At 69.7% G+C, this 55,587-nt stretch carries 56 protein-coding genes, 5 pseudogenes and 1 riboswitch (1 of these 62 cut by a window edge); of the genes and pseudogenes, 37 read left to right on the forward strand and 24 right to left on the reverse strand.

The features are described 5' to 3' along the window. The 4 genes from BIV25_RS14675 to BIV25_RS54340 all read left to right on the forward strand — a co-directional run. A protein-coding gene (locus BIV25_RS14675; RefSeq protein WP_071372739.1) for a gluconolaconase crosses the window boundary here: on the forward strand, window positions 1–1,406 show its 3' portion. 526 nt of this gene lie to the left of the window's left edge; only the last 1,406 of its 1,932 coding nucleotides appear in the window; its start codon lies beyond the left edge, outside the window; the stop codon is at window positions 1,404–1,406. A 1,114-nt stretch (window positions 1,407–2,520) separates the two neighbouring features. Continuing rightward, a complete protein-coding gene (locus tag BIV25_RS14690; RefSeq protein ID WP_071372741.1) occupies window positions 2,521–3,192 on the forward strand; it encodes a mechanosensitive ion channel family protein in 672 nt (223 codons plus the stop codon). A gap of 162 nt (window positions 3,193–3,354) precedes the next feature. Beyond that, window positions 3,355–3,765, forward strand: coding sequence for a hypothetical protein (locus BIV25_RS14695; protein ID WP_071372742.1), 411 nt, complete (start codon window positions 3,355–3,357; stop codon window positions 3,763–3,765). Between the two features lie 212 nt (window positions 3,766–3,977). Beyond that, window positions 3,978–4,148, forward strand: coding sequence for a hypothetical protein (locus tag BIV25_RS54340; RefSeq protein WP_177235279.1), 171 nt, complete (start codon window positions 3,978–3,980; stop codon window positions 4,146–4,148). A 143-nt stretch (window positions 4,149–4,291) separates the two neighbouring features. Here the strand turns inward: BIV25_RS54340 and BIV25_RS52710 are convergent. After that, window positions 4,292–4,561: pseudogene (locus BIV25_RS52710) on the reverse strand (hypothetical protein); the annotation flags it as partial. Between the two features lie 644 nt (window positions 4,562–5,205). On the opposite strand from BIV25_RS52710, the gene BIV25_RS14705 reads away from it, so the two are divergent. The 6 genes and pseudogenes from BIV25_RS14705 to BIV25_RS14730 all read left to right on the forward strand — a co-directional run bounded on the left by BIV25_RS14705 (window position 5,206) and on the right by BIV25_RS14730 (window position 8,581). Continuing rightward, complete coding sequence (locus BIV25_RS14705) at window positions 5,206–5,673, forward strand: Fur family transcriptional regulator (protein ID WP_079176640.1); 468 nt, start codon at window positions 5,206–5,208, stop codon at window positions 5,671–5,673. 8 nt (window positions 5,674–5,681) lie between these two features. Further along, a complete protein-coding gene (locus tag BIV25_RS14710; protein ID WP_256255810.1) occupies window positions 5,682–5,894 on the forward strand; it encodes a hypothetical protein in 213 nt (70 codons plus the stop codon). A gap of 9 nt (window positions 5,895–5,903) precedes the next feature. Continuing rightward, window positions 5,904–6,926: a GTP-binding protein gene (locus BIV25_RS14715; RefSeq protein ID WP_071372745.1), complete on the forward strand. Its 1,023-nt coding sequence runs from the start codon at window positions 5,904–5,906 to the stop codon at window positions 6,924–6,926. After that, a complete protein-coding gene (locus BIV25_RS14720; protein WP_071372746.1) occupies window positions 6,923–7,948 on the forward strand; it encodes a WD40 repeat domain-containing protein in 1,026 nt (341 codons plus the stop codon). Before BIV25_RS14715 ends, BIV25_RS14720 begins: the two co-directional genes overlap by 4 nt. 17 nt (window positions 7,949–7,965) lie before the next feature. Continuing rightward, window positions 7,966–8,232: pseudogene (locus tag BIV25_RS14725) on the forward strand ((2Fe-2S) ferredoxin domain-containing protein); the annotation flags it as partial. After that, window positions 8,219–8,581, forward strand: coding sequence for a metalloregulator ArsR/SmtB family transcription factor (locus BIV25_RS14730; RefSeq protein ID WP_071372748.1), 363 nt, complete (start codon window positions 8,219–8,221; stop codon window positions 8,579–8,581). The pseudogene BIV25_RS14725 and the gene BIV25_RS14730, both read left to right, overlap by 14 nt. An 11-nt stretch (window positions 8,582–8,592) precedes the next feature. Here BIV25_RS14730 and BIV25_RS14735 read toward each other — a convergent pair whose 3' ends face one another. Next, a complete protein-coding gene (locus tag BIV25_RS14735) occupies window positions 8,593–8,970 on the reverse strand; it encodes a hypothetical protein (protein WP_071372749.1) in 378 nt (125 codons plus the stop codon). Between the two features lie 165 nt (window positions 8,971–9,135). Here BIV25_RS14735 and BIV25_RS14740 point away from each other — a divergent pair, with 165 nt between their 5' ends. Beyond that, complete coding sequence (locus BIV25_RS14740) at window positions 9,136–10,098, forward strand: adenylyl-sulfate kinase (protein WP_071372750.1); 963 nt, start codon at window positions 9,136–9,138, stop codon at window positions 10,096–10,098. A gap of 41 nt (window positions 10,099–10,139) precedes the next feature. Then, window positions 10,140–10,532, forward strand: a complete 393-nt coding sequence (locus tag BIV25_RS14745; RefSeq protein ID WP_071372751.1) for an SCO5389 family protein — start codon at window positions 10,140–10,142, stop codon at window positions 10,530–10,532. Window positions 10,533–10,545: 13 nt separating this feature from the next. Here the strand turns inward: BIV25_RS14745 and BIV25_RS14750 are convergent, their stop codons facing one another. The 4 genes from BIV25_RS14750 to BIV25_RS14765 form a co-directional block, all read right to left on the reverse strand. Further along, window positions 10,546–11,310: a trans-aconitate 2-methyltransferase gene (locus BIV25_RS14750; protein ID WP_071372752.1), complete on the reverse strand. Its 765-nt coding sequence runs from the start codon at window positions 11,308–11,310 to the stop codon at window positions 10,546–10,548. A gap of 101 nt (window positions 11,311–11,411) precedes the next feature. Then, on the reverse strand, window positions 11,412–12,620 hold the full coding sequence (locus tag BIV25_RS14755) for an aminotransferase class V-fold PLP-dependent enzyme (RefSeq protein ID WP_071372753.1): 1,209 nt from the start codon (window positions 12,618–12,620) through the stop codon (window positions 11,412–11,414). A 5-nt stretch (window positions 12,621–12,625) separates the two neighbouring features. Continuing rightward, complete coding sequence (locus BIV25_RS14760; protein WP_071372754.1) at window positions 12,626–13,945, reverse strand: pyridoxal-phosphate dependent enzyme; 1,320 nt, start codon at window positions 13,943–13,945, stop codon at window positions 12,626–12,628. Beyond that, window positions 13,942–15,408 (reverse strand): Y4yA family PLP-dependent enzyme, encoded by a 1,467-nt coding sequence (locus BIV25_RS14765; RefSeq protein WP_071372755.1) that lies wholly within the window; start codon window positions 15,406–15,408, stop codon window positions 13,942–13,944. Before BIV25_RS14765 ends, BIV25_RS14760 begins: the two co-directional genes overlap by 4 nt. A gap of 286 nt (window positions 15,409–15,694) precedes the next feature. On the opposite strand from BIV25_RS14765, the gene BIV25_RS14770 reads away from it, so the two are divergent. The 6 genes from BIV25_RS14770 (at window position 15,695) to BIV25_RS14795 (ending at window position 20,663) form a co-directional block, all read left to right on the forward strand. After that, complete coding sequence (locus BIV25_RS14770) at window positions 15,695–16,672, forward strand: metal ABC transporter solute-binding protein, Zn/Mn family (protein ID WP_071372756.1); 978 nt, start codon at window positions 15,695–15,697, stop codon at window positions 16,670–16,672. A 9-nt stretch (window positions 16,673–16,681) separates the two neighbouring features. Then, a complete protein-coding gene (locus BIV25_RS14775; RefSeq protein WP_079176641.1) occupies window positions 16,682–17,611 on the forward strand; it encodes a metal ABC transporter ATP-binding protein in 930 nt (309 codons plus the stop codon). Then, window positions 17,598–18,506 carry a metal ABC transporter permease gene (locus tag BIV25_RS14780; protein ID WP_071372757.1) on the forward strand — a complete coding sequence of 303 codons (909 nt, stop codon included), beginning with the start codon at window positions 17,598–17,600 and terminating at the stop codon, window positions 18,504–18,506. Before BIV25_RS14775 ends, BIV25_RS14780 begins: the two co-directional genes overlap by 14 nt. Next, window positions 18,503–19,372 (forward strand): metal ABC transporter permease, encoded by an 870-nt coding sequence (locus BIV25_RS14785; RefSeq protein WP_071372758.1) that lies wholly within the window; start codon window positions 18,503–18,505, stop codon window positions 19,370–19,372. The genes BIV25_RS14780 and BIV25_RS14785 overlap by 4 nt, the downstream gene beginning before the upstream one ends. Window positions 19,373–19,385: 13 nt before the next feature. Continuing rightward, entirely contained in the window at window positions 19,386–19,838 is a 453-nt protein-coding gene (locus BIV25_RS14790; RefSeq protein ID WP_071372759.1) for a Fur family transcriptional regulator, read from the forward strand. 180 nt (window positions 19,839–20,018) lie between these two features. Continuing rightward, on the forward strand, window positions 20,019–20,663 hold the full coding sequence (locus BIV25_RS14795; protein WP_177235281.1) for a polysaccharide deacetylase family protein: 645 nt from the start codon (window positions 20,019–20,021) through the stop codon (window positions 20,661–20,663). A 101-nt stretch (window positions 20,664–20,764) separates the two neighbouring features. On the opposite strand, the gene BIV25_RS52715 is transcribed toward BIV25_RS14795, so the two are convergent. The 3 genes from BIV25_RS52715 to BIV25_RS14805 form a co-directional block, all read right to left on the reverse strand. Continuing rightward, window positions 20,765–20,896 carry a hypothetical protein gene (locus tag BIV25_RS52715; protein ID WP_256255811.1) on the reverse strand — a complete coding sequence of 44 codons (132 nt, stop codon included), beginning with the start codon at window positions 20,894–20,896 and terminating at the stop codon, window positions 20,765–20,767. A gap of 81 nt (window positions 20,897–20,977) precedes the next feature. After that, entirely contained in the window at window positions 20,978–21,709 is a 732-nt protein-coding gene (locus BIV25_RS14800) for a cation transporter (RefSeq protein WP_071372893.1), read from the reverse strand. A gap of 2 nt (window positions 21,710–21,711) precedes the next feature. Continuing rightward, on the reverse strand, window positions 21,712–22,047 hold the full coding sequence (locus BIV25_RS14805; protein ID WP_071372761.1) for a helix-turn-helix transcriptional regulator: 336 nt from the start codon (window positions 22,045–22,047) through the stop codon (window positions 21,712–21,714). A 127-nt stretch (window positions 22,048–22,174) separates the two neighbouring features. Between BIV25_RS14805 and rpmF the strand changes: the two genes are divergently transcribed. Together rpmF and BIV25_RS14815 are read left to right on the forward strand one after the other, a co-directional pair. Beyond that, the gene (rpmF, locus tag BIV25_RS14810) at window positions 22,175–22,345 is read left to right on the forward strand and encodes a 50S ribosomal protein L32 (RefSeq protein WP_071372762.1); all 171 of its coding nucleotides are present in this window, start codon (window positions 22,175–22,177) and stop codon (window positions 22,343–22,345) included. A gap of 6 nt (window positions 22,346–22,351) precedes the next feature. Then, the gene (locus tag BIV25_RS14815) at window positions 22,352–23,524 is read left to right on the forward strand and encodes a GTP-binding protein (protein ID WP_071372763.1); all 1,173 of its coding nucleotides are present in this window, start codon (window positions 22,352–22,354) and stop codon (window positions 23,522–23,524) included. An 87-nt stretch (window positions 23,525–23,611) separates the two neighbouring features. Here BIV25_RS14815 and BIV25_RS54345 read toward each other — a convergent pair whose 3' ends face one another. Next, window positions 23,612–23,755, reverse strand: coding sequence for a hypothetical protein (locus BIV25_RS54345; RefSeq protein WP_218158460.1), 144 nt, complete (start codon window positions 23,753–23,755; stop codon window positions 23,612–23,614). A 726-nt stretch (window positions 23,756–24,481) separates the two neighbouring features. Between BIV25_RS54345 and BIV25_RS14820 the strand changes: the two genes are divergently transcribed. Next, window positions 24,482–26,146 carry an alkaline phosphatase family protein gene (locus BIV25_RS14820; RefSeq protein ID WP_256255812.1) on the forward strand — a complete coding sequence of 555 codons (1,665 nt, stop codon included), beginning with the start codon at window positions 24,482–24,484 and terminating at the stop codon, window positions 26,144–26,146. 382 nt (window positions 26,147–26,528) lie between these two features. Here BIV25_RS14820 and BIV25_RS14825 read toward each other — a convergent pair. Together BIV25_RS14825 and BIV25_RS14830 are read right to left on the reverse strand one after the other, a co-directional pair. Continuing rightward, a pseudogene (locus BIV25_RS14825) lies at window positions 26,529–27,013 on the reverse strand (integrase); the annotation flags it as partial. A 341-nt stretch (window positions 27,014–27,354) separates the two neighbouring features. Next, complete coding sequence (locus BIV25_RS14830; protein ID WP_071372764.1) at window positions 27,355–27,558, reverse strand: cold-shock protein; 204 nt, start codon at window positions 27,556–27,558, stop codon at window positions 27,355–27,357. 288 nt (window positions 27,559–27,846) lie between these two features. Here BIV25_RS14830 and BIV25_RS14835 point away from each other — a divergent pair, with 288 nt between their 5' ends. After that, window positions 27,847–28,032, forward strand: a complete 186-nt coding sequence (locus BIV25_RS14835; protein ID WP_071372765.1) for an antitoxin — start codon at window positions 27,847–27,849, stop codon at window positions 28,030–28,032. Between the two features lie 149 nt (window positions 28,033–28,181). Beyond that, on the forward strand, window positions 28,182–28,394 hold the full coding sequence (locus BIV25_RS14840) for a hypothetical protein (protein WP_071372895.1): 213 nt from the start codon (window positions 28,182–28,184) through the stop codon (window positions 28,392–28,394). A gap of 263 nt (window positions 28,395–28,657) precedes the next feature. Here the strand turns inward: BIV25_RS14840 and BIV25_RS52725 are convergent, their stop codons facing one another. The 4 genes from BIV25_RS52725 to BIV25_RS14860 all read right to left on the reverse strand — a co-directional run bounded on the left by BIV25_RS52725 (window position 28,658) and on the right by BIV25_RS14860 (window position 34,010). Beyond that, a complete protein-coding gene (locus tag BIV25_RS52725) occupies window positions 28,658–29,290 on the reverse strand; it encodes a hypothetical protein (protein WP_256255813.1) in 633 nt (210 codons plus the stop codon). Between the two features lie 2 nt (window positions 29,291–29,292). Then, complete coding sequence (locus tag BIV25_RS14850) at window positions 29,293–29,661, reverse strand: prevent-host-death protein (RefSeq protein ID WP_256255814.1); 369 nt, start codon at window positions 29,659–29,661, stop codon at window positions 29,293–29,295. Window positions 29,662–29,838: 177 nt separating this feature from the next. Beyond that, the gene (locus tag BIV25_RS14855; protein ID WP_071372766.1) at window positions 29,839–30,501 is read right to left on the reverse strand and encodes a hypothetical protein; all 663 of its coding nucleotides are present in this window, start codon (window positions 30,499–30,501) and stop codon (window positions 29,839–29,841) included. Further along, window positions 30,501–34,010: an ALF repeat-containing protein gene (locus BIV25_RS14860; protein WP_071372767.1), complete on the reverse strand. Its 3,510-nt coding sequence runs from the start codon at window positions 34,008–34,010 to the stop codon at window positions 30,501–30,503. Before BIV25_RS14860 ends, BIV25_RS14855 begins: the two co-directional genes overlap by 1 nt. Window positions 34,011–34,299: 289 nt before the next feature. On the opposite strand from BIV25_RS14860, the gene BIV25_RS14865 reads away from it, so the two are divergent. Beyond that, entirely contained in the window at window positions 34,300–34,821 is a 522-nt protein-coding gene (locus tag BIV25_RS14865) for a hypothetical protein (RefSeq protein WP_256255816.1), read from the forward strand. Between the two features lie 44 nt (window positions 34,822–34,865). Further along, window positions 34,866–36,485, forward strand: a complete 1,620-nt coding sequence (locus BIV25_RS14870; protein WP_256255817.1) for a trypsin-like serine protease — start codon at window positions 34,866–34,868, stop codon at window positions 36,483–36,485. 251 nt (window positions 36,486–36,736) lie between these two features. On the opposite strand, the gene BIV25_RS14875 is transcribed toward BIV25_RS14870, so the two are convergent. The 7 genes and pseudogenes from BIV25_RS14875 to BIV25_RS14905 all read right to left on the reverse strand — a co-directional run bounded on the left by BIV25_RS14875 (window position 36,737) and on the right by BIV25_RS14905 (window position 41,774). Then, a complete protein-coding gene (locus tag BIV25_RS14875) occupies window positions 36,737–37,285 on the reverse strand; it encodes a DinB family protein (protein ID WP_071372770.1) in 549 nt (182 codons plus the stop codon). After that, window positions 37,282–37,620 (reverse strand): hypothetical protein, encoded by a 339-nt coding sequence (locus BIV25_RS52730; protein ID WP_071372771.1) that lies wholly within the window; start codon window positions 37,618–37,620, stop codon window positions 37,282–37,284. The genes BIV25_RS14875 and BIV25_RS52730 overlap by 4 nt, the downstream gene beginning before the upstream one ends. A gap of 203 nt (window positions 37,621–37,823) precedes the next feature. Next, window positions 37,824–38,162 (reverse strand): annotated as a pseudogene (locus BIV25_RS51030) (LLM class flavin-dependent oxidoreductase); the annotation flags it as partial. Then, window positions 38,159–39,217, reverse strand: coding sequence for an aliphatic sulfonate ABC transporter substrate-binding protein (locus BIV25_RS14890; RefSeq protein WP_071372773.1), 1,059 nt, complete (start codon window positions 39,215–39,217; stop codon window positions 38,159–38,161). The pseudogene BIV25_RS51030 and the gene BIV25_RS14890, both read right to left, overlap by 4 nt. Before the next feature lie 42 nt (window positions 39,218–39,259). Then, window positions 39,260–39,991 carry an ABC transporter ATP-binding protein gene (locus BIV25_RS14895; protein WP_071372774.1) on the reverse strand — a complete coding sequence of 244 codons (732 nt, stop codon included), beginning with the start codon at window positions 39,989–39,991 and terminating at the stop codon, window positions 39,260–39,262. Beyond that, entirely contained in the window at window positions 39,988–40,803 is an 816-nt protein-coding gene (locus BIV25_RS14900) for an ABC transporter permease (protein WP_071372896.1), read from the reverse strand. The genes BIV25_RS14895 and BIV25_RS14900 overlap by 4 nt, the downstream gene beginning before the upstream one ends. Before the next feature lie 74 nt (window positions 40,804–40,877). Next, window positions 40,878–41,774 carry a TauD/TfdA family dioxygenase gene (locus tag BIV25_RS14905; protein ID WP_071372775.1) on the reverse strand — a complete coding sequence of 299 codons (897 nt, stop codon included), beginning with the start codon at window positions 41,772–41,774 and terminating at the stop codon, window positions 40,878–40,880. Between the two features lie 882 nt (window positions 41,775–42,656). On the opposite strand from BIV25_RS14905, the gene BIV25_RS14910 reads away from it, so the two are divergent. The 12 genes and pseudogenes from BIV25_RS14910 (at window position 42,657) to BIV25_RS51035 (ending at window position 54,313) form a co-directional block, all read left to right on the forward strand. Beyond that, a complete protein-coding gene (locus tag BIV25_RS14910) occupies window positions 42,657–43,763 on the forward strand; it encodes an LLM class flavin-dependent oxidoreductase (protein WP_071372776.1) in 1,107 nt (368 codons plus the stop codon). Then, a complete protein-coding gene (locus BIV25_RS14915; protein WP_071372777.1) occupies window positions 43,760–45,160 on the forward strand; it encodes an NtaA/DmoA family FMN-dependent monooxygenase in 1,401 nt (466 codons plus the stop codon). The genes BIV25_RS14910 and BIV25_RS14915 overlap by 4 nt, the downstream gene beginning before the upstream one ends. A 104-nt stretch (window positions 45,161–45,264) precedes the next feature. Beyond that, window positions 45,265–46,184: pseudogene (locus BIV25_RS14920) on the forward strand (TIGR03564 family F420-dependent LLM class oxidoreductase). Window positions 46,185–46,245: 61 nt separating this feature from the next. Further along, window positions 46,246–47,070 (forward strand): DUF1684 domain-containing protein, encoded by an 825-nt coding sequence (locus BIV25_RS14925; protein ID WP_071372778.1) that lies wholly within the window; start codon window positions 46,246–46,248, stop codon window positions 47,068–47,070. A 90-nt stretch (window positions 47,071–47,160) separates the two neighbouring features. Next, window positions 47,161–47,274: riboswitch (SAM riboswitch) on the forward strand. Between the two features lie 34 nt (window positions 47,275–47,308). Beyond that, window positions 47,309–47,425 carry a putative leader peptide gene (locus BIV25_RS54350; protein WP_023551189.1) on the forward strand — a complete coding sequence of 39 codons (117 nt, stop codon included), beginning with the start codon at window positions 47,309–47,311 and terminating at the stop codon, window positions 47,423–47,425. 252 nt (window positions 47,426–47,677) lie between these two features. Beyond that, on the forward strand, window positions 47,678–49,243 hold the full coding sequence (locus BIV25_RS14930) for an ABC transporter substrate-binding protein (RefSeq protein ID WP_256255818.1): 1,566 nt from the start codon (window positions 47,678–47,680) through the stop codon (window positions 49,241–49,243). A gap of 3 nt (window positions 49,244–49,246) precedes the next feature. Then, on the forward strand, window positions 49,247–50,206 hold the full coding sequence (locus tag BIV25_RS14935; RefSeq protein WP_071372780.1) for an ABC transporter permease: 960 nt from the start codon (window positions 49,247–49,249) through the stop codon (window positions 50,204–50,206). Next, a complete protein-coding gene (locus tag BIV25_RS14940; protein ID WP_071372781.1) occupies window positions 50,203–51,126 on the forward strand; it encodes an ABC transporter permease in 924 nt (307 codons plus the stop codon). Before BIV25_RS14935 ends, BIV25_RS14940 begins: the two co-directional genes overlap by 4 nt. Beyond that, window positions 51,123–52,814 carry an ABC transporter ATP-binding protein gene (locus BIV25_RS14945; RefSeq protein WP_071372897.1) on the forward strand — a complete coding sequence of 564 codons (1,692 nt, stop codon included), beginning with the start codon at window positions 51,123–51,125 and terminating at the stop codon, window positions 52,812–52,814. Before BIV25_RS14940 ends, BIV25_RS14945 begins: the two co-directional genes overlap by 4 nt. Beyond that, window positions 52,811–53,869 (forward strand): LLM class flavin-dependent oxidoreductase, encoded by a 1,059-nt coding sequence (locus BIV25_RS14950; protein ID WP_071372782.1) that lies wholly within the window; start codon window positions 52,811–52,813, stop codon window positions 53,867–53,869. Before BIV25_RS14945 ends, BIV25_RS14950 begins: the two co-directional genes overlap by 4 nt. Before the next feature lie 31 nt (window positions 53,870–53,900). Then, complete coding sequence (locus tag BIV25_RS14955; protein ID WP_071372783.1) at window positions 53,901–54,161, forward strand: cytochrome P450; 261 nt, start codon at window positions 53,901–53,903, stop codon at window positions 54,159–54,161. Continuing rightward, window positions 54,158–54,313, forward strand: coding sequence for a hypothetical protein (locus BIV25_RS51035; protein WP_177235282.1), 156 nt, complete (start codon window positions 54,158–54,160; stop codon window positions 54,311–54,313). Before BIV25_RS14955 ends, BIV25_RS51035 begins: the two co-directional genes overlap by 4 nt. A 633-nt stretch (window positions 54,314–54,946) precedes the next feature. Here BIV25_RS51035 and BIV25_RS14960 read toward each other — a convergent pair. Beyond that, a complete protein-coding gene (locus BIV25_RS14960; RefSeq protein ID WP_071372784.1) occupies window positions 54,947–55,558 on the reverse strand; it encodes a TetR/AcrR family transcriptional regulator in 612 nt (203 codons plus the stop codon). Window positions 55,559–55,587: the final 29 nt, after the last annotated feature.

The raw sequence follows: 55,587 nt of genomic DNA on the forward strand, positions 1-55,587 counted from the left end.
AGAAGACCACCCTGAAGAACAGCAAAGACAATCAAGGCGTTGACACGGAGTCTCAGTCGCAGACGACGAGCACGTCAACGGCCACGAGCACCGCCACGGGTACTGGCGAATTGTCGGCACAGCTGATGCTCGGGATCACGGCTTCTGTCAGTGGTTCGCTGACCACTTCGTTCAAGACTTCGTCCACGCTGAGCGGCAAAGTCGGCAGCCGCGTGGACGTCCTGGCCACGCAGCGACGTCAGGTGCGGAGGTTCGACTACGAATACCCCATCTCCTTCGGTGGGTGGGTCGCTCTGTATTACCCCGAGCCGGTGGAGGTCAAAGAGACCCGCCCGAGCGGCCCACAGGCCATGGAGCCGAAATATTCCAGGGTGCTTGCATGGAAACTCGGCGAGACCGGCACGGTCGCGGAGGCTTTCGACTTGACCGATGAAGGCAAGCCGTTCCTGCAAAAAGGGGAGGCTGAGGTCGTTTCCACCCTCGCCGGGGTGCACGAGATCTTCGAGCTTGAAAACCTCAATTTCGATCTGGAGCAGCACCCCCTTCACAAGGGCAAGGGCAAGGAGCAGGAGCGCCCGAAAGAGGCTCCCTCGGTGCGCGCCACCGGGCTGGGCAGGTCGTACGGCCTCGCGCTGGACGAGCCGAACAACAAGGCGTACGTCGCCGACCGGAACGGCAGGCTGTACGAGGTGGATCTCGCCTCGGATCTCCGCTCCGGTAACTGGCGTGAGGTCGCGAGCGGCCTGGGCGACATCGTGGATGTGGCGCTGGACCTGTCGAAGAAGGTCGCGTACGTCACCGACTACTCAGGTGGCCGCCTGTGCAAGGTGAAGAACCTGTTCGATGGCTCCAAGGCCGTCGAAGTCGTCGAGGTCGCCAAGGTCCCCTACGTGTACGGCCTCGCGCTGGACGGGTCGGACAGGGCCTATGTCACCGACTACAACAACGGGCAGTTGATCGCGGTCAATCTGAAGGACGAACTGGAGAACGGTGAGGCGAGGACGAAGCCGGTCATCGGGGGCATGGCGTATGCCTCCGGAGTAGCGCTGGACAGGGACGGCAGGAGGGCGTACGTCGGCCGGTACGTCAGCGGCCCTCTGTACGAGGTCGACCTCAATCCCCCTTCCGGCGCCGCCAAGAGCGAAGTCGCCACCTTCTCCGCAAGCACCCGCGTCGCGCTGGACGGCAAGGGCCGCGCATACGTCTCCGACCATGCGGGCGATTGCCTGCACGAGGTCGACCTGAATGAGAAGACCAAGGGCCTGCAGCGCGTGGTCGCCACCGGGCTTGGCGATGCTTGCGGCGTCGGGCCGCACAGCCGCGCCGGCAAGATCTACGTGAGCAATATGTCCGGCCAGCTGTGGGAGATCCCCGACGTGCTGCCCGGGGCTCCGGAAACGTCGTAGCGTAGGTCGTCTTTCGCGGGTGGGCGGGCATGGCTTCCTTGATCGTGCGGGTTGTCGAGGCTCACATGATCGGAGCGTGCGGCGGCACGGGCTGCTTGGTGTGCTTGCACGATCGCTTCGCGGACGGTCACGTTCAATCCCGGTGCAGGACTTCCGGCGCTGGTCCTCCTCTCGCAGAATCCCTCCTGGCCGCCATCGGCAACGCGGTCGACCGGCTCACCACCACCCCGCCGGCCCACATGGCCGAATCCGGCTCCTCCCACACCTGACGGCTGCGGACTGCTCCGGCACGGGGAAGACCCAGGTCAACTGAACTGTCCGGTGGAGGATCTTCGAGGGCCGGCCATGGGTTATCCCATGGCCGCTCGGGCCGCGTCGAGAAACGTCAGTCGGTTGTCCTCCAGGTAGTCCCGCACGCTCCCACCATCGGGCAAGCCTTCCCACACGGTCCGGTTGAGGTCGAGAAAGTACGCGCGCGGCATCATGCAAGAGCCGGGTAACTGGATGCGGATGAGCAGCTCCGCGACCCATGATGTCCTGCGTCTTCAGGTACCAGGCGTGAGTGTCGTTGAACTCGGGAGGCCGGCCGAACGCGGAGCGTTCCGCGTCCGCCGCCTCGATGAACCGCTCCAGCAGCGCCAGCCGTTCGGCGCGCAGGGTCGCTGACAAGGCGATCTGCTGCGGATGTTGTTCGGCACATTGCGCCGACAGCTGAGTGCTGTGCTGGACGGGATAGGACAACAAGCCGCCGGGGACGAGCCACCCAAGGATTTGAGTGACACCCAGATCTGACCTGCCATGGCGCTCATCGTCCTATGCTGTCGGTCTACGAGGATTCAGGGGCTGCGGCGCCTCCCGCGCAGGGCGAGCCGACGTCCTTCTCCGCGCACGGTCGTGGCCGCGGCGCACCACACCAGCAGATAGAGACGATCTCGCTACGGCTGCTGTGATCACGGCATCGGAGCCTCATCGCCGTCGCGGCCCCGCCGCGATTCGCCGCCCCATGTGGATGAGGGGTGCCGGCCCGAGTGGGCGAGGCTATACCGGCTCTCAGTGGTCGTACGGGGTGTGAAGTACTGTGCCCCCGCGACGGGCTCATCACAAGGGGGCGGAGATGGAAGGCAACCACGTACGCGCAGGTGACGTCGTGCTCGGGCACGGCCTGCACTGGCGTGGAGTGATCCGCACCCGACGGGCCGTCGTCACCACGACCCTCGCCGTCGGCGGGCTTGCCGTGTCGCTCAACTACGGTGGTCTGCTGGGCAGCGCGCACAGCCACGAGTCGGTGACGTCCCGGGTGGTCGCCGGTATTAGCGCGGGTGTCTTCCTGGTGGCCGCGCTGTTCGCGGTGCGCGGGGCCACGGATGATCTGGTGAAGCTTCTGGCGGGGCGGATCAGCGACAGCCGGTCCGTCGCCCTGCGGGTCCTCTGCCTGCTCTTCGGCTACGCGCTGGTCATCCTTGGCGCGCTCAGCCTGATCCGGGTGCCGTGGGAGAAGCTCCTGCTGGGCGGCGCGTTGACCGGAGTGATCCTCGGGATCGCCGCCCAGCCGGTCCTCGGCAACATCTGCGCCGGTCTGGTGCTGCTGGTCTCTCACCCCTTCACGATCGGTGAGCGGATCAGCATTCAGTCCGGACCTCTCGGCGGCCGTATCGAGGGCGAGGTGACCGACATGACCTTGCTGTTCGTCCAACTCCACACGGAGGACGGCCCAGTGCTGCTGCCCAACAACGCCGTGCTCGGTGCCGCCATCGGCCCACCCGCTCGCGAGGTGCTCGCGGAGTGACGGCTGACGGTCAGCCCCGGCCGACGGCGTTCGGTGGACTCGCGCCGAGAGCGCTCCGACGGCTCCAACAACCTTGTGCGCGGCGGGTGTCCGGAACCTGCTTGCGGTCCTACGCTTGTCACCCGGAGCGATGCGCCAGGCACGCGAACAGGGGGCGGCCCTGTGGAATGGACCAGGTTGTGGCTCGATGACCCGGAGGAGCACGACTTCCCGGCAGCGGCCGACTACCTCGACCTGCTCCTCCCGGCGGAGGAAGTGACGCGGATCGTCGACGCCCTGCGCGCGTCCGAGACGCAGACGAAGAAGGCCAAGGACATCATGCGCGCCTCGGGCCTGCCGTTGCTCCCGGCGGACAACGTCCACGTCCAGCACAACATCCAGAAGGTGAAACGCGGCAGCAAACTCTCCCCGGTCCTCCTGGTGCGCGGTACTCCGTTGGTGATCGCCGACGGATACCACCGGGTCTGTGCCGCCTATCACCTGACGGAGGACCTGATCGTGCCATGCCGGATCGCCGGCCGGCCTCCTGAACCCCTCCGGATCCGGCAGAGGCACCAGCATGCCGGGCACTGACGACCCCGAAGGGTGCCTGGACCGGGTCTGGACCCGGCGCTGTCTCGTACGCCCCGTCACGGGACGAGCCGCACGGCGGGACGCAGCCGTGGGGTGAGGTCGGTCAGCAGTCGGTAGGCGTACGGGAGTACATAGGGGCCAAGACAGGCGGCGCCGATCGCAAGAGCTACGCCGGTCCAAGCGAGCGGGCCCAGGGGTGTGCAGTCGAAGAAATGGCTGATGGCGGAGGTCTGGACGAGGACGACGAGTGCAGCTGCAGTGCAGAGAGCGGTGGCCAGGACCAGCGGGCTGCTGCGGCGTCCCGCACTGGTCTGGGTGAGCTGGGCGCCGAACCACGCCGCACAGGCCCGTGGCGCTGGTACGTCGTGCCGTACCTGGCGTGAGGGTGCCGATCAGCCAGGCGATGGCCGCGCCGATCCCGGTTACCAGTCCGCGGTGCCGGATCTGCCAGTTCAGTGGTCGGCCGAGGACGGCGTAGCCGACGGGTTGGCCGTCGGCCGCGGTCGGCTCGTCGGCGGGTTCCGGGGCGGTGGCCGTCGTGGACGTAGTCCACATGGTCGCCGTGCGGCACCGCCACATGACCGCACCCAGGACCGTGCTGGTGAGTGTGGCTGTCATGGACGGTGTGGCCGCCGGGCTCGCACTCGTCCACACGACCTTCATGCGCGCGATGCAGATGGCCGTCGTGGACATAGTCGACGTGGTCGTCGTGCGGCACCGCTACATGGCCGCACCCAAGACCGTGCTGGTGAGTGTGGTGAGCATGGACAGCAGGCATTGCGGTTTCCGTAGTCATTCGCAACCTCTCCTCAGCCCTACGTACGCCTTCCCTTCACCCGCAGACGCACCTCGGCGACTCTGCCAGACAATGATCAGCGACTGCATCTAAATGACATCTTTTGTCTAGAACCACGCACGCTCACGTGCGGACCCCCGATCCGGCGCCGGTTGCGCCGCGGCTGTACGGGCTCGCCGACCGCGTCAGTGTCTGGAACCACGGCGTTCTGTCCATCTGCCTGCAATTTTCAGACAGCGACGGTCCCGGACACCCTCACGGCAGCCGAACCGCCTTGTTCGGCACGGATGCCTCCGGCTGCCGCCCCGGCGCGACTGCCGCACCCGACCGACCGCACTGCCACTTGGCCGACGACATGGCCCGACTGAGCGGCTCACCGCCCAGCAAGCGGCGCCGAGCGTGGCCTCCTGTGCGCGATCCGCCTCGCCGGCGTCGCTCAAGCCGAGGCCCAGCTGCTCGATACCGCAGGCGGCCCGGATACGGGCTCGCGCCGAAAGCCGCCAGTAGACCGTCGCGCGTCCCCCTTCAAAAGGCCCTGCGGCCAGAAGTTTACGCATGACCCATCGTTCATATGGACATGGATTTCATTTCCATCTACGGTGAAGCCATGCCAACTCGGCGCCAGCCACAGGAGGTGATGTGCCGTGAGCGGCCGGACGACCCGGCAGCAGAGGGCGGTCCTGCAGATGCTCGCCGCCTGCCAGGACTTCGTGTCGGCCCAGGAGCTGCACACCCTGCTCCTGGCCGGAGACCACGCGATCGGCCTGACCACCGTCTACCGCGCCCTGCGCGAGCTGGAGACGGACGGCGGCGTCGACGTCGTACGCGACGAAGCCGGCGGGCGGCTCTACCGGCTGCGCCCCGCCGACGGGCACCGCCACTACCTGGTGTGCCGTGGCTGCGGCCGCAGCCGCCCGGTGAATTCCGAAATCGTCGAGCAATGGGCGGGCCGGATCGCCGCAGACACGGGGTTCGCCGCTGTGGAGCACACGGTCGAACTCACCGGCGTCTGCGCCGACTGCCGGCCCTCCGAGGACGAAGGAGAGGAAACGCCATGCCACTGGGATCCCGCCGTGGGCCCGCAAGGCCGTGTCCGGAGCTGCGCGAGCTGAAGGAGAGCGTGCGCGCCCTGCTCGGGCTCGACGAGGACACCGCCGTCCTGATCCGCCAGCTCGCCTGTACCGAACCGGGCTGCCCGCCGCTGGAAACGGTCGTCGCCGTGCTGCCGATGGAAGGCGAGGCCCGCCGCTGGACCCTGCACCGCCCCGCCGACCAAATCACCGAGGACGACCTGCGAGCCGCCCTGCTCGCTACGCCCGAACAGCACGACTAGGAGACCGACTTGACCACCCCGGAATCCCAAGACCCTGGCGACGAGCGGGTCCCCGTCACCGTCCTGACCGGCTTCCTCGGCTCCGGCAAGACCACCCTCCTCAACCGCATCCTCACCGAGAACCACGGCCTGAGGATCGCGGTCATCGAGAACGAGTTCGGCGAGGTCGGCATCGACGACGCACTCGTCCTCGACGCCGAGGAAGAGATCTTCGAGATGAACAACGGCTGCATCTGCTGCACCGTGCGCGGGGATCTCATCCGCATCCTGGGCGCCCTGATGCGCCGACGCGAGAAGTTCGACCACATCCTCATCGAGACCACCGGCCTCGCCGACCCGGCGCCCGTCGCCCAGACCTTCTTCATGGACGACGAGATCGCCTCCCAGCTGCGGCTGGACGCCATCGTCACCCTCGTGGACGCCGCGCACGTGCTCCAGCACCTGGACGAGGTCAAGCCGGAGGGTGTGGAGAACGAGGCCATCGAGCAGATCGCCTTCGCCGACCGGGTCGTGCTCAACAAGACCGACCTGGTCGACGACGAGACCATCGTGCAGGTGGTCCGTCGCATCCGGGCCGTCAACGCGGGCGTCCGGATCATTCCCGCCGAGCATGCCCGCATCGACCTGCACGATGTGATGGACGTCGGCGGGTTCGACCTGGAGCGGGTGCTCGCCGACGACCCCTCCTTCCTCACCGAGACCGAGCACCAGCACGACACCACCGTCACCTCGGTCGGCATCGAGCTGAACGGCGAGCTGGACGAGGACCGCCTCAACGCCTGGCTCAGAACCCTGCTGCGCACCAAGGGCGTCGACCTCTTCCGTTCCAAGGGCATCCTCGCCATCGCCGGAGCGCCCAAGCAGTACGTCTTCCAGGGCGTGCACATGCTGCTGGACGGCACCTTCGCACGCGACTGGCGGGAGGACGAACCCCGCACGAACAAGCTGGTGTTCATCGGTCGTGACCTCGACCGCGAGGCATTGCAGCGCGGCTTCGCCGACTGCCTGGCCACGGCGGGAGCAATCGCGTGAGTACGGCAGTGGAGTCCCCGCCCGCGTGGGAGACCGACGTCGACGACGTACTCGTCGCACTCAGTGCACGCGGTGACCTGGTCACCGTCGCGGGGGCCGAGGGCACCGTGAAGATCTTCGACGCGGCAATGGGAGCCGAGATCGGCGCGCTCGACCTCCCCGGAGGCGCTCTGAAGGTCGCGCTCTCTCCGGACGCCCAGCACATGGTCGCCACCGGCCCCATGGGGTACGCGTTGTGGCGGCGCGTCGACGGGCGGACGACGGTACGGGAGTCAGGTGCCTGGTCGGCGGCCGCCGCCTGGGCGGACACTGAGCGGGTCGCGGTCGCCTCCGGGCGCCGAGCCCTCGTGCTGGACACCGACGGCGGCGAGTTGTGGCGGACGGAGCCCGCCGCGTCCACCGCCACCGACGTCGCCTGGATGCGGCGGGGGCGGCGCCTGGCCGTGGCAGCGTACGGGGCCGTGCGCTGTCACGAACGGCACACCGAGAAGCCGGTCGCCACCTACCCCTACGTCGGCTCCCACCTCGCGCTCGCCGTCGCACCCACCGGGAGGTGGATCTGCAGCGGCAACCAGGACGCGTCCATCCACATCTGGCGCGCCCGCGACGGCGGCGAACTGACCATGTCCGGCTACCCGGAGAAGATTTCCCGGCTCGCCTTCGACGACTCCGGCTTCTGGCTGGCCGCCGACGGCGCACCCGACGTGACCGTGTGGGACTTCTCCGGCAAGGGCCCGGAGGGCACGGCACCGCGCTCGCTGCGCTGCCACGAGACGGTCACCGCGCTTGCCTGGCGGCCGGGCACAGGCGGGCACCTCGCCAGCGGCGGCGCCGACGGGACCGTAGCCCTGTGGTACGCCACCGCCGGGCGAGCGCAGGCGCGTCTGCGCCCGGTGCGCGAGCTGGACGGCGCCGGTGCGGCGGTCGGCGCGCTCGCCTGGGCAGGCCCCCACCTGCTGGCGGTCGCATGGCGGGACGGCCGGGTCCGGACGTACGGCGTGCCGTCCCGGACTGCCCTGTGAACCGCACGGTCCTCCGCGCGGCGGATGGCGGCTTCCAGGTGCGTACGACGGACTGCCTCGGCCCCTGCGACCAGGCCAACGTCATCGTCGTCCAGCCCTCGACCGCCGGGCGCCGGGCCGGGGGCCGCGCCGTCTGGGTGGGCTTCGCGATGGACGACGACTGCACCGACGACCTGGTGCGGTGGGCGGCGCAAGGCGGACCGGGCATCTCCGAACCGCCCACCACCCTGGAGCTCCAGTTCATCCGCCCACCGCGCGAGGCCCGCATCCGTGCACGCCGATGACGTCGACGCCGCCGGTCGCGACGTCCTCGCGGCCGCCCGGCTCGACGAAGCGACCGCCGCCTCCGTCGCCACGACGCTCCAGGCCCTCGCCACACCGTCCCGCCTGCTGATCCTCACCGCCCTGCGGGAGCGCCCGTACCCGGTGGGCGAACTCGCCTCCGCGATCGGCATGGAGCAGTCCGCCGTCTCCCACCAACTGCGCCTGCTGCGCGCCCTCGGTCTGGTCACCGGACGGCGCGACGGCCGCCGCATCGTCTACCGCCTCTACGACGACCACGTGGCCCAGCTCCTCGACCAGGCCGTCCACCACATCGAGCACCTGCGCCTCGGCGCGCACAACTTGACCTGAGGCCGTATCCGTCAGTTGAGGCCGGCGACCCGCCAAGGCGCGGCAGCAACTTGGAGCCGGTCGGGCAGTGAGCCGTCCTCGGGCATCCCGGCCCGCAGCCACGCCCCGACCACCTCTGCGTCGGCTTCGGACGCGAGCGGACCAAGACGCACGACGGCCCCGGCGGGTCTGCGGTCGGCCGTGCACGGCTGCACCGCGGCGTGCACCCCGCGATCGCGACGGCAGTGCAGAACCTTGCCCAGGCACCCCGTGGAGACCATGACCCCGTAGGGGCAGTCGCGGACCGCGCGGCGCAGGCCGTCCATCACCTGCCCGGTCACCTCATCGCAGGATCCGCAGACGACAAGGGTGAAGGGTCGGCCCCGGGGACCGCATACGGCATCACTCATGCCCGCTTCTCCTTCGCGACGTTCAAAAGGACGCCCCCTCTTTGCGTCATCAATGCCTCAACTCGCCGCACTGACATGCGAGTTGCAGCGGGCACGATTTGACACCGCCCGCCGGCACCCCCAGCATATGCTCATGAAATCCATTTTCAACAGGGATGCCTAACCATGCGTGTCGCGTTCGTCGGTAAGGGCGGCAGCGGCAAGACGACGCTGTCCGCGCTCTTCTCCCGTCATCTGGTGCGTTCGGGCGCGCCGGTCGTCGCCATCGACGGCGACATCAACCAGCACCTGGCGTACGCCCTCGGCCTCGACGAGGACGAGTTGTTCACCGCTCCGCCGCTCAGCGCGCGCACCGGTGAGATCAAGGACTACCTACGGGGCACCAACCCTCGGATCCCTTCCTGCGAAGCCATGGTCAAGACGACCCCGCCCGGCCACGGCTCCCGGCTGCTGCGCCTGCTGGGCGACGACGAGGTCCACGGCCACCACGTCCAGGAGGTGGCCGGCGTACCCCTGATGGTCACCGGCGCCTTCGCCGAGAGCGACCTCGGTGTGGCCTGCTATCACTCGAAGCTCGGCGCGGTCGAGCTGTACCTCAACCACCTCGTGGACGGCTCCGGCGAGTACGTCGTCGTCGACATGACCGCCGGGGCCGACGCCTTCGCCTCCGGCCTGTTCACCCGGTTCGACATGACGTTCCTGGTCGTCGAGCCGACCCGTAAGAGCGTCTCCGTCTATCGCCAGTACCGCGACCACGCGGCCGAGTTCGGGATCCCGGTCGCCGTGGTCGGCAACAAGGTCACCGGCGCGGACGACCTCGCCTTCCTGCGCGGCCACGTCGGCGAGGATCTGATCGCCCACTGCGAGCAGTCCTCCCACGTGCGAGCCCAGGAACAGGGCCGCAGCGGTCATGACGAGCTGGAGCCGCACAACACCTTCGCCCTGGACCGGCTGCGCGCGGCCGTGGACGCCCGCACCAAGGACTGGGCCGCCTTCCAGCAGCACGCCGTCGACTTCCACCTGCGCAACGCCGCCGCCTGGGCCAACGAGGCCACCGGCCAGGACCTCGCCACCCAGGTCGACCCGAACTTCCGGCACGGCCCCGAAGCCCTGGCCGCCTTCGCCTGACCCGGCAAGACCCACACCGCAACAGACAAGGAACCCCCTGCATGTCACTCGACGTCTCCCCGCAGCTGCTCGCCGAAGCCGAGAACGGCCCGGTGCGGGAGGAGGACTTCGTGCAAACGGTCCGCACGTCCCTGCCCTACGCCTACAACCTGATCGCCCGCCTGGCGGACGAACTGCGCGCCGGTCCGGCCGAGTTCGCCGACAACCAGGCCCCTCCGCCCTCCGAGAAGGAACGCGGCCAGCTGCTGCGCGCCCTGTCCAGCGACGCGATCCGCGGCAGCCTGGAACGCCACTTCGGCATCGTCCTCGCCTTCCAGAACTGCCACCGGGTCGCCGCTTTCCGCCCCGAGGCGCGCGGCGGCGAGACCCACACCCGCTTCACCTCACTGCGCTCCCAGATCCTCAACCAGTCACCGGAGTTCCGGGACTGCTGAGCCCCTCGCGAGGTCAGCGGACCGCCACGACGACGTGGCTGTCGCCGTACTGCCACACCGCGCCCGCCTGTCCGAACCCCGCCTGACGCAGCAGGCGGATGTGGCCGGACAAGGTCAGCCGCGCCTCACAACCGGACCTGGTCACCAGCTGCCGGCTGCGGCGTTCGGCGAGGAGTTCGGCCAGTTCGGGGTCCTCGGCGACCGCCGCCCACCAGGAGGTCCAGTCCTCATGGGCGAGGGCGTGCTGCCGCTCAGCCCGGCGGCGGCCGACGTGCGCCGCCACCTCGGCGAGTACGGCGTCGTCCTGCGGGAGGTGGTCGCCGTTGACGAGGACACCGCCCGGCCGCAGCAGCGCCGCAAGGTGCCGGTAGACGTGGTACAGGGTGTCCGGGGTCAGGTAGTGCAGGGCTGTTGTCGACGCGACGGCGTCCAACGGGCGGTCGAGGGCCAGGGCCTGCGTCCAGCCGTCCTCGCCGATCGCGGCGTCGACGTAGCGGGCCGCGTCGGCGTGGTGTGTACGGGCCAGTTCCAGCAGCAAGGGGTCCCGGTCCACCGCCACGATGTCCGCCCTCGGCAGCCTGCGGGCCAAGCGGGCCGCCAGCGAGCCCGGTCCGCAGCCGAGGTCGACGATCAGGGGCCGGCCCGTGTGTCCGGCGGCGATGTGCTCGACGACGTCGGCGATCACCGTGAAGCGGTCTTCGCGGTCGACGGCGTACCGCCGCTGCTGGAGTTCCCAGCGCCCCACCCATTTCTCGGCCGTCGCCAGGCTCAGCCCCATCGCTCGTGCCACCTTGCCGTCTCGCACCTGTGTCCCATCAGGGACCTCTCGCCCGGACCTTACAGGTGAAAACAGTTTCCATTAAGGCTCTTCGTGTGCTGTCACCCGAGGGTGGCAAGTACAGCCAGCAGCCGGTCGATCTCCGCCACCGTGTTGTAGACGTGCAGGCTCACCCTCACCGACTCCCCGTCCTCCCCTCCGGCACCTTGGCAGTGGTGGTCGCAGCGGACCATGAAGCCGTGACTGAAGAGGATGAAGCCGAGGTCACCGGAGCCGATGTCGCGGTGCCGGAAGGTGACGATGCCCTGACGCCGCTGAACGGGAGAGTCCACGGCAAGGCTGGTCTGGCAGCCGAGGACCTCGTAGGAGTCCAGCCGGCGCAGGCCGTCCGTGAGTCGGGACGCCAGGGCGACCGTCCAGCGTTCGATACGGTCCGTACCCACGCCGTCCAGCCAGTCCAGCGCGGCGGCCAGCGAGACGATTCCGACGGTGTTGGGGGTACCGGACCAGCCGCCCGGGGTGAAGGCCGGGCCACGTGCCTGGCGGGCCCAGACCGCTCCCGTGCCGGGCAGGGCCATCGCCTTGTGGCCCGAGAAGACGCCGAAGTCGACGTCCAGGTCGGCTACGGAGACCGGGAGGTGACCGACGCTCTGGGCGGCGTCCAGGCAGATGACCGCGTCCGGGCCGACCGCCTCGCGGATGCGGTGGATGTTCATGTTCCCGCCGTAGACGTGGTGGACGTGAGTGGCGGCGACGAGCCTGGTGCGCGGTCCGGCGAGGCGCGCGAGAGCGGTGTGGTCGTAGTCGCCGGACGCCTGCTGGTAGGGCATCGGCCGGACGCGGACATGCACGCCCTGGCGGGCCAGCTGCTGCTGGGCCTCTTGCCAGGGCTCGATGTTGGCCTGGTGATCGGCGGCGGGTACGACGATCTCGTCGCCGTGGGTGAGGAGTCCGGGGAGCCAGTCGCGGGCGATGGTGCGCAGCCCTTCGGTGGCGCCGCTGGTGAAATGCACGGCGGACCGCTGCGGTGCAGGGTCGTCCAGAAACCGCCGGATGCGGTCGCGGGTCTGCTCGACCAGAGCGGTGGTGCGGTTGGCCCACGGATAGCTGCCGCGCCCGGCGTTGGCGTTGGCCGTGGTCAGGTAGGTCTGCACGGCGTCCAGGACTGCCTGCGGCTTCTGGGCGGTGGCCGCGCTGTCGAGGTAGGCCAGGTCCGGATGCCCGGTGATGATCGGGAACTGGTCGCGCACGGCACGCTGCCAATCCCCCAGTTCCTCTATAGCGGTGGGACCTTGGGAGAGTGTGGTCATGACGTTCAGTCCCGCACCAGGGGTGCGCCCGCGTCCCGCCAGGCGATGATGCCGCCGGCCAGGCTGCGCACATCCGGGTGTCCCATCCGGGTCAGCAGGGCGGCGTAGCGGGCGGACTTCTCGCCTACCGGGCAGGCCAGCAGCACGGGGCGGCTGCGGCTGAAGGGCAAGCCACCGTGGAGGAGTTCCTCGAAGAGCTCGTCGACGATGTTGACCGAGCCGTCGATGTGCAGGGCGGCGTAGGCGAAGGGGCTGCGCAGGTCGACGACAAGGGGACCGCCGGTGGCGATCCACGCCTGGGCGTCGGCGACACCGATCGCCGCAGCCGCCTGTATCTCGGCCTCGGACAGGTCGGCCGCGGAGGTCGGGCGGCGCGGGCGGCCGAACACGTCCGGGCGGCGCTTGCGCACGTAACTCAGGTAGCTCTCGACCCGGTCGCAGACGATGAAGACGGCCGTCTGCCGCTCCGACAATTCGCTGTCCACGGCCTTCAGCCGGCGTACGGCGCCAAAGTAGGCGGCGCCTCCGGTCGGTCCGGCCAGGATGCCGCACCGGCGGTTCAGCGTCAGCATGCCCTCGACCGCGTCGTCGGAGCCGACGGCCTCGATCGTGTCGTAGGTGCCGGGGTCGAACAGGCCGACCTCGTGCGCCTCGTCGATGGTGCGGATGCCGGGGATGAAGTCGGACTTGGCGGCGACCAGGCCGAGGACCCGTACGGCGGGGTCGTGTTCGCGCAGCACCCGGGCCACGCCCGTGGAGGAACCGGCCGTTCCCACACAGGCGATGAACCAGTCGGGGCAGCGGCCGTCCAGGTCCTTGACGATCTCCGGCCCGGTGCCGGTGAGGTGGGCCTCGGTGTTGCGCGGGTTGAAGTACTGGTCGGTGTGCAGGTAGGCGCTGCCGGGTTCGGACAGGGTCCGGTGGAAGAGGGTCAGGGGGTCGTCGGTGGCGGTGGGGTCGAGGCATTCGCTCTGGCCGGGCAGTTCCTCGATCTCGGCGCCGAGCAGCAGGAGCAGGTCCTTGATCTCCGGGACCCGCATCCGGTTGGTGACGCTCTTGAAGGTCAGGCCGTGCATGCCCGCGAGGACGGCGAGGGCCTTGGCGGTGTTGCCGCTGGACAGCTCGACGACCTGGCTGCCGGGTGCGGCCGCCTCGGCGAGGTGCGGCCGGGCCATGTTCCAGGCGGCCCGGTCCTTGACCGAACCGAACGGGTTGAACAGCTCCAGCTTGGCGTACAGGTCGATGTGCGCCAGACCGTGCACGGCCGGGTCGATCCGCACGAGCGGGGTGTTGCCTATGGCCTCGGTGATGCTGTCGTACCTCACTGCGCTCCCCCCACAGAAGTGATCGGCCAGTACTGGTCGTCCAGGCACCAGCGCCACGCGCCTCCTTCCTGCCAGGCGGCGACCTTGCGCGCGACCGGCTGCCGCTGGGCGTGCGTGGCATGGAAGTCCATGCAGTATCCGGCGGTGTTGGCGAAAACCAGCAGGTCACCCGGCGCGGGGCGGCGCGGCAGGAAGACCGTCCGGCGGGTGACCAGGTCGGTCTCCAGGCACAGGCTGCCGAAGAGGTGCACGGCGACCGGGCCGTCGCCAGGCCGAGCCGGATCCCGGGGAACGACGACGGGGTCCATGAGCACCCCGTGCTCCTCCAGGGCGACGTCGTCGGCCTTGGCCGCGAGCCGTACGAGGAGTTCCCCGCCGTCCTCCCCGGTGCGCACCTCCAGCACCTTCGCCAGGGTCAGCCCGCACTGGTCCAGCAGGGCCCGTCCGGGTTCGATGTGCAGGTCGTACAGGTGCTCCAGGAGGAGCGCGGCGAGGGGGCGGCCGTCGAAGGACACGGCCGGACGCGTGAGCAGTTCGTCGAGGTAGCGCGGCCCGGCGACCGGACGGTGGGCGGGGTAGAGGCCGAGGGATCCGTGGAGCGTGCCGCCCTCGTTGCGCAGCCCGTAGCCGTGCCCGCCCCACGTCAGGGGCGGCCGGGTGCCCAGGACGGCGCGGGTGAGTTCGGTCGTGTACCGCTCCCACTGCTCCCCGTCGGCCAGGTAGTCGGCGCCGAATCCGCCGCCGACGTCCACGGCCACCGTCCGCAGCCCCCGGCTCCGGCACTCCTCCAGCACCCGCAGACAGCCCTCCAGCGCCGTCGCCTTCTCGCCGAGGCCGGTCGTGTCCAGGTGATACGCCACGCCCACCGGGTCGACCACGTCGCCATGCCGCTCGACCGCTTCCAGCAGCGGCTCCAATTCGCTGACGGGCGTGCCGAAACGGCTGCGCCGGGTCAGCACCCGCACGCCGGACGTCTCAAACCCCCACAGGCGCAGGAGCACCCGCACCCGGGCAAGCGCGTGCTTGCGAACCAACCCGGCCAGCTGCTCCAGCTCGTCGCAGCCGTCGACCGCGACGGTGACCGAGGTGCGCGCGGCCAGCCACAGGAACTCCGGGTTCTTCGGGCCGGTGGCCATGACGCGGTCGGGGGTGAAGCCTGCGCCGAGCACGTGCTGTAACTCGGCCAGTGAGGCGACGTCCACGCCGGCGTCGGTGGCGGCCAGCCGCCGCAGCAGGGCGCTTGACCGGTTGGCCTTGTGGGCGAAGAACACCTGCCCGGACAGCTGATGCCGCCTGTACACCGACCGGAACTGCTCGAGATTGGCGGCCAGCTGATCGGGCACGACCAGGTTCAGCGGGGATCCGAGGGCGTCGGTGAGGGTGTGCAGCAGTTCGCCGGACTCCAGAAGTGAGCGCAGCCTCTCCCCCAGCCGCGGTGCGAGATACAAGGGCTGCCCGCCCATACCCGACCCTCCCCCCGGCACGTCGGGCCCGGTCGTCCCGGGCACGGCCACCCACTCCCCGCTGCGCGCCGTAGACCACCCTTCCCCTCCTCCGGCTGCTTTACCCCCTGAAACTCCCCGAGTGGGCGGAAGGCGCCGTATGGCCGAAGTCATACGGCCGTCAAAAGATGGCAACGGTTTTCATCTCTCATTGATCTGAAAATCATTACCATCTAGCGTCGAGAGTGTCGCCACCCCGGCCGACGCGTGTCCGCCGCGCGCCTGGTACCGCCCGAAGGAGTTCCGCATGTCCCCCGTCGACGCCTCCCGCTTCTCCCGCCCGTCCGTGAGAATCGCGCTCGTCACCGCGACGGCCGTCCTGACGGCCGCGACGGCGACCGCCTGCTCGACCTCCTCCTCGCACACCAGCGACACCGCGGCGACCGGTGGCGGCAGCGGCTCGGGCAAGACGATCCAGGTGGTGGCTGCGGAGAACTTCTGGGGCAGCATCGCCTCCCAGCTCGGCGGCAGCCACGTGAAGGTGACCAGCATCATCACCAACCCCGACACCGACCCGCACGCCTACGAGCCCACCGCCGCCGACGCCCGCACCGTGGCCGGCGCCCAGTACGCCATCGTCAACGGCATCGGCTACGACGCCTGGGCCGACAAGCTCCTCGCCTCCAACCCCGGCAGCGGGCGCACCGAGCTGAAGGTCGGCGACCTGGTCGGCATCAAGCCGGGCGGCAACCCACACAGGTGGTACTCCCCGGACAACGTCCACCAGGTCATCGAGAAGATCACCGCCGACTACAAGAAGACCGACCCCGCCGACGCCTCCTACTTCGACCAGCAGAAGACGACCTTCGAGACCAAGACGCTCGCCGGGTACAACAAGCTGATAACCGACATCAAGGCGAAGTACGCGGGCACCCCGATCGGCGCCTCCGAGTCCATCGTCACCCCGCTCTCCGAGGGCCTCGGGTTGAAGATGCTCACGCCGGAGACGTTCCTGGACGCGATGAGCGAGGGCTCCGACCCCACGGCCAAGGACAAGGCCACCATCGACCAGCAGATCAAGAACAAGCAGATCAAGATCTACGTCTACAACTCCCAGAACTCCACACCCGACGTGCAGGCACAGGTCAAGGCGGCCAAGGCCCAGGGCATTCCGGTCGCCACGGTGACCGAGACCCTCGCCCCCGCCGGAGCCACCTTCCAGCAGTGGCAGACCACCGAACTCCAGGGCATCGAGCAGGCCCTGGCCAAGGCCACCGGGAAGTGATCTGAGGCCATGAACCTGATAGCGAAGGCCCGCGAAGCCGTCCCGACCCGCCGGAGCGGCAGCCATGACGACGGCCCCGACACGGCAGCCGGACCCGGAACCGGGCCGGTGGTCGCGCTGCGCGGCGCCGCCGTGCGGGTCGGCGGCCGGACGCTCTGGTCGGGGGTGGACCTTCGCATCGGGGCCGGCGAGTTCACCGCCGTGCTCGGCCCCAACGGCGTCGGTAAATCCACCATGATCAAGGTCCTGCTCGGCACCCTGCCCACGGCAGCCGGTGACGTGCGGGTCCTCGGCGCCCGGCCCGGACAGGCCAACGACCGCATCGGCTACCTGCCGCAGCGCCGCAGCTTCGACGCCACCTTGCAGATCCGCGGTGTCGATGTCGTACGCCTGGGCCTGGACGGTGACCGGTGGGGAGTTCCGCTGCCGTTCCCGAGCGCACGTAGGCGGGCCGACCGTGCACGCGTGGACGAGGTGATCGAGCTGGTCGGGGCGACAGCGTACGCGCACCGGCCGATCGGGCAGTGCTCTGGGGGCGAGCAGCAGCGGCTGCTCATCGCCCAAGCACTGGTGCGTCAACCTCAACTGCTCCTGCTGGACGAACCGTTGGACAGCCTCGACCTCCCCAACCAGAGCGCGGTCGCCGCGCTGATCGGGCGGATCTGCCACCAGGAGGGCGTCTCGGTGGTCATGGTCGCCCACGACGTGAACCCGATACTCCACCACCTGGACCGCGTGGTGTACCTGGCCGAAGGCGGTGCCGCAACGGGCACGCCCAGCGAGGTCATCACCTCCGAGACGCTGACCCGGCTGTACGGCACGCCCGTCGAGGTGCTGCGGGCCTCGGACGGGCGGCTGGTCGTGGTGGGCCAGCCGGAGGCGCCCGCGGTGCACACCGACCGGCACGACACCATGGGGAGCGGTCATGGCGCTCGCTGAGACGGGGGTGCCGGTCTGGTCGTGGAACCTGCTCGCCGACTTCCAGGAAATGTGGTCGTACCCCTTCATGGTCAACGCGTTCCGCGCGGGCGCGGTCGTGGCCGTGGTCTCCGCGCTCGTGGGGTGGTTCGTGGTGCTGCGGCGCCAGACGTTCGCCGCGCACACCGTCTCGATGGTCGCCTTCCCCGGCGCCGCCGGGGCGGTCCTGCTCGGAGTGAGCGCGGTCTACGGGTACTTCACGCTGTGCGTGGCCGCCGCGTTGGTCATCGCCGCCCTGCACGGCGGCGGAGACCACCACGAGTCCGCACTCACGGGGACCGTGCAGGCGTTCCTGATGGCGTCCGGGTTCCTGTTCATCGCCCTGTACAAGGGGCTGCTGGAGGGGCCGCAGACCATCCTCTTCGGCACCTTCCTGGGCATCACCTCGTCCCAGGTGACCGTGCTGACGGTGGTCGGCGCGGTGGTGCTCGCGGTGCTGGCGGTGATCGGGCGGCCGCTGCTGTTCGCGTCCGTCGACCCGCAGGTCGCCGCCGGGCGCGGGGTGCCGGTCCGCGCCCTTTCAGTGATCTTCCTCGTCCTGCTCGGTGCGGCCACCGCCGAGGCGAGCCAGATCACCGGCACCCTCCTGGTCTTCGCCCTCATGGTCATCCCAGCCGCCACCGCGCAACTCCTCACCGCGCGCCCGGCGCTGAGCCTGGCCCTGGCCGTCCTGCTGGCGTTCGCCGCCACCTGGCTCGGCCTGACCGCCGCTTACTACTCGCCCTATCCCCTGGGCTTCTTCGTGACGACCATCGCCTTCGCCGGATACGTACTCGCCCTGGGCTGGCGCTCACTGCACACGCTGCTCGGCAGCCGCACCGGCGCCCGGCTCACTTCCGCGGAGGCGACCGCATGACCGTCCTACTGGCCGCATCCCCCCTCTCCCAGCCGTTCTTCCAGCACGCCCTCCTCGCCGGGACCGCCATCGCCGCCGCCTGCGGACTGGTCGGCTACTTCCTCGTCCTGCGCGCCCAGGTCTTCACCGGCGACGCCCTCAGCCACGTCGCCTTCACCGGCGCCATGGCCGCCCTCGCCTTCGGCGCCGACCTGCGCCTCGGACTGTTCGCCGCCACCATCGCCATGGCTGTGCTCTTCGGCACGCTCGGCCGCCGGGCGCGCCCCGACGACGTGGTCATCGGGAGCGTCTTCTCCTGGATCCTGGGCCTGGGCGCCTTCTTCATCACGCTCTACACGACGTCCCGCAGCACCGCGAACGGAACCGCCGGCGTCAGCGTGCTGTTCGGCTCCGTCTTCGGTATCTCCTCTGCCGGCGCGGTCGTCGCGGCTCTGGTGGCCGCGGGGGTCGGGCTGCTGGTGGTTCTCATCGCCCGGCCGCTGCTGTTCGCCACGCTCGACGAGGCCGTGGCCGCCGCCCGCGGGGTGCCGGTCCGCCTGCTCGGCTACGGCTTCCTCGCCCTGGCCGGGATCAGCGCCGCAGAGGCGACCCAGGCGGTCGGCTCCCTGCTGCTGCTCGGCCTGCTCGCCGCCCCCGCGGGCGCCGCGATCCGGCTCACAGACCGCCCCTACCGGGCACTCGCCCTCTCCACCGCGCTGGCGGTCTTGGAGATGTGGACGGGACTGTTCGCCTCGTACGCGGTGCCGAGGATGCCACCGAGCTTCGCCATCATGGCCATGGCCACAGCCGTCTACGCCGCGACGTTCCTGATACGACGGCCCGCTTCCAGCCCTCGTACGAGAACGGCCGTCCCCGTCGGCACATGAGCGAAGGCACCCGATGGAACGCGAACGACAGCCCGCCCCCACACCCTTGGCCGACGTCACGCTGATCGGCCGCCACACCCAGCAACGCACCATCGTCGTCGAGGCGCTCATCCGGGCCGAGGGCTTCGTCGGCGCCCAGGCACTCCACAACCGGCTCGCCGCCGACGGCTCACCGGTCGGCCTGTCCACGGTCTACCGCACCTTGACCGCGCTGGCCGCCGCAGGCCGGGCCGACATGGTCCGCGACACGGGCGGCGAACGCCTCTTCCGCTACCGCCCCGGCCCCGACCACCGCCACTACCTCATCTGCACCCAGTGCGGCCTGAGCCGACCTGTCGACGCCGGCCCGGTGGAGGACTGGGCGGACACCATCGCACAGACCTCCGGCTTCGCGAACGTCCGGCACACGGTGGAGCTGTCCGGGGTGTGCCCGGACTGCGACCGACGGCATGCGACGGCCGGATGACCATGAACAGACAGCGCAACCACCGTACTGGGTGATGCAGTTACCCATGGCATGGAGAGCACAGGCAGTACGCATGTCACCCGCCGGGCCCTGCTGTCGGTCGGCGGACTGATGTTTCTCAGCGCCTGCACAGCCCCTGGCGGTACGCCTGAACACGCAGAGACGCCGGCGCCGGACATCGTGAAGCCCACGCATCCGGGCGACTCTCACGCCAGCGAGCCGGCTTACGTCGAGCTGCCGGGCAGGCCGGAGTTCTACGTTCACCAGGGCCCGCGAGCCATCGCGCTGACCATCGACGACGGTCCGAACCCCGAATGGACTCCGCAGGTGCTGGACCTCCTGCACCGCTACGCCGTAACCGCCACGTTCTGCCAGGTCGGTGCTCGCGTCAGCGCGTACCCCGGCCTGGTGCGGGCGGTGGCCGCCGAAGGCCACCTGATCGCCAACCACACCTGGACCCACGCCGACCTGGCCCGGGCATCCGCGGCGACCGTCCGCTCCCAGCTGGAACGCACCAGCGACACGATCGAGAAGGTCACCGGCCAGCGCCCCACGATCTTCCGCGCCCCTTACGGAGTCTGGTCGGAGCCGACCCTGGCCACCTGCCGCGCGCTGGGCATGCGGCTCCTGGACTGGTCCGTCGACCCCCACGACTGGTCACGACCGGGCACCTCGCTCATCGTCGAGCGGATCATGGCCCACGCCCATCCCGGATCGATCATCCTCGAACACGACGGCGGAGGCGACCGCTCCCAGACAGTGGCCGCCCTGCGCCTGGTGCTTCCCCGCCTGCTCGACGCCGGCTATCACTTCGTCACCCCCTAGACGCCCACACCGTCAACCGTCGTCCGGACGGCCATCACCTCACCCTCGCTCGCGCCGACCGCTTTCGTGGCGGCGAACGCGGTGGCGCCCGCGACGTACAGCTACCCGGCCGCCTCCCGGGCGAGCGCGGCCGGCCTGGGCACCACCTGCGTCTCGGGCAAGAGAACCGACTCGGCGTGGCTCCCCCGGTCCCACGTCCAACCGAGCACCTCGGCACCGGTGCCGACTGTCACGCCCGCAGAGTCGCTTCCCTGGCCGAAGGGGAACGTCTCGGGAAGGCGTCTGGCCAGCGCGCCGGAGCGGATCGCGCCTCGTCAAGCGCAGCAGTCGCAGCCCGAAGCGCAACCGCAGGCATCCGTTGCTCCCGCCTGCTGTCGGCCGGGGCCCGGTGTCACGGCCGCCGATGCCGCCCAACACGCCTCTCCGCGCCACGCATCCCGCCCCTCCTTCACCGCGACCGTGGCAATGGCCAGGGCTGCGACCGGATCGGCCCACGACCAGCCGAGCACGGCGTTGGCGACCAAGCCCACCAGCAGGACCGCCGACAGATAGGTGCAGAGCAGAGTCTGCTTCGAGTCGGCCACGGCCGATGCCGAGCCCAGTTCCCGGCCGGCGCGGCGCTGGGCGGCCGACAGGAACGGCATCACCACGAGCGAGAGGGCGGCCAGCGCCATGCCGGGCAGGGAGCCCGTGGCCTCGCCCGTTCCGCTCAGGGCCCGTACGGCGTCGACGACGACGTAAGCGGCGAGCGCGAAGAACGACATCGCGATGATCCGCAACGCGGTCTTCTCCCTGGCTTCGCGCACCGCGTGCTCGCGGGCGGAGAACTGCCAGGCGACGGTGGCGGCGGAAGAGACCTCGATCACGGAGTCGAGGCCGAAGCCGACCAGCGCAGCGGACGAGGCCAGAGTCCCGGCCGTGAGGGCGACGACCGCCTCGATGGCGTTGCAGGTGATGGTTGCCGCGACCAGCAGCCGTATCCGTCTGGCAAGGACGCCGCGCCTGGCCGGGTCGGGGCCGAGAGGCAGGGAGATCCCTGTCGTCATGGTCAGCAGCACCCCTTGTCGTCGGCATCGGCGTACGTCCGGGCGCCCTCGACGGCGACCACAGCGGTGCGCAGGTCGTCGAGCGCGTGACCGAGGCGTTCGTCGGCGAGTTCGTAGCGGGTACGGCGGCCCACGGGGACGGTGACGACCAGGCCGCAGTCACGCAGGCACGCCAGATGATTCGACAGCCTGGTCCGCGAGATGTTCAGCGCGCCCGCGAGGTCGGCGGGGTGGGCGGGTGCTTCACGCAGGGCCAGGAGGATGCGGCAGCGGATCGGGTCGGCAAGTGCTCGACCGAACCGGACCAGCACGTCGATGTCGGAAGCCACAGTCAGCACACACCCGACAGTACACACACTCCTGAATTCAGAAAATCCTGAATCGGGCGGGGGGCGTCGGACCTCTATTCGTAACGGGATTCGTTTTCATGTACCTTCTGCATGGTCACCACCGAGGAGGAACTCCATGGCTGTCCCCAAGCGGAAGATGTCCCGCAGCAACACCCGCCACCGCCGCGCCCAGTGGAAGGCGGCCACGCCAACGCTCGTCCCGGTCACCGTCAACGGGGTCCAACACCTGGTGCCGCAGCGGCTGGTGAAGGCGTACGAACGCGGACTGCTGCGCCCCGAGGGCTGAGCGCCGATGCCCTTCGATCGACTGCCCGTCACCGTCCTGTCCGGGTTCCTCGGCGCGGGCAAGACCACCCTCCTCAACCACGTCCTCGGCAACCGCGAGGGACTTCGCGTCGCGGTCATCGTCAACGACATGAGCGAGGTGAACATCGACGCCGCCCTGGTGCGCGGCGGCCAGGCGGCCCTGTCGCGGACCGAGGAACGGCTGGTCGAGATGACCAACGGCTGTATCTGCTGCACCCTGCGCGACGACCTGCTCGAAGAGGTCGACCGACTGGCCCGCGAGGGCCTCTTCGACTACCTCCTCATCGAGTCGTCCGGCATCTCCGAACCCATGCCAGTGGCCGCCACCTTCGCCTTCGCCCGCGACGACGGCGCCACCCTCGACGACCTCGCCCGCCTGGACACCATGGTCACCGTCGTCGACGCCGCAGGCTTCCTGCCCGAACTGGCAAGCGGCGACGAACTCACCGAGCGCGGCCTGGACCAGTACGAGGACGACAAACGCACCGTCAGCGACCTACTCATGGACCAGATCGAATTCGCCGACGTCATCGTCCTCAACAAGCTCGACCTCGTGGACGACGACTCCGCCGACCAGCTCCGGGCGACACTCAGCCGCCTCAACCCGGCCGCGCGTATCGTCCCCGCCGTCCACGGCCGCGTGAAGGCAGGCCACGTACTGGGCACCGGGCTGTTCGACCTGGAACGCGCCCAACAGGCCCCCGGCTGGGTGCGGGAACTCAACGGCGACCACGTCCCCGAGACGGAGGAGTACGGGATCTCCTCGACCGTCTTCCGCGCCGAACTCCCCTTCCACCCCGGCCGACTGTGGACCTTCGTCACCGAGGAGCTCGACAACGGCGCATACGGGCAGATCCTGCGCTCCAAGGGTTTCTTCACGCTGGCCAGCCGCCCGCACGTGACGGGCCTGTGGTCACAGGCCGGCTCCGTTGCACGCTTCGAGCCCTCCGCAGCCCGCGACACCGACAGCCCGAGCGGCCAGGAACTCGTCTTCATCGGCACGCACCTGCACACCGACGCACTACAAGCGGCACTCACCGACTGCCTCATGACCGACGGCGAGAGCCTGCCACCCACCGACCCGTTCCCCCCTTGGGATACCTACGGCACCGACGAAGCTTGCGACCACGAGCACTCCGAACTCGTAGCAGGAGCCTGAAGGCCCCTCGCCAGGCAATGAACGCAGCCACGACGCCGCCCGGCCCAGCCCTGCCGGCAGGTGTCGCCGGCAGGGCAGGTACGTGCGTTACTCGGCCCGGGAACCGGTGGAGCGACCGTGTACGACGGCGAACGCGGCCGAGGCCAGCCCCAGCACGCCGACGACCAGCCCGGCGATGCCGAGGCCGCGGGCGGTCGAGTCACTGGCCGACGCGGTCGACTTGGTGCTCACGGAGCCCTTCGTGCCGGCAGGCGAGACGGTTGGGCTGCCGCCCTCGTCGGCGCCCTTGGCCGTGAGCTTGAGGACCGGTGCGGGAGGCCGTCCTCCGCCTGATCCGCCCCGACTCCTCCGCCGGCCCCGTCTACTTCGTGCTGCACGACGTGGCCAGCGAGGCCCGGGCCCGCGAACTGGCCGTCGCCCTGCACGCCGCCCTCTACGACCACCTCGAACCCCTGGCCCGTGCCATCCCCCCTCTCGCCCTGACAGTGCACCCGCGCCTCAGCGACTCGGCCCCAACCAAGGTTCCACTGAGCCTGATCCCCGGGACCTCCAGTTCGAAGAAGGAGGCCCGGCCGTCACCATCGAGATCGAACAGCGGTGGGCCCGGCGAGGAAGGTGATCGCCCGGCCCCGTGCGCCCCGGCATGCGGCCCCTCTTCGCCGCCCGGACCTGCCGACGGCACCGTCGCGCCTGCGCTGACAGGGTCGCCACCCGCCCCGCTCAACGTCTTCTCAACCTCTTCTCAACATCTTCGGCCCGACGCCTCGCCCAGGCTGGTCGAGGCCAGTGCCTGCTTCACTCCCGTCGCTCCTGCGCCGCCGGTCCACGGTCTTATGTGGAGGGGCAAATACGCTGGGTTTGCCAAACGTTCAGATTCCGGCTGTTGTCGCGACAGAACCGGCGGCTAGTCATGTCCCGCATCGCCGCCCGCGTCATCAGTAGCAACTGGAGTTGGTTGTGACCCGCCGATCCATACGACTGGCCGCCGCCCTCGGTGTCGCCATGACCCTCGCCGGAGGCTCGCTCGCCGCCGCGTCGGAGCTCGACGGCTCCTCCTCCGCGCCGCGGAAGACCGCGACCGCCAAGCACGTCCTCCTGTTGTCCGTTGACGGTCTGCACCAATCGGATCTGGCCTGGTACGTCACCCGCCACCCCGGCTCCGCCCTGGCCCGACTGGTGAACAGCGGCGTGCACTACACCAACGCGCACACCACCACCCCCTCGGACTCCTTCCCCGGCATGACCGCCCAGGTCACCGGCGGCGGCCCGGGTACCACCGGCATCTACTACGACGATGTGTACAACCACGCCCTGCTCCCGGCCGGCACCACCCACTGCAAGGGCGTCAAGCCCGGCGTCGAGGTGGACATGACCGAGGACATGGACAAGAACAAGGCCTCCCTCGATGCCGGCCAGGGCCTGAAGAACCTGCCCGGCAGCATCCTGCAGATGACCGGCCGACCGCAGAGCCTGCTCGACCCGACCAAGCTGCCCGTCGACCCCACGACCTGCAAGCCGGTCTACCCGCACTCGTACCTGCGGGTGAACACCGTCTTCAACGTGGCCCGCAAGGCAGGACTGCGCACCGCCTGGTCGGACAAGCACATCGCCTACGACATCCTCAACGGCCCTTCGGGCACGGGCATCCAGGACCAGTTCTCCCCGGAGATCAACAGCGACGCCAACGGCTACCCGGCCGGGAACGACTGGACCACCGACAACAAGGCCACCGAGCAGTACGACAGCTACAAGGTCAAGGCCGTCCTCAACGAGATCGACGGCTACGACCACAGCGGCAGCCACAAGGTCGGCACCCCTGCGATCTTCGGCATGAACTTCCAGTCGGTCTCCACCGCGCAGAAGCTGCCCACCTCCGAAGGCCTCAAGGGCGGCTACGCCGCCAAGAGCATCCCCGGCCCGCTGCTGCAGAAGAACCTCGACTACGTCAACACCCAGGTCGGCGCGATAGTCAAGGAGATCCGGGCCAAGGGCCTGGCCTCCAGCACGGACATCATCCTGTCCGCCAAGCACGGCCAGTCGCCCACCGATCCCACGGCCCTGACCCGCATCGACGACGGTCCGCTGCTCGACGGGCTCAACGCCGCCTGGAAGAAGAAGCACCCGGGTGCCGGCGACCTCGTCGCGCACTCCGTGGACGACGACGGCATGCTGCTGTGGCTGAACGACCGCTCCGCCGAGGCCACCTCGTTCGCCAAGCAGTACCTGCTGTCGCAGAGCGGCAAGGGCACCGACATCACCGGCAAGCCCACCAAGTCCTTCACCAGCAGCGGGCTCAGCAGGGTCTACGCGGGCAAGGAGGCGGCGTCGTACTTCGGCGTCAAGCCCGGTGACGCCAGGGTCCCGGACCTGTTCGGCATCGCCAAGTACGGCGTGGTCTACACAGGCGGCACCAAGAAGATCGCCGAACACGGCGGCGCCCACGCCGACGACCTGAACGTCCCGCTCGTCATCTCCGGCGCAGGCACCCCCGCGGGCGTGACCAAGCCTGCTCAGGTCGAGACCACCCAGATCGCCCCGACGATCCTGTCCCTCCTGGGCCTGAACCCCCACGACCTGCAGGCCGTCCAGAAGGACCACACCCAGGTCCTGCCGGTCCGCTGACTCTCGACAACCTGCGAGCCCGGGCCCGGGTGGACCGCACGCAGAACAGCGTGCGACCACCCGTGCTCATTCGAGGGCGTCAAGTGCTGATGTGCAACGGCCTGACGGCAGGTCACAGCCGCAGAGGTAGTGACCCTCCAAGGGCTCACCATGGCTGATGGGGGGGCACTCGGTTGGCACCACGACCATGCGGCGGGCCCTCGGTGACAACCGGCGCGCCGCCGCTGTGGGAGCGCACGATCCGGGCGGTCTCCGGCATGGCCAGGCCCTGGGCGTCGACCAGCCCGCCTGCTACGGCGAGGCCGGCATTGGTCTGCTTCATGAACTGGATGTGGGCCTGGATCTCCTCGGGCTTCCACTCGTCGAGCTTGGGGAAGTCGATGCGGCGCGGGGCCGGATCGATGCCGGCCGCGTGCAGGATCTCCCAGACGGTCGAGGCGGCGATCGGGTGTCCGAGCCGGACCAGTTCGCCCTGGATCCGGCGGTGTCCCCATCGGCTGTTGTCCCGGGCGAGGCGCAGCACGAGATTCTTCAGGGCCGCATGGGTGGGCGGCCGTCCCGGCCCACGGCGTCGCCCAGAGTAGTCCCGGCGGCCGGCGATGAGCTTGCGGTGCCGGCCAGAAGCGTGCTGGGCGTGACCGGGAAGACCTCGGCCCAGTGGCGGCGCGAGATCAGCGAGGACAGGGCCACGAACCGGAGGCGGTCGGCAGACTCGTACCGTATTGGTCTTTGCAGCCGGCGTCGTAGCACGGCGTTCTCGTGCCGCAGGACCAGCAGTTCCGCCTCCTTCGCGGTCTGGCGCCGCAGCAGCACCGCCGGAACAGACAGAAGATGCCGAGTGACCTGGTACACGAGCGACACGATCACTTGAGCATGGTCGCAGACCAACACCCCGGGGCGTGGCGCTTTGACCAGCAGCGATGAATATCCGAGCCCCACAGGATTAACGTCTACATTCATGTAGACGTTAATCCGCGTGTCCTTACGGTCCACGATCAGTGAGGTGCAGCGGTCGAGCCCGCGAGGCTCGACTGGTCGGACCGGCTCCGCCGCACGCCAGGCTCACCGTCCCGTCGTCTGGCCCAGTAGCTATGTGATGCTCTCTGTGGAGCTACGGATCAGAAGGTTGCACCAGGTAGATGGCGGGCGGGAACGAAGGAGCCCCAGCCGGGATGTGCCCACCGGCTGGGACTTCCTTGTGTTCGGTGTTACAGGGGGCGGATGTTCTCCGCCTGCGGGCCCTTCTGGCCCTGCGTAACGTCGAACTCGACGTGCTGGCCTTCCCGGAGCTCGCGGAAGCCCTGGGTGGCGATGTTCGAGTAGTGGGCGAAGACGTCTGGGCCGCCGCCTTCCTGCTCGATGAAGCCGAAGCCCTTTTCCGCGTTGAACCACTTCACGGTGCCCTTGGCCATGTGCTGTCTCCTTCGAGGGGCTCGTATCGGGTCCCGCGCCATGCGGGATCCGGAGGTGATCGCCCTGGTCCGGAGAGGCGTTGAACAGCAAAAACGCCCGCGATTGCGATCACGGGCGAACGGGACTTCGGAACCACGACTGCTACTTACGACGCTACACCGGCTGGTAGCACTCGGCGATACAGAAACACCGGCCCGACACCGGCCGGGAGTCCCCGGCGCTCGGAATGCGTCGTGTGATCCGTCCGGCGATCCTGGAGCTGCCAGGCATCCCTGAGGAGGACAGCCATGTCCATGCTCGACAAGCTCAGGAGTCTGCTGCATGGCCACGAGGACCAGGCCCGGCAGGGCGTCGAGAAAGCGGGCGACGCCTTCGACGAGCGGACCGGCAGCAAGTACGAGAGCCAGGTCGACACGGCGAAGCAGAAGCTCGACGAGCAGCTCGGGCAGCAGCCCCCGGACGACCAGCCGTAGGCGGCCCAGGCCCGCTCAATACAACTTGTCGATCTTGCCCGGACGCAGCGCCATGCGGCTGTTCCGCGACGTGACCCGTGGGGCGACTGGCCGCCACTGACATCCGTCTCCCGAGTGCGGCTCACCTGCCGTTGGGTGAGGCTGTGGTCATGGCTGAGCGTCGAGTGATCGTGTTCCCGCCCGGCGAGGGTGGCGGACGTCGTGTGCAGGTCGACAGCGAGACTCTGGGCACCGCATACAGCCTGCACGACCTGAGCGTGTTTCTTGAGCGTGCCGGCCTGGAGGGGTTGGACGTGGTGGACCTGGTGAAATCGCCGCTGATCGAGTGGCGCGGCGGCGGCCCGGAGGTATGGGAGCACTGAACGCCCCGCCGGAGGCTGGTCGCCGCCGTCGCCCGTTCGGCGCGCAGCGGTCGCTGTCGCACCCGGGTTCGCGTTCGCTGGGAGCGAGCCCGGCATGTGACCGGAGCTCGCCCCCCATCAAGCCAAGGAGACACAGCCATGGACCAAGGAAAGATCCATGAGTGGGACGCGGAACCGGGCGAGGGAAGCATCAAGAACGACCGAGGTGGTCCCGTGCTGTACTTCACGGTAGACGACCTCATGATCGACCCCGACGAGATCCATCAGGGGGACACGGTCTCGTTCCGGGTCGAAGGACCCGGAAAAGCAGCCATGGTCAACAAGGCCTGAGCCCGGAAATCAGCGTGCGGCAGGCACCACCCGGAAGGTGAACGGGTGGTGCCTGGGCGGGTTTCTACGCGGTCGGCCGACCCGGCGACGTGAACAAGCAAGGCGAGCAGATCTTCCACGCCGGCGGGAAAATCGCCCCCGGTCGCGGCAGCCACACAGCGATCATCCCAATCGGATGCGCGCTCGCCGACGATGTGCGACGCTGCGAAGCGCGCCTGCTTCGGCTCGTTCGGGTGGCTCGTGTGCACCTGCTCCAGGAAGACCGTGCGCTCGTGGACGTAGAACCAGATGCGCGCGGTGCCCTTCGCAGTCGGTTTGCGCTGCCACCGCTCATGGGTCGCGCTGCCACGCTCAATGACGCCGAGCTCACCCTTGAGCCGGTAGTTCGTCGGCGTCGTGAACAGTGGCGTCCGCGTGAGGAAGTCCCAGGTCTCCGTCATGGGGTTGCGGATCGTCGCGACGAGGTCGCGCCATCCCTTCTGCGCGTCGGCTGTGGCGAAGCGGATCTCGTACTCGATCTTCTTCGGAGGGCGAGGAACCAGCTCGCCCTTCCTGGCGGCCGCCACGGCTACGGACGCTCCACGGTCTCATCGCCGTCGAGCCACTCCAGACCGGCGCTGCCGCTGCTGAGCCCGGCCGCGACGGCGGTGGCCGTCTCCTTCCAGGAGGTCAGCTCTGCGATCGCGAGGTGCGGCTGGTCGGTGGAGAACGACGCGCGCGCCGCATCGACGAGGTCCTGTGCGCAGGACTCCCGGCCGGCCGGCGACAGCGCGAGCATCCAAGGGAAGGCGTTGGACATCCGCTCAGCGAGCGAGCCACGGTCGTCGAGGGTGACGGTGATGAGCTGCGCGGCAAAGTCCAGCAAGCGGGCACGACCCTCGGCCTCGCGCTGCGACATCAGGACCAGAGCCTCGCCGTCGCGCCGGGTCACCGTCACGGGGTGGTCCTCGGCCTCGGCGGATAGAACCGGCGAGAGGTACGGACAGCGACGCCACCCACAGCAATTCCAAGATCACTTACCGGACAACCTCACTGCCGTCAACCCATGCTGAAGCCCCGCCAGGACGCACCTGACGGGGCTTCAAATTTGCGGAAGCATCCTACGGTGTGGTTCTCAGGATCTGGGCCGGATCGTCGAACTCGGCAAGGAGCCTTGACCGCCTACAGGTCCATAGTTGGCGGTCAGGGTTGCGGCGTACTCGTCCGGGACAGTCCGACCCGCGAAGGTCAGCGGAAGATAAGACTCCAACGCGCCCGACACCTCAAGGAAGGGCCCGAACTGCGCGCACCACTCATTCCGTGCAGCTGCGTTCGGGAAACCCCGGAAAACTGCAACCTCGGGGTCCCTTTCACCCCAGCACCCCCATCTTCCGGAAGGTCCGGTCACAGCGATGACGTTCGCCGAGATCGCGATCGACCCCATGATGTCGCCGTCTGGCTCATAACCGATCGCGGCCCAATAGTCGTCCACGCCAGCCTCGACGGACAACGACATCGCCGGGTACATCCGATACTCCGGGAGGTAGAACGCATCGCAATCCGGCTCAAGAACTAGCAGTTCGACGCGCCCGTCACCGTGCCACCGGGCCATCGCGCAGAGCGCCGGCCAGAACTCCGGAGTGAGGACCGCATCGAACTCACAGAACAGCGAGTCCCCCGCATCCTCCTTGAAGACCTGGTTGGGCAACCTGGCGTCAAGGTCGAAGGTGACTGTGCCACGGGAGCGAACCTCCAGGTAGCTGTTGCGATCGACCACAATCGAATTCGCCTCTGCCATTAGTCCTCACCCAGCCTGATCTTGATGTCGGCCTTCTTGGATCCTGGATTGTAGTAGTCCGCCGTCCACCCCTCGTGGCTGTTGGCCTTCCCTCGAAGGAAATACCTTGCCCCGTCCTTCTCGTACATTATGTTCGGGCCCTTGTCTATGCGAGTCCACCCATTGGCCTCAAGGTTCTTTCCAAATTCCACGGGACCGACGTCCGTCGATTTGTTCAGCATGCGAGCGCCGGGGCTAGTGATGTCCTCGTATTTCGAGCTCTCTGCTGCCTTTGCGGCGCGGGAGGCCTCGCCGACGCCTTCGACGCCTTCTTCTACCTTCTTGGCTGCCTTGAGTTCGCCGGCGCCGGGGATGACGACCATGGCGGCGAAGGCACATTTGCCGAGGGTGGGGTTCTCGACGCAGTCCTGGATGTCCTTGCCGCCGGAGAGTGTCCACAGTCCGCCGTAGATCATGGCGGCCTCTTGCGGATCCACGTTGATCGGCGGATCCATGACACCGCCGTCCTTGAGGCAGTCGGGGTAGTAGCCGAGGCGGGGGATGTAGTGGCAGTGCTTGGTCTTCTTGTTGGCCTCGGCCTGTGCCTTGCGTGCCGCTTCGGCCTGGCGGCGGGCTTCGGCTTCCTCGGCCCGGCGCTTGTCCATGGTGATCTGCCATGCCTGGGAAGCCTGTTCCTGGGCTTCCTTGGCGCTCTTGCCGGCCGCGGTCGCGGAGTCGTGGGCGTCGGCGGCCGACTGGTCGGCCTGGGCAGCGGAGGTGCGTGCGTAGTTGGCGTTGAACTCGGCCTGGGCGGCCGATTCGGTAGCGTCGGCGGCCGACTGGTCGGCGGCGTCGGCGGCGGCACGCGCGGTGGCCACGGACTTGCGGGCCTGCTCGGCGGAGTTCTCGGCGGAGGTGGCGGCCACGTCGGCGTCGTGGGCGTAGCCCTGGGCTTCGTGGGCGGAGTTGGCCGCCTGGTTGGCCGCGTTTTGGGCGTCGGTGGATGCCTTGTGGGCGTCGGCGGCTGCCTTGGCGGCGAGCCAGCTGTTCTTGCGTGCCGTGGCGGCGATGCCGGAGGCTTCGGCGATCAGGCGCTGCATCTGGGCGTTGTGGGTGTCGGCTAGCTTGTCCTTGCGGTCGGCCATGTACTGGCCGACGTTGAGGAAGGCTTCGAGCTGGTCGGCAGGGCCGGCCAGGGCGATCTTGGCGGCTGCCTTGACCTCCGGGCCGCCGTCGTTGACGAGTTTGGAGGCGGTCACGCGTTCGTCGTCGCTGCGGGCGGAGTACTGGCCGGTGGCGATGAAGGCGGCCAGTGTCTTGGGGTCGTTGGTGGCCAGGGCGGCCTTGGAAGCTTCCTTGACGCCGGGTCCGCCGGCGTTGTTGATCTGGGAGACCTTCACCCGCAGGTCGTCGCTGGCCACCGTGTACTGGCCGGTGGTGTAGAAGTCGGCAACCTGCTGGTCGCTTCCCTTGAGCGCCGCTGCGGCGGCGGTACGCACCGCCTGGTAGGGGCTGTCGGTGGTGAGTTCGAAGACTGTCTCGCGCGTCGCCTGGGCATTGGAGGTCTGCCAGCCGGTGCGCAGGTAGGCGATGACGTCGGCGTCGGTGCCGGACAGGGCTGTGGTGGCCGCCTGCTGGCTGAGCGGGCCGAGGTCTTTGAGCGCCTGCAGGGCGAGCCGGCGTCCCTTGGCGGCCAGTGCCGTGGTGTCCGCGTCGGGCTTGGCGGCTTCGGCGGCCAGGGCCTGTGCGGTGTCGTCCAGGCCGCGTGCCTCAAGGACGTTGGCGGCGGTCTGGGAGGTGAGGGTGTCGGTCTGGTCCTTGCGGCTGCGGGCGCGTTCGATGGCGGCGTTGGTGCGGCTGGTGAGGTCTTCGGCCTCGGTCTTGCGGGCGATGTCGAAGACCTTCTTGGCGGTCGTCACCGCCAGGGCGGCGGTATCGGCGGCCTTCTTGGCGGCATCCGTCTGCCGGTCGGCCTGCTTGGCCGCGTCCGTCGCCTGCCCCGCGTGCTTGGCTGCGTCCTCTGCGGCGTCGGCTGCCTTGTTGGCGTGGTCGGCGGCAGAGTTGGCCGCATCCCGCGCGGCGTAGGCGGCGTCCGCGGACTCCTGGGCCAAAGCCTGGGCGGCGTTGGCCGCGCGGTTGGCCTCGGCGGCGTGCCGGTGGGTCTCCGCTGCCGCCCGTGCGGCCTCCCCGTTGTGGACCCCGGCCGCGTCCGCGGCAGCGTTGGCCTCGTCCGCGGCGTCCGCAGCTGCGTTGGCGTCGGCACCGGCGGTCAGCGAGTCGGCCGCGGCGGCCTTGGCGGCCCGGGAGGCGTCACCGGCCGCCTGGGCGGCCTGCGCCGACTTGCCCGCCAGCAGCGCGGCGGCCCGCGCGGTTGCCGCGGCGTTCTTGGCGTCCTCGGCCTTGGAGGCGTTACCGGCCGCCGCGGCAGCCGCGCTGTAGGCCCGTGATGCGGCGTCGGCCGCCGCGGCAGCGGCGCTGGCGGTCTGCGCGGCAGCCGCCGCGGCCACCCGCGCCGACTCATTCGCCGCGTTGGCCGCTCCGATCGCCTCCTGCGCCGCACCGGCGGCGGCCCGTGCGGCTTCGGCGGCCTGGCTGGCCCGGGCCGCGGCGAGCTGTGAGTCGCCCTTGGCCGCCTGCGTCTGCTTGGCCGCCCGCTGCGCGTCCTGCTTGGCCAGTGCCGAGGCTGCCTTGGCCCGCGCGGACTCCGCCTTGGCCGCCTCGGTGGCCGCCTGCGCGCGCACCCCCGCCTTCTGCGCCTGGTCCAGCAACTGCTGGATGGTGGCGTGTTCCTGGTCCTTGTTACGGGCCACGAACTGCCCGACCTCAAGGAACTCCACCACGTCGTCGGGCGTGCCCTGCAAGGCGAGCTTGCCGGCCGCCTTCACCGCCTGCCCGCCATCATTGATGATCTTGGAGACCTCGACCCGGTCGTCGGTCTCCTGCGCCTCGTACTGGCCCGACGCCAGGAACCGGGCGACGTCCTCCGGGGTGCCCTTCAAGGCCGCCACCCCGGCCTGCTTGACCCCCGGACCGCCGAAGTTGATGACCCGCGACACCTCGACCCGCTGGTCCTCCTGCAGCGGCGCCTTCCAGCCGTCCTTGAGGAAGGCCCACACGGCACCCGGGTCGGTGGACATCAGTGCGTTCTTGGCCGCTTCCTGCACGGCCGGGCCGCCCACGGCGACCATGCGGCTGGCGTCGACGCGGTCGTCGTCGTTGCCGATGGCGTCCTTGTCGGCGAGGAACTTCCTCACGTCCTCGTCCGAGCCGACCAGGGCCTTCTCCGCCGCCGTCTTCACACCCGGGCCACCCCAGGTCCACGCGTCGACGACGAGGCGGCGGTCGGAGACCGGGTATCCGCCGTCGTCCGGGTCGTCGTCCGCGGCGGCCGGTCCGGCGCCGAGCAGTCCGGCGGCGAGCGTGAGCGGCAGCAGAACGGCGCAGGCGCCGCGAAGTGCCAGGCGGTGTCCCCGTGCCGGCGCTGTTGTGTTCTTCGGTGGCGCTCCTGATGAGCGCGAAGGCCGTTTCACTGGCCCATTCCCCCTGAGAATTGAGCGATATCAGTCACATGTCGGCACGCATGCGGGCGCGGCTGGTCGAGGGCCGCGTCCGTTGACATCAAGCGGTGGCCACTACACCCGGGTGACCTGGTCATGACGTCCGCGCCGACCGGCCGGTCGCCCGTCATCCGTGCTGTGTGGTGTGGTGTGACTCCTGACTACATGCACATGCCAGTAACATCCTATGCACAGACCAGGCACGGGATGTTCACGGGAACTCCACCGCTGTGCCGCACCACAACGGGGAAGGAAAGACACCTTGATATCCAAGGTTCGCAACGTCATCATGGCGGGCGTCTGCGGGGGGCTGGCACTCTGCGCCGGAGTCGCGACGCTGACCACCGCGCATGCCGTTCCGGGGGACCCATCCCCCACCGCCTCGGCCACACCGGCGCCGGGTGACGGCACGATGCCCTCAGCCGTCGAGGACTTCGCCTACCCGGGGGCGGCGAAGATCTTCCAGGAGAAGCAGATCCTCCTCAAGCAAGGTGACGGTCACATCATGCTGACCGACTGCAAGTCCACGTACGCGATCATGGTCGAGTCCCGGACCGCCCAGAAGCAGTTCTGCTTCTCTGTCAGCGGGAAGCAAGGCGACCTGACCCTGGAGCTGCCCGATGCCTACGGCATCTGGACCCAGGACCACCCGGTCGAGGCCAAGGTGAAGAGCGGCGACAAGGAAACCGTCGTCGAGGCTGCGAAGAACGATTACAAGCCCATCGGCGAGGCGGGCGCCAGCGGCAAGCCCTCCGTCCTCGTCGAGCTCCGGGTCACCGGCTGACCCCGAGTCGTTCGCCGACCGAACTCCTTGGCACTCTCCATCACTTGAAGGACACACCTATGTTCGCCGGACGTTCACGTACCGCGAGGATCAGCGCACTTCTCACCGCAGCCGCCGCCACGGCTGCCGGTCTGTTCACGGCGACGGCCGCCCACGCCGTGGTCGGTGGCCAGGCCCAGGACGGCGCGTCCCCGTTCCTCGTGAAGCTCGACATCACCATGGGCGACGCCAAGCGCGCCTGCACCGGCACCCTTGTCGACCCCCGCTGGGTGCTCACCGCTGCCAGCTGCTTCGCCGACACCCCCGGTGCGGCCGTCCCGGCGGGGGCGCCGAAGGGGAAGGCCACAGCCACCGTCGGCCGCGCCGACCTGTCCAACACCTCGGCCGGAACCGTACGGGACGTCGTCGAGCTGGTGCCCCGCACCGACCGTGACCTGGTCATGGTCAAGCTCGCGAGCGCCGTAAGCGGTGTCACCCCCGCCTCGGTGACCACCACCGCACCCACCGAAGGCGAGAGCCTGCAGTCCGCCGGGTTCGGACGCACCCGCGACGAATGGGTGCCCGATCACGCTCACACCGCTGCCTTCACCGCCGGCACCGTGACCGGCACCGGCGTGCAGCTGGCCGCATCGGGGGACGCGGCGATCTGCAAGGGCGACACCGGCGGCCCGATCCTGCGCACCACCGACGGCCATACGGCGATCGTCGGTGTCAGCAGCCTGTCCTGGCAGGGCGGTTGCCTGGGCACCGACCCGGCCGAGACCCGCACCGGCGCGGCGGCCGCCCGGGTCGACGACCTGTCCACCTGGATCCAGCAGGTCGCCTACGCCCCCGTCTTCGCGGCCGCCCCGTGGAAGCACGCCGTGCAGATCACGGCCGGCTACTACACCGGCGACTCCGCCGGCGGCACCCGCCACACGGACCTGATCGTCGTCTGGGACAGCGGCAAGGTCACCCTCTACCAGGGCGGCTACGGCAACGACCCCGCCCGCCCCTTCGCCGCAGAACACCAACTGCAGCCCGAGAAGAGCATCTGGACCCACGCCGTCAACGTGACCGGCACCAACACCGGCGGCGGCACCGACGGAGTCGTGGTCCGCTGGTCCGACGGCGAGATGACCCTCTACCCCACCGTCGACGCCAAGGGCTTCCACGGCGAGAAGCAGCTCGCCCCGCCCAAGACCAGCGAATGGGAGGACGACGCCCAGCAGCTGACAGCCGGCCGATTCACCGCGAACGGCCTGCGCGACGACCTGCTGGTCACCTTCAAGGACGGCCACGTCTCCGTCTTCAGCGACCTGGCGGCCAACGGGCTGAAGAAGCAGACCCAGACCGTCGCGAAGAACACCACCTGGCCCTACGCCGAGAAACTCGCCACCGGCTCCTTCACCGGCAAGACCACCGACGACGTGCTGGTGCGCTGGATCGACGGCGAAACCACCATCTACCCCGGCATGACCGGCAAGACCCTGCCCGCCGAGACCAGGATCCGGCCCGCCAAGTCGTACTGGACCAACGCCGCCGCCATCACCGCCGGCGCCTTCACCACCAACACCACCGCCAACGACATCCTCGTCCGCTGGAACGACGGCCACGTCAGCTACTTCACCGGCGTCGACGCCAAGGGTCTCCACGACGAAGTCCAGCTGGCACCCGCCAACTGAACCGCCTGGACGCGGCCTTCGGACTCTCAGCCCACGGGCTTGTCCCTGTCCCTGTGTCCACGGGCCCGTTGAGTACGCCGCCCGGCAGTGCCCCGGGCGGCGCTACCACACCAGGGAACGCACCCGCGGCGCGACGAGGGAGCTGGCCGGCGCAACCCGGCGGTCGGGTGACGCGGCTTCACGGACACCGCCGCGGCTGCGCTCACGCGCACCAGGATGGCTTCGGATTGTCGGGTGTGACGCTTGCCGGGTCACATGCCGGTGGCGCCGTCGATGCGTTCGCGCAGCAGGTCGGCATGACCGTTGTGCCGGGCGTACTCGGCGATCATGTCCACCAGGATCCTTCGCAGTGAGATCGGCTCGCCGGTCCTCTTGCGGATTCCTGTTTCGTCCAGCGACGCTGCGGCAGCAGTGATGTTCCGGGACCGTTCGCATTCTGCCCGCCAGACGGCGAAAGCTTCGTCGACGTCACCGTCCAGACTCTCGAAGTCCTGGTCGGGGTCATCGTCGGAGTAGTAGAGCAGCGGGACGTCCTCGCCGGCGAACTGGATGCGGAACCACCAGCGTTCGACGCCGGCCAGATGTCGCACCAGGCCGTGCAGGGACAGTGCGGAGGGCGGCACCGCCTGTTCGGACAGTCGCTCCGGCGGCAGACCGGCGCACTTGAGCTCGAAGGTGGCCCGGTGCCAGTCCAGGACCGCGCTGAGAGTCTCCTGTTCGCCGCCGACGGAAGGCGGGGCGGGGCGGGTGTCGCCGTTCCATCGGGGTGCGTAGTGCTTGGGGGCTGGGGCGCCGGTCATCGTCTGCCCTCCTGGTCGGGGACGGGCCGAGTCTGACAGGCGCCACTGACATCGGGTCGCCCCGCTGCGGGTCCTTGGGTGACATCGGTGATGGGCAGCAGCGTCGCGATGGGCGGAACACCCAGCTGACGGGGTGTCGGTCCGGCTGGGATGGGGACGTCGGTGAGCCGTTCCAGGAGCTGGTCGAGGGCGGCGTGGCCGTCGTCGACTGCGGCGCGTTCGTCGTCGGTGAGCGGGATGCTGGCCGGCATCTTCTGCAGGTTCTCCTTCGCCTCCAGCAGCTGGCCCCTGCTGGAGTTCTTCGGGGTGTAGAAGTCGCAGCGTGCGCAGGCCATGCGGTGCTGGCACTGCTCGAAGAAGGTGTAGGTGCACCAGCCGTGGCCGAGGTCGTAGTACTGCCATGGCTCGCCGTTGGCGGCGGCGCCGGAGGCGACCGCGTCGCGGTCGACGAGTACTTCGATGGTGCGGACGTTGCGGCAAAGTATCCGGCGTCGTCGTAGGCCCTGGCCAGGTTGTTCGGGGTGATCTTCGCGTAGTGCGCGGCGAGCCGGCGGGCGAGGTTGTACGGCTCGTTGTAGGTCGACGACACGGTCGCGATGAGGCCGATCCTGCTGGTCGCCTGGGACAGCGCGGTCAGCAGCGTCAGCGGCTCGAGCTGGCCCGGCGGCCGGAACTCGCCGGTGCCGATGAGGGCCGGGCCGTCCGCGAGGAACAGCGAGTCGAACTTGGCGCTCTCCGCCAGCTGGGCCGGCTCGATCCAGTGCCGCAGGTCGAAGTCCGCCCGGGGATTGCTGTGCGGGAGCCGCCACGCCGCCTCGTGGTGACCCGCCTCCATGAGGAAGGCGTTGAGGTGGAGCCGACGCCGTCTCGCGCTCATGAGGTGACCTCGAGCTTGGAGCTGTCGTAGCCGGCCGGCAGGAGGTTGTCGGTGATCGACTTGACGTCGACTTCCTTGGTGATCTGACCCGCCTCCAGGAAGGCGTCGGCGAGCTTCTGCTCCAGCTCGATGTCCGACTGCTCCACCGGGGTCACTCGGTTCGAGTAGGCGGCCAGGGACGCCTTGGCGTCGGCCAGCGGGATTCCCTGCTCCTTCGAGAGCGCCTGCGCGTACTGGTCGGGGTTCTTGACCGCCCAGGCGAACTCTCGCGAGAGCCTCTTCAGGACGTCCGTGAGCGCAGCACGCTTGGTCTTGTCCTTCAACGACGTGTCACTGGCGACGTAGTAGCTGCTGGTCTGGTCGATCGGCGGGAGACCCTTCACCAGGATCCGCGCGCCGTTCTTGACCGCGATCGCGGACTGCGGGTTCCAGATCGACCAGGCGTCCACCTTACCGGTGTTGAACGCCGTCGCGCCGGCCGCCGGGTCGAGGAAGGTCAGCTTCACGTCCTTGGGGGTGAGGCCGACGCTCTTCAGCGCGTTCAGGGCCAGGCCGTGGGCCGAACTGCCCTGCGGAACAGCGATCTTCTTGCCCTTGAGGTCGGCGGCCGTCTTCAGCGTCGAGCCCTTCGGCACGATGATGTTCTCGTTCGACTGGGTCGGCGTGAGTGAGCGGTTGACGGCGACGACCTTGAAGCCGTACTCCTTCGCGGCTCCGGTGATCGGCGGTACGTCGCCGACGCTGCCGAGGTCGATGTCGCCCGAGGCGGCGGCCTGCACGAGGGGCGGGCCGTAGGTGAACCGGGCGAACTTCACCTTGTACGGCGCGTTGTCGAACACGCCGGTGATCTTCGCCAGCTCCTGGCTGCCGTCGCCGCCGTTGTCCCCGATGGTGAAGGTGTACTTGCTCCACTCTGGGTGCTTGGCGTCGCTCGCTGCGACGGCGTTGCTCAGCGGCGCTGCGCTGTCCGAAGACGACGATCCGCAGGCGACGAGGGTGCCTGCCAGGGCGAGCGAGCCGACGGCGCCGATGAGTCTGGTGGTTCTCTTTCGCATGGTTGTCGTGCTTTCTGTGCTGAGTGAGCGTGTTCGGGGAGGTCAGTGCTGGCCGGCGAGGCCGAGGTCTGTCAGGAGCCGGGCGCGGAGTTCGTCGCGTGCGACGCTCGCTTCGCGGTCCGCGGGGGAGAGTCGAACCTCGTGCGAGGTGCCGATGCGTCCGTTGCTCATGACGACGATGCGGTCCGCCAGGGCGATCGCCTCGTCGACGTCGTGGGTGACGAGCAGCATGGCGGCGTGATGCTTGGTCCGCAGCGCCCGTACCAGGTCGTGCATGCGCAGCCGGGTGATGGCGTCGAGGGCCGCGAACGGCTCGTCGAGCAACACGAGTTCGGGCTCCGATACCAGGGCCCGTGCGAGCGACACCCGCTGGGCCTCGCCGCCGGACAGCTCCTTGGGCCACGCCCTCTCACGGCCTGCGAGGCCGACCTCGGCCAGCACCTTACGGGCCCGCTGCTCCGCGTCGGGTCCGTGCAGGCCGAGCGTGACGTTCCGCAGCACCCGCTGCCACGGCAGCAGCCGGTCGGCCTGGAAGACGATCGCACGCCGTGCCGGGACCTCCACGCGCCCTCCGTCGGGCCCGTCCAGTCCGGCGAGCAGCCGCAGAAGGGTGCTCTTGCCGCAGCCCGAGGGGCCGAGCAGAATCACCAACTCCTCGTCGGCGACGGTGAGGTCGAGGTGGTCGAGCACCACCCGGTCACCGAACCGACGGACCACCTGCTCGACGACGACTCCGGTCTGCCGACGGGGCTCCGTCGCGATCGTGCTGCTCATGACGCCTCATAACTGGGTCGCCACCGCAGCAGCACCCGCTCGAGAGCCCGGACGAACTGGTCGGCGAGCAGACCGAGGAGCGAGTAGATCACCAGCCCCACGAAGACCTGGTTGGTCTGCAGATAGGTCTGCCCCTGAGTGATGAGGAAGCCAAGTCCCTGGTTCGCGTTGACCGTTTCGGCTGCGACCAGGCCCAGGACGCTGTACGCGAGGGAGAACCGGAGGCCAACGAGGAACCCCGGCAGGGCCCCGGGCACCAGAACCCGCGTCACCAGGCGCCAGGTGCCCGCGCCCGTCGTCCGCGCCATCTCGATCAGCCGCTGGTCCACGCCCCGGATCGCGGCGAACAAATTGAGATACATCGGCACGCCGGCACCGAAGGAGATCAGCAGCACCTTCGTGAGTTCGTCGATGCCGAACCACACGATCATCAGCGGAAGCACGGCCAGGAGGGGGATCGTGTTGAGTACCTGCACGAGGCCGTTGAACAGATACTCACCGCTGCGCAGCAGCCCGCCCAGCACGCCGGTGACGATCCCCACCGTCAGACCGATCGCCAGACCGATGCCGGCCCGCTGCAGCGAAATGGCCACATCGGGTCCGAGGACGCCCTGTTGCCACAGATCGGCGGCTGACTTCACGATCGAGGTCGGCGCCGGGGCGTAGGTCTTCGACACCGCTCCGGCCCGGGCGAGCACCTCCCAGGCGATGAGGATCGCGACCGGAGTCGTGTAGATGCCCAGCGGCCAGCGCAGGCGCTCGCGGAGTGTGCGCAGCAGCGTCCTTCGGCCGGCGTCGCGCGGGAGGAACACCTCGCGTTCCCGCGCGTTCGTCGTCCCGGGGTCCGGGCCCCTCACGGCGGCCGGTGCCGGGATGCGGACCTCGGTCATGCCGCCACCGCCAGCACGCTGCTGTAGTGCGAGGCGTCGCCGCGGAGTTGCTCACTGCGGCGGCCGTCGACACCGGTCGGCACCTCGCCCGCGACCGTCACCCGGTTGAGGCGGCGCGGGTGGTCGTCGTAGTTGTCCGCCCCGTAGTGCTGGGTGATCCGGTTGTCGAAGATCAGCAGCTGGTCTCGGGACCACCTCCAGCGCAGGATGTTCTCCGGACGCGTTACGTACGACTGGAAGATGCGCAGCAGATCGGCCGAGTCGCTGCCCGACAGGCCGACGATCCGCTTGGCGAACCCGCCGATGAACAACCCGCGTTCGCCCGTCAGCGGATGCACCCGCACGACCGGGTGCTCGGCCTCGTAGGGCGTCGAGACGAAGATGCGGTCGTACTCCTGCTGTTCGGTGGTCGCGGCTGCGGGGCGCGCGTAGTCGTACTGGTTGGTGTGTACGACGCGCAGCGTGTCGGCGAGGGCGCGCAGCGGTTCGGGGAGGTCGCGGTAGGCCGCGGCGGCGTTGGCGATGAGGGTCTCGCCGCCGTAGGGCGGGATCACGACGGACCGGAGCGTGGTCAGCTGCGGCGGGTTGACAACGAAGGTGACGTCCGTGTGCCATGCGTTGGCTTTGGAGGTCTCGCTGTCGACGGCGAGCACGTTCGTCGTGCCGTCTGCCGCCGGCACGTTCGGATGAGCGGTCGTCAGCTCGCCGAACCACCCGGCCACACGCTCCTGGTCGGCGTTGTCGAGCCGCACGTCGTCGAACACGATCGCCTTGTGCTCGTTGAGGGCGTCTCGGAGCGTGTTGATCGTCGAGAAGTCCGGCGGCGCCGCGAGGCCGACGCCTTCGACGACTGCGCCGATACGGCCGGTGAGCTTACGGATGGACGGAGGCATGAGGGGGTCCCTCCCGGACGGATGGGCACACCAAGGCGTGCCGGGCAGCGGGATGAAGGCGCTGGTAGCGCGCAGGACTGATCGGCCCGGCACGCGGAACGCCGAATCGGCCGGGCCGGCGAGAAAAAGCATGGTCGCAGGACCGCTACGGCCGCGTTCTCAGCGACCCAGTCGGCGTACGCGAAGAGGCTCCCGGCTCATACGAAGCGGAGAGCTCACAGGAGGTGGATACGACGATCCGGTGGGGAAGCATCGCAGTGCGGGCGGTTTCCGCCTCAGCCCGGCGCGCGCCGGCTACGCACACCGGCCAATGCCAGCGACCACTTGCCGGGTCAGCGACAACAAAACGCGCTGGAGACGTGCGCCAGATCAATGTGGCGCCGCCGGGTCAGGTCCACGCGCGGGTTCATGGGACGGGAGTTCAGCAGACGGCCACCACGTTGGTCAATGCTTTCCCGGACAGGTCTTGCATTGCGGACACACAGAACCTCTGCGCTTGTCGACGGCCGCCGCTCGGTACTGCTCGCCCACCGTCGCCGACAGCCGCACCGGATCCGCTGAGTCGAGGCGCAAAAAGGCACGCAGGCGTCCCAGCGGTGAGACGCCCCTCCGCCATGTTCGACCTTGACACTCGCAGGGGCGGACGGCGTACGTTGAAATGGAGGTTCCTGACAGCCGGAGGCTTTGATGCACGTACCGGGCGCGGCACCGCGCGTTGCGTGCACCGGTGCACGGCTCATCACCCGGCGGCATGTCGACTACTGCCGAACCTCCTCCGCCGTCTGTCCTTCCGTACACGCCTGACCCCTGGCGGCCGTTCCGTCGGCTGTCTCGTCGTGGCCCTGTGGCCGCGAGTCCTCGTGTTTCCCGGAAGGAACCCCATTGACCGGCCCCGCCCTGCACGTCGCCGTCGAGATCGACGGCGACGGCGCCCACCCCGCGGCCTGGCGCCGCGCCGCCCACTCCCCCGATCAGTTGCTCACACGGCGCCGCGTGGCGCAGGTCGCCGCCATCGCCGAGAACGCCGGGTTCACCCTGATCACCCTGGTTGACGGCGCGCTGCCGCCCGGCGCCTCACCGGATCCGGTGGGCCGTATCGGCGCGGTGGAGCGGGCGGCCTTCGTCGCAGCGTCCACGAGCACCATCGGGATCGCGCCCGTCGTCCCGGTCACGTATGCCGAACCCTTCCATGTCTCCAGCCAGTTGGCGTCCCTGGACCACATCTCCGCCGGTCGCGCCGGATGGGTGGTGACGGAGGAGGAGCGTCCGGAGGCGGCCCGTGTCTGGGGACGGCCCCTGATCGCCGATGCCGCCGCGCGGGTCCGGGAGTCCCGCGACGGCGTGGAGGTGGTCCGCGCACTGTGGGACTCGTGGGAGGACGACGCGGTCATCCGGTCGGTGGCCACCAGCCGCTACCTCGACCGCGAGCGGCTGCACTACATCGACTTCACGGGCGAGACGTATGCCGTCAAGGGTCCGTCGATCGTGCCGCGCCCGCCTCAGGGGCAGCTGGTCGTCCTGGGCCGGCCGGACCAGGTTCCCGCCGCACAGCTCGACGTCGCTCTCGTCGAGGGGCGCGACCTCGCGTCGGTCGCCACGGCCGCTGCCGCCGCCGGTACGCCCCGCGTCTTCGCCGAGGTCGACGTGGCGCTGGACACCCCTCAGGCCACGGCCGCCGAGCGCGTCGCCGACCTGGAACGGCACGCGGCGTGGAGCGACCGGGGAAGGCTCCGGCACATCGGTCCCGCAGATCAACTCGTCGCACTCCTAGGTGAATTGAGCCGTCACGTCGACGGCGTACGGCTGCATCCGCTGGTGCTGGACGAGGACCTGCGCGTCCTCTCCCGCCTTGTGCTGCCGGCCCTGTCCGAGCGACGCCTCGTCACCCGTCCGCTGCTTGGTACGTCCCTGCGCTCGGCCCTGGGTCTGGAGCGCCCCGCCAATCGCTTCGCCGCCGCGGCCGTGGCCGCCCAGGAGGACGCCCGATGACCCGCACCGATCCCCTCGACGTCCCCCGGCCGCACGCCCAGCTCCACTTCGGGGTGTTCTTCCAGGGCGTCAACCACTGGACCATCTGGTCCGCCCCCGACAGCGGCTCGCAGATCGACCCCGCCTCCTTCCAACGAGTCGCCCAGACCGCCGAACGCGGCTTGTTCGACGCGTTCTTCCTCGGCGAGGGGCTGCGGCTGCGCGAGGTCGACGGCAGGATCCACGATCTCGACGTGGCCGGACGGCCGGACGCCATCACCCAGCTCGCGGCACTGGCCGCGGTCACCCGCCGTATCGGCCTGGTCTCCACCTCCAACTCCACCTTCAACGAACCCGCCGATCTGGCCCGCCGCCTGTCCGGCCTCGACTTGCTCTCCGAAGGCCGCGCCGGCTGGAACGTGGTGACCACGGACAACGCCTGGACCGGTGCCAACTTCCGCCGCGGCGGCTACCTCGACCACGCCGACCGCTACCACCGCGCCGAGGAGTTCCTCACCGTGGCCCGCGCGCTCTGGGACGGCTGGGCGGACGGAGCCGTCGCCGACTCCACAGAAGCGCCCGCCTGGTCGGCGCCCGGTGCCGTACAGCAAGTGCGCCATCGCGGGCCGCAGTTCGATGTCGACCTCGCCCCGACGCTGCCGCGCAGCGCCCAGGGCCACCCCGTGATCTTCCAGGCCGGGGACTCCGGCGAGGGACGCGATTTCGCCGCCCGCAACGCCGACGTCATCTTCTCCGCGCACGGCAACGACTTCGACGACGCACTGGCCTTCGCCGACGACATCCGGCGCCGGCTGCGGGCGGTCGGCCGGCCCGACGACGACCTGCGGATCCTGCCGGGCACCGAGATCATCCTCGGCGCCACCGAGGAGGAGGCCCGGGAGAAGAAGCGCTGGATCCGGCTCCAACAGGTCACCCCGGCCACGGCGTTGGGGATCGCCGGGCTGCTGTGGGGCATCGACCTCTCCGGCCGCGACGCCGACGGGCCACTGCCGAAGGAGGAGCCGGTCGTCACCGAGAACGACGGCTCCTTCGGCGCCCGACGCATCACCGACCCGCGGGTGGTCGTGGCCGAATGGCGGGCGAAAGCGGAGGCACACGGCTGGTCGCTGCGCGAGACCGTCATCGCGCTCGGCCCGCAGCGCGGGCACGTCGGCACCCCGTCCGGCCTGGCCGACAAATTCGCCCACTTCGTGCGGCACGGCGCGATCGACGGCTTCAACGTCACGCCGTACCTCATCCCCGACGGCCTCGACGACATCGTCGAACTGCTCGTCCCGGAAATGCAGGAACGCGGGGTCTACCGCACCGAGTACACCGGCACCACCCTGCGCGAGAACCTCGGCCTGCGCGAACCCCTCACGCACCGGTCCGCGCGGGACCGACGGCAGGCGGGCTGAGCACCGGGACGGCCCTTCCACTCAGGACTGAGTACACATGACTGACAAGAAGCTGTCACACGCGGACCGGAATGCGGGTCCGGCCGACGCCCGTTCCGACTGACATGACTGTTGGAGTAGCGCTCAACGCGTCCGGCGCGCCGAACCAGGTCGATGCCACCGTACAACTGGCCCAGGAAGCAGCGGAGTTCGCTCTCACGTCGGCCTGGTTCGGGCAGACCTTCGGCGCGGACTCATCCCAGCTCGCGGCGATCGTCGGGCGGGAAGTGCCCGGACTGCAGGTCGGCACCTCCGCGATCCCCGTCTTCGGCCGCCACCCGCTGCTGGTCTCCAGCCAGGCCCAGACCGCCCAGGCCGCGACCCACGGCCGCTACCACCTCGGCCTGGCCCTGGGCACGAAACTGCTGACGGAGACCGGCTTCGGCCTGCTTTTCGAACGCCCCATCGCCCGGCTGCGTGAATTCCTCACCGCCCTAAGGCAGTTGACCGAGACCGACACGGCCGACTTCCACGGCGAGCTCACCGCGACCACCCGTTCCCGGCGCGGGTACCGGGCGCCGAGAACGGCGTCCCCCTGCTGGTCGCCGCGGTGGGGCCGCAGGCTCTGCGGGTCAGCGGTGAGCTGGCGGACGGGATCCTGCCCTACCTGGCGGGACCGCGCGCCCTGGCGGACCACATCGTGCCCGCCCTGACCGCCGCGGCCGAGGCCGCCGGCCGCCCCGCGCCCAGGATCGTGGCCCTGGTGCCCGGCGTGGTCACCGACGACGTGGACGCGGTGCGTGCCAAGGCCACCGAGAACCTCGCGTTCTACGAACAGATCCCGTCCTACGCCCGGGTCATCGAACTCTCCGGCGGCCGGCGGGCCGCCGACCTGGCCGTGATCGGCGACGAGAAGACCGTCGAGGCCGGGGTACGGCGTTACCGCGACGCCGGCGCAACCGAGGTCGTGTCCTCGGGCACCGAGATCGCGGGAGAAGCCGACCGCCGTCGCACCTGGCGACTCCTCGGCGAACTGGCCCGCTGAGCACGCTGGTCGAACCGACGGCCCGGCCGGCCCCCTGCACCCCCGTGACGAAGGAGAACCCATGACCACCGAGGCCACCACAACAGACCTCCACGCCTTCACCGAGAACTGGCTGGAGTGGTACCGCGCCCAGGAGGCCCGGCTCGCCGACCCGCACGGGTTCCTGGCGATCACCGGCCAGCACTGGCTCGACGACCGGCCCCAGCGCTTCCCGGACGCGCCCGGCGCATGGCGCACCGGCACCGACGGGGTCGTCGTGGACCTCGACGACGGCGAGGAACTGGTCGTCGACGGAACGCCGGTGCACGGTGAACACCGCTTCGGCTTGCTTCCCGAACGCGGTGGCGTCAACGCCGTCTGGGCAGACGCCGTCATCGAGGTCGCCCGGCGCGGCGGGCACGACATCGTGCGCCCGCGGCACCCGGACGCGCCGTTGCGCACGGCCTTCACCGGAACGCCCGCCTACGCCCCCGACCCACGCTGGGCGGTGACGGGCCGCTACATCCCCTTCGACACGCCACGACCAACCACCGTGGGCGCCGCGATCGAGGGCCTTGAGCATGTCTACGACGCTCCGGGCCGGGTCGAGTTCGAGCTGGACGGGCGCCGGCTGTCACTCACCGCGTTCCCGGGACACGGCCTGGGTCGGCTGATGGTGCTGTTCACCGACGCGACCTCCGGGGTCACCACCTACGCCGCCAACCGCTCCCTGTCCCTGGAGCCGCCCGCCGCCGACGGCACGGTCGTCCTGGACTTCAACCGCGCCGCGAACCTGCCGTGCGCCTACACGGACCTCGCCACCTGCCCGCTGCCCCCGGCCGAGAACCGGCTGCCGGTGGCAATCGAGGCCGGCCAGAAGATCCCCCGCGAACGCGGCGGCTCCTGAGCCGGACGCACTTGCGCCCCCGAACTGCCCTGACAGGGCGTTCTTTTGCGCCATTGACGTACGACAAGACCGCTCCGTACGATCACGAACGGCATTGAGTGTCAGCGTCAAGCCCTGGCTCGCTGACCGGCAACCCTCCCGCGCGGTGGGGTGCTCCAGGTGAAAGCCCGGCGGGATCACCGACGATCTCCGCAAGCGCGTGGCCCCGTGACCGGGGCCGGACATGTGGAGGACAGCTATGCGGCACGGTGGTGACCTCAGCGCCCGTTTCGCCGGCGCCACCGTTTTCTCCCGGCTGTCGCGTCGGCGCCACATCGACCTCAAGCGCTCGACCAGCTGTCTCTGTCAGGCCTGACGGGCCTTTTCGCCGCTGGTCGCAGTCCGACAGGAGTCCTCGCCGCGTCCGTCTGCGCCTGATCCCCGATTTCCCCTGATCCCCGTCTGCACAGCGTTCCCCCGGCGTCGGCATCGCACCGACCGGGGCCGCACGCCCACGCACGGCCGTGTCCCGTACCACCACCGTGCCTGGTGACACGAGTAGGAGAAGCCCTCCGTGATTGCACTTTCCCATGTCAGAAACTCTCGGTGGGCGGCGCTGACCGCCCTTGTGACCACCAGCGCTCTGCTCACCGCCTGCGGATCGGGCGGCGGCGAAGCAGGCAGCGGCACCGGGCGGCCCAAGTCCGGCGGTACCCTGGCCTTCGCGGTGGGTTCGGACTCCGGCTGCGTGGATCCGCAGCAGGTCGCCAGCAACGAGACCATCTACTCGGTGCGCCAGATCGTGGACTCCTTGACGGACCAGGACCCGAAGACTGGCAAGATCGTGCCGTGGCTGGCGAAGAGCTGGGACGTCAGCTCCGACGCCACGACGTTCACCTTCCATCTGCGCTCGGGCGTCACTTTCAGCGACGGATCGAAACTGACCGCGCAGGTAGTCAAGGACAACTTCGACGCGGTGCCGAAGCTCGGTGCCCTGGGCACTCTCGCCGAGGGCTACCTGAGCGGCGTCAAGAGCACCACGGTGGTCGACCCGCTCACCGTGAAGGTGGCCTTCAGCCAGCCCAACGCCCAGTTCCTGCAGGCTACTTCGACGCACTCGCTCGGCATCGAGTCCTCGGCCAGCGCGAAGAAGACCCCACAGCAGAAGTGCAGTGAGGGCGTGATCGGTTCCGGGCCTTTCGTGCTGAAGCAGTACGTGCAGAACCAGTCGCTCACCCTCGCCAAGCGCACCGGATACGCCTGGGGTTCCGCGCTGTGGACCAAGAAGGGTGAGGCGTACCTGGACAAGCTGGTGTTCAAGGTCGTACCGGAGGCGGGCGTACGGGCGGGCAGTCTCCAGTCCGGCCAGGTGGACGCGATCAGCAGCGTCGGCAAGGCCAACGAGGCGGCGCTCAAGGGCGGTCAGGTCACTCTCCAGCGACGGGCCAACCCCGGCGTGGTGTTCGGTCTGGGCCTCAACAACTCACGGCTGGATCTCAAGGACGCCAAGGTGCGCCAGGCGATCCTCTGCGCCATCGACCGGCAGCAGATCGCCGACACCGTGTTCCCGACCGGCACCAAGCCGGCGACCAGCGTCCTCGCGCACACCACGCCCGACTACGCCGACCTCGCCTCCGGTCTGACCTTCGACGCGGCCAAGGCCAAGTCCCTACTGGATGCGGCGGGTTGGAAGACCGGAAGCGACGGCATCCGCGCCAAGGACGGCCAGAAGCTGAGCCTGACCATCAAGTGGTTCCCCAACGCGGCCACCAACCAGCCCGCGCTGGAGCTGATCCAGGAGCAGCTCAAGGCCGCCGGTGTCGACGTGGCCCTCAAGCAGCTCCAGGTCACGCAGTTCGCCCCGACACTCCAGTCGGGAGACTTCGACGCGGTGTGGGGGAACGTGACCCGTGCCGACCCCGACATCCTGCGCAGCTCCTTCTCCACCAAGCTGGCCAACTTCTACCACCTGCGCCCGAGCTCCCTCGACACGGCGCTGTCCGGGCAGGCCGCGACCGTCGAGGCGGCCAGGCGCAGTCAACTCGTCACCCAGGCACAGCAGTTGATGGTACAGAACGCCTACTACGTGCCGGTCGTGGAGCTCCAGACCCAGCTGGGGGTGTCGAAGAAGGTACACGACCTGAACTTCGATGCTTCCAGCCGTCTCCAGCTGCACGACACCTGGATCGGTTAGCTCATGCGCCGCTATGTGATCAAACGGCTCGCGCAGGCGGTCGGCGTGCTGTGGGCGGCATACACGGTCTCGTTCCTGGTGCTGGACTATCTGCCGGGCGACCCGGTCACGGCGATGGCCAGTGCCGGGATGGACTCGGGGCAGGTCGACCCGAAGCAGATCGCCGCCCTGCGGCACGAGTACGGCTTCGACAAGCCGGTACTGGTGCAGTACGCCGACTACCTGGGGCGGGCGGTGCGCGGGGACTTCGGCGACTCGGTGTCCACCGGTCGCCCGGTCACCTCGACGCTGGCCGACGCGCTGCCGCAGACCCTCCAGCTGACCTGCGCGGCACTGCTGCTCGCAGTGGTCCTCGGCGGCGGTCTGGCGGTGCTGGCGACCTACACCGCTCGGCGCTGGCTGCGGCAGCTGCTGCTGTCACTGCCGCCGGTGGGGGTGTCCGTCCCGACGTTCTGGGTGGGGCTGCTGCTCGTCGAGACGTTCTCCTTCCGGCTGCGCTGGTTCCCCGCGTTCGGCAACGACGGCCTGATGGGGCTGGTGCTGCCTGCCCTGACACTGGCGGTGCCGACCGGCGCGCAGATCGCCCAGGTGCTCGCCAAGAGCCTGCTCACCGCAATGGACCAGGCGTATGTGGAGACCGCGCGGGCCAAGGGCGCCGACCGGTGGCGGGTCCATCTGCGGCACGCCCTGCGCAACGCGTCCCTGCCCGCGCTGACGGTCGTCGGCCTGCTGGTGGGACAGCTGATCGCCGGTTCGGTGGTCGTCGAGACGGTGTTCTCCCGCGACGGCCTCGGCCGCGTCACCGCGGCGGCGGTCACGGCCCAGGACATCCCGCTGGTCCAAGGGGTGGTGGTGTTCGGCGCGCTGATCTTCGTGACGACGAACCTGGTCATCGACCTGGTCTATCCGCTGCTCGACCCGCGGATCGTGGTGGCCTCGGACAGAAGGGCGGCACTCGCATGAGCCAGGGCCTTGTCGACGACCCGGCCGAGACGGCGCCGGGACTGGCCCGCCCGGTCGAGGCGGGGTCGGGGCCGGAGCCGGGAGGCCGCGCGGACGTACGGCGGCTGCTGCGCTTCGTCGTGCGCCGCCCGGGTCTGCTGCTGTCGGTCGTCGTCCTGGCGCTGGTGGTGCTGGCCTCGTTCTGGCCCGACCTGTTCACCTCGCAGGACCCGCTGAAGGGCGTTCCGACGCAGAACTTCCGCGGCCCGAGCGGCAGTCACTGGTTCGGCACCGACGAGCTGGGCCGCGATGTGTTCTCGCGGGTCGCCCATGGCGCCCAGTTGTCCCTGAAGGCCACGCTGATCGCGGTGCTGGTGGCGTTCGTGGTCGGCGGGCTGCTCGGGGTGGTCGCCGGATTCGTGGGCCGCTGGGTGGACGACGTGCTGATGCGCTTCGTCGACGTGCTGCTGTCCATCCCCGCGCTGTTCATGTCCCTGGCCCTGGTCACCGCCCTGGGCTACGGCACGGTCAAAGTGGCGGTCGCGGTCGGCATCGCCAGCGTCGCCGCGTTCGCCCGGGTGGCACGCGCGGAGGTGCTGCGGGTGCGGCAGGCGGTGTTCGTGGAGGCGTCGCGTGCGAGCGGGGCCCGCTGGTACTCGGTGCTGGGCCGGCACGTCCTGCCCAACGCCGCAGGGCCGGTGATCGTCCTGGCCACCCTCGACTTCGGCTCCTCCATCCTGGCCGTGTCGGCCCTGAGCTTCCTCGGCTACGGCGCGCCCCCGCCGGCCCCGGAGTGGGGCACGTTGATCTCCGACGGCCGCAACTACCTCGCCAACGCCTGGTGGCTGACCGCACTGCCCGGGCTGGCGATCGCCGCGACCGTGCTGGCCACCAACCGCATCGCCCGGGCGCTGGACGGCGAATGGTCCCGGCAGTCATGACCGACGAACGTGAGAACGGTGAGGACGTGACCACACCACTGCTGGAGATACGCGGCCTGTCGGTGTCGTACCGCGCCCGGGGCGGCACGGTCGATGCCGTCCGGGGCGTGGACCTCGACGTGTGGCCGGGGCAGGTGACGGCAGTGGTCGGCGAGTCCGGCTCCGGCAAGAGCACGACCGCGCACGCCATCACCCGGCTGCTGCCGGCGAACGGCCGAATCGACGCGGGCACGGTCCGCTTCGGCCGGCATGACCTCGCCACCCTGCCGGAGGCGGAACTGCGCACCGTACGCGGAGCACGGATCGGACTGGTCCCCCAGGACCCGACCGTCTCCCTCAACCCGGTCAAGCGGATCGGCGACCAGGTCGCCGAGGTACTGCGCATCCATGGTCTGGCGACCCGCCGATCGGCTCCCGCCGAGGCGGTCGCCGTGCTGGACCAAGCGGGGATGCCCGACGCGGCCGTCCGGGCCCGGCAGTATCCGCACGAACTGTCCGGCGGCATGCGGCAACGTGCCCTGATCGCCATCGCCATCGCCGCTCAGCCCGAGCTGATCATCGCCGACGAGCCCACCAGCGCGCTCGACGTCACCGTCCAGCGGGTCATCCTCGACCATCTCCAGCGCCTCACCGAGGAGTCGGGCACCGCGGTCCTGCTCGTGACCCACGACCTCGGGGTCGCCGCCGACCGGGCGCAGCGGCTGGTGGTGATGTCCCAGGGCAAGGTCGTCGAGGCGGGCCCCACCCGTGACATCCTGGCCGACCCGCACGACGACTACACCCGGCACCTGCTGGCCAGTGCCCCGAGCCTGACCACCGCCCGGCCCCGCACCCCGGTCTCCGTCCCCGAGGCGCAGACGGCGCCCCTCGTCGAAGTGCGCAACCTGGCCAAGGAGTTCGGGCTGCCCCGCACCGGGGACGGGCCCCGCACTCTGCGCGCCGTCGACGACGTCAGCCTTACCCTCCACCGGGGCCAAACGCTCGCCCTGGTCGGCGAGTCGGGCTCGGGCAAGTCCACCACCGCCCGCCTGGTACTCCGACTCGCCGACGCGACCGCCGGGCAGATCGTGTTCGACGGCACCGACGTCACCACCGCCAAGGGCGCCCAGGCCAGGCGGCTGCGCCGCCGCGCCCAGCTCGTCTACCAGAACCCGTACGCCTCGCTCGACCCGCGCTTCTCCATCGGCGAGGTGATCACCGAGCCGCTGCGCGCCTTCAAGGTCGGCGACCGCGCCTCGCGGCTCGCCCGGGCCCGCGAACTGCTCGACCGGGTGGCGCTTCCCTCCGCCACACTGGAGCGCCGGCCGGCGGAGCTGTCCGGCGGACAGCGGCAGCGCGTGGCGGTCGCCCGCGCCCTCGCCCTCTCCCCCGACCTGGTCGTGTGTGACGAGCCGGTCTCCGCCCTCGACGTGTCCGTGCAGGCCCAAGTCCTGGACCTCCTTGCCGAGTTGCAGGCCGACACGGGGGTGGCCTACCTGTTCATCTCGCACGACCTGGCCGTCGTACGGCAGATCGCGCACCAGGTCGCCGTCATGCGGGCCGGCCGCGTCGTCGAGACAGGCCCGCCGGAGGAACTGTTCACCCGCCCTCGCCACGAGTACACCCGCGAACTGCTCGCGGCGATCCCCGGCGGCCGTGTCCCCTCCCCCACCCCCGAGACCACCACGAGCCGAGGACCAGCGTCATGAACACTCCCACCATCAGCTCACTGGCCTTTCTCACCCCGGGCAACTTCGCCGACGACGACCCCTACACCGGCCTGGAGGAGACCCTCCAGCTCTTCGAATACGGCGAACGACTCAACTACGACGGGGCCTGGATCCGCCAGCGCCACCTCGAGCACGGCGTCGGCTCCGCCGCGGTGTTCCTCGCCGCGGCCGGACAGCGCACCGAGCGGGTCGAGCTGGGAACCGCGGTCATCCCCATCGGGTACGAGAGCCCGTTCCGCCTGGCCGAGGACCTCGCGCTGGCCGACGTACTGTCCCGCGGCCGCCTCCAGGTCGGCTTCAGCACCGGCATGCCGCACGCCGAACTGCTCGGCGACCTGGTTTACGACGGGAACTGGCGCGGCTTCGACCTGTCGTACGGCAGGATCGCCCGCCTCGTCGACAACCTGCGCGGCGACTACCTCGGCGGCCCGGACACCGTGGTCCACTCGCCCGGCAACATCCAGCGGCCGCGGCTGCAGCCGCACAACCCCGGTCTGGTGCAGCGAGTCTGGTACGGCGGGGGCAGTCTGCGCTCGGTCCGCTGGGCCGCCGAGAACGGCCTCAACCTACTGTCCGGCAATATCGTCTCCGGCGAGGACACCGACGATTTCACCACCGCCCAGCTGAACCTGCTCTCCGAGTACCGGCGCGCCCTGGGCGACGCCCGGCCGGCGGCGCGGGTAGCGCTCGGACGGGTGATCGTGCCGTTCGACAGCGCCGACGCGTCCACCCGGGCCCGCTACCGGGACTACGCGGCCAGTCGGCACAAGCGCACCCTGAAACCGCAGACCCTGGCGGCTCTGGGCCCGAAGCGGTTCCTGTTCGCCCCGGACCTGGTCGGCACCGCGGAACAGATCCTGGAACAGCTCGCGGCCGATCCCGTCCTCGCGCAGGTGTCGGAGCTGCGCCTGGAGCTGCCGTATGAGTTCCATCGCGAGGAGTACGAACAGATCCTGCACGACGTACGACATCTGATCGCCCCGGAGCTGGGCTGGCGCCCCACTTCCCCGGCGTTTCAGGAGACAGGCCGGTGAGTCCTGTTCCGGAGCCCCGGTCCGGCTGGAGATGCACGCTCGCGAACCGTTCGCCCAGGCCCACCGCCGCACCACCGTCGAGGACGCCCAGGTAGCCGGGCACCGTGTACCGGCCGGCGCGGACGTGGTCTTCGTATCCCATGCCCTGCACCGGGATCCCGAGGTCTTCTCCGCCCCGGATGCCTTCGACCCGGACCGCTGGCTACCCGAACGTGTCCACCAGGCCCAGCGCGAGGGCACTTCGGGTTCGGCGCCGGACCGCGCAAGTGCATCGGCGACACTTTCGGCATGACCGAGGCGATGGTGATCCTTGCCGCCGTGGCCGCGCGCTTCCGTCTGCGGCCCACCGGCCGCCGGTCGCCGCGGATCACGCCGCGTGCGTTGCTCGTGCCGGTGTCGTTGCGGATGACCGTCCAAGACCGCCACCCACGCCTACGACGCTAGGCGTGACAGCAGCAGGCGACCCGGGAAGAAGGCCCGGTGACCGGCTGACGCGGGTCGCGTCACTCTCGGGCCGGTCGGGGAGCGGCGCCGTCGTCCCTCACCTTCGCAGGCCGGGCGTGGTTGGTCCTCGCCAGGCACGTCCCACAACCGACCGGGGGGCCGCGGTCCCCTCACAAAACGTGCTCTCGGCTGGTACCACCGGCATACGGCGCATCGACTCGATTCCTCCGCTGTAAAGGCGGCAGCCTCAGGGACCGCCCGGCGGGCAGGTGGATCGCCCCGATCGGCGAACACAGAGCATTTTCAGCGCAGCCACTGATCGGGTGACGGTGGCAGGGTGAGGGCAAGGTCCTCAACAGGCAGGGCTCCCAAGCCGTTGAGCTGTCCGGCAGAGCGCCGAGGCTGTTCAGCACTCCGGCAGCGTGCGGGGCCCGGCAGCTGCCAGGCCGACCGCGCGGCGGGTCCTCGGGGGTCGCCGGTCTCCTCGGCGGCTTCTGCTGCGGCCTTCAGCAGGCGGGGGCCGGTTCCGTAAAGCCGGCAGGTCCGGGACGGGTGCCGGGCGGCCGGTGTCGCGTACCAGCGGGTGCAGCCGCGCGACCGGCAGCGCGTCCAACGCGGCCGCGGAGTGCCACGTCAACTTGGCACTTCCTCCCGTCGCCGGTCATCGCTGGCCGTGGCGGGGATGGCGTTGTCGATGAGGACGGCAGCGATGGCGGCGGCGGCGGGGAAGGCGTCGGCGTTGAGGACCCGGGTGCGGGCCGCGGCGCCGTCGATGAGCAGCGCGAGCTGCTCGCCGAGTTGTTCAGGGTCGGCGGCGCCGGCTTCGCGGGCGGTGTCGGCGAGCCGCACGGCGACGGCTTTCTTGTACTCGCGTGCGTACTGGGACGCGGGGTGCTGCGGGTCGTTCAGTTCGACGGCGGCACCGATGTAGGGGCACAGGGGGGTGGTGGGGGGGATGTCGAAGGCGGCGAGAAGCCGTTCGCGGGGCGTGAGGTCGGTGCGGTCGAACACGCCGGACAGGACGGAGGGGTCGAACCGGCGCAGGTACTCGGCGACGAGTTCATCCTTGCCGGTGAAGTGCTGATAGGCCGTGCGCTTGGACACCTCGGCCGCCGCGCAGAGCTGGTCCATGCCGGTGCGGTTGATGCCCTGCTCGCGGAACAGCTGCTGGGACGCGCTGAGGATGCGCTCGCGGGCGCCCCGGCCGCGGCGGCGGCCCGTGGGGCCCTTCTCCAACTCCGTCATGGATCCACCGTACCGCAGCTGGGTAACGA

Source organism: Streptomyces sp. MUSC 14 (genome assembly GCF_001866675.1).
GTDB lineage: Bacteria > Actinomycetota > Actinomycetes > Streptomycetales > Streptomycetaceae > Streptomyces.

Bases quoted from the DNA above. Each gene is read 5' to 3' on its own strand.
- BIV25_RS14780 (WP_071372757.1), top strand. From the start codon at position 17,598: ATGGCGCTCGCTGAGACGGGGGTGCCGGTCTGGTCGTGGAACCTGCTC.
- BIV25_RS14790 (WP_071372759.1), top strand. From the start codon at position 19,386: ATGGAACGCGAACGACAGCCCGCCCCCACACCCTTGGCCGACGTCACG.
- BIV25_RS14935 (WP_071372780.1), top strand. From the start codon at position 49,247: ATGCGCCGCTATGTGATCAAACGGCTCGCGCAGGCGGTCGGCGTGCTG.
- BIV25_RS14905 (WP_071372775.1), bottom strand. From the start codon at position 41,774: ATGCCTCCGTCCATCCGTAAGCTCACCGGCCGTATCGGCGCAGTCGTC.
- BIV25_RS14775 (WP_079176641.1), top strand. From the start codon at position 16,682: ATGAACCTGATAGCGAAGGCCCGCGAAGCCGTCCCGACCCGCCGGAGC.
- BIV25_RS14940 (WP_071372781.1), top strand. From the start codon at position 50,203: ATGAGCCAGGGCCTTGTCGACGACCCGGCCGAGACGGCGCCGGGACTG.
- BIV25_RS14690 (WP_071372741.1), top strand. From the start codon at position 2,521: ATGGAAGGCAACCACGTACGCGCAGGTGACGTCGTGCTCGGGCACGGC.
- BIV25_RS14890 (WP_071372773.1), bottom strand. From the start codon at position 39,217: ATGCGAAAGAGAACCACCAGACTCATCGGCGCCGTCGGCTCGCTCGCC.
- BIV25_RS54340 (WP_177235279.1), top strand. From the start codon at position 3,978: ATGGCTGATGGCGGAGGTCTGGACGAGGACGACGAGTGCAGCTGCAGT.
- BIV25_RS14740 (WP_071372750.1), top strand. From the start codon at position 9,136: ATGCGTGTCGCGTTCGTCGGTAAGGGCGGCAGCGGCAAGACGACGCTG.
- BIV25_RS14750 (WP_071372752.1), bottom strand. From the start codon at position 11,310: ATGGGGCTGAGCCTGGCGACGGCCGAGAAATGGGTGGGGCGCTGGGAA.
- BIV25_RS14960 (WP_071372784.1), bottom strand. From the start codon at position 55,558: ATGACGGAGTTGGAGAAGGGCCCCACGGGCCGCCGCCGCGGCCGGGGC.
- BIV25_RS14770 (WP_071372756.1), top strand. From the start codon at position 15,695: ATGTCCCCCGTCGACGCCTCCCGCTTCTCCCGCCCGTCCGTGAGAATC.
- BIV25_RS14875 (WP_071372770.1), bottom strand. From the start codon at position 37,285: ATGACCGGCGCCCCAGCCCCCAAGCACTACGCACCCCGATGGAACGGC.
- BIV25_RS51035 (WP_177235282.1), top strand. From the start codon at position 54,158: ATGACCGAGGCGATGGTGATCCTTGCCGCCGTGGCCGCGCGCTTCCGT.
- BIV25_RS14895 (WP_071372774.1), bottom strand. From the start codon at position 39,991: ATGAGCAGCACGATCGCGACGGAGCCCCGTCGGCAGACCGGAGTCGTC.
- BIV25_RS14745 (WP_071372751.1), top strand. From the start codon at position 10,140: ATGTCACTCGACGTCTCCCCGCAGCTGCTCGCCGAAGCCGAGAACGGC.
- BIV25_RS14950 (WP_071372782.1), top strand. From the start codon at position 52,811: ATGAACACTCCCACCATCAGCTCACTGGCCTTTCTCACCCCGGGCAAC.
- BIV25_RS14800 (WP_071372893.1), bottom strand. From the start codon at position 21,709: ATGACGACAGGGATCTCCCTGCCTCTCGGCCCCGACCCGGCCAGGCGC.
- BIV25_RS14830 (WP_071372764.1), bottom strand. From the start codon at position 27,558: ATGGCCAAGGGCACCGTGAAGTGGTTCAACGCGGAAAAGGGCTTCGGC.
- BIV25_RS14955 (WP_071372783.1), top strand. From the start codon at position 53,901: ATGCACGCTCGCGAACCGTTCGCCCAGGCCCACCGCCGCACCACCGTC.
- BIV25_RS14915 (WP_071372777.1), top strand. From the start codon at position 43,760: ATGACCCGCACCGATCCCCTCGACGTCCCCCGGCCGCACGCCCAGCTC.
- rpmF (WP_071372762.1), top strand. From the start codon at position 22,175: ATGGCTGTCCCCAAGCGGAAGATGTCCCGCAGCAACACCCGCCACCGC.
- BIV25_RS14855 (WP_071372766.1), bottom strand. From the start codon at position 30,501: ATGGCAGAGGCGAATTCGATTGTGGTCGATCGCAACAGCTACCTGGAG.
- BIV25_RS14765 (WP_071372755.1), bottom strand. From the start codon at position 15,408: ATGGGCGGGCAGCCCTTGTATCTCGCACCGCGGCTGGGGGAGAGGCTG.
- BIV25_RS54350 (WP_023551189.1), top strand. From the start codon at position 47,309: ATGCGGCACGGTGGTGACCTCAGCGCCCGTTTCGCCGGCGCCACCGTT.
- BIV25_RS14755 (WP_071372753.1), bottom strand. From the start codon at position 12,620: ATGACCACACTCTCCCAAGGTCCCACCGCTATAGAGGAACTGGGGGAT.
- BIV25_RS14840 (WP_071372895.1), top strand. From the start codon at position 28,182: ATGGCTGAGCGTCGAGTGATCGTGTTCCCGCCCGGCGAGGGTGGCGGA.
- BIV25_RS14735 (WP_071372749.1), bottom strand. From the start codon at position 8,970: ATGAGTGATGCCGTATGCGGTCCCCGGGGCCGACCCTTCACCCTTGTC.
- BIV25_RS14785 (WP_071372758.1), top strand. From the start codon at position 18,503: ATGACCGTCCTACTGGCCGCATCCCCCCTCTCCCAGCCGTTCTTCCAG.
- BIV25_RS14815 (WP_071372763.1), top strand. From the start codon at position 22,352: ATGCCCTTCGATCGACTGCCCGTCACCGTCCTGTCCGGGTTCCTCGGC.
- BIV25_RS14925 (WP_071372778.1), top strand. From the start codon at position 46,246: ATGACCACCGAGGCCACCACAACAGACCTCCACGCCTTCACCGAGAAC.
- BIV25_RS52730 (WP_071372771.1), bottom strand. From the start codon at position 37,620: ATGGCCTGCGCACGCTGCGACTTCTACACCCCGAAGAACTCCAGCAGG.
- BIV25_RS14835 (WP_071372765.1), top strand. From the start codon at position 27,847: ATGTCCATGCTCGACAAGCTCAGGAGTCTGCTGCATGGCCACGAGGAC.
- BIV25_RS14945 (WP_071372897.1), top strand. From the start codon at position 51,123: ATGACCGACGAACGTGAGAACGGTGAGGACGTGACCACACCACTGCTG.